This window comes from Herpetosiphonaceae bacterium, assembly GCA_036374795.1.
Classification (GTDB): Bacteria; Chloroflexota; Chloroflexia; order Chloroflexales; family Kallotenuaceae; genus LB3-1.
Genome location: DASUTC010000056.1, coordinates 1 through 57,671 on the forward strand (window position 1 = coordinate 1; position 57,671 = coordinate 57,671).

General features: G+C 67.7%; 36 protein-coding genes (1 of these 36 running past the window's edge). 31 read left to right on the forward strand and 5 right to left on the reverse strand.

What is annotated here, in order from left to right; translation table 11 throughout:
• Positions 1-121 precede the first annotated feature (121 nt).
• From VFZ66_03495 to VFZ66_03560, 14 genes are all read left to right on the forward strand, one after another.
• Complete coding sequence (locus tag VFZ66_03495) at positions 122-445, forward strand: hypothetical protein (protein ID HEX6288224.1); 324 nt, start codon at positions 122-124, stop codon at positions 443-445.
• Positions 442-1,389 carry a hypothetical protein gene (locus VFZ66_03500; GenBank protein ID HEX6288225.1) on the forward strand — a complete coding sequence of 316 codons (948 nt, stop codon included), beginning with the start codon at positions 442-444 and terminating at the stop codon, positions 1,387-1,389. The genes VFZ66_03495 and VFZ66_03500 overlap by 4 nt, the downstream gene beginning before the upstream one ends.
• On the forward strand, positions 1,390-3,696 hold the full coding sequence (locus tag VFZ66_03505; protein ID HEX6288226.1) for a DnaA N-terminal domain-containing protein: 2,307 nt from the start codon (positions 1,390-1,392) through the stop codon (positions 3,694-3,696).
• Positions 3,693-4,187 carry a hypothetical protein gene (locus tag VFZ66_03510; protein HEX6288227.1) on the forward strand — a complete coding sequence of 165 codons (495 nt, stop codon included), beginning with the start codon at positions 3,693-3,695 and terminating at the stop codon, positions 4,185-4,187. Before VFZ66_03505 ends, VFZ66_03510 begins: the two co-directional genes overlap by 4 nt.
• A complete protein-coding gene (locus tag VFZ66_03515) occupies positions 4,187-4,639 on the forward strand; it encodes a hypothetical protein (protein HEX6288228.1) in 453 nt (150 codons plus the stop codon). Before VFZ66_03510 ends, VFZ66_03515 begins: the two co-directional genes overlap by 1 nt.
• A 10-nt stretch (positions 4,640-4,649) precedes the next feature.
• On the forward strand, positions 4,650-6,749 hold the full coding sequence (locus tag VFZ66_03520) for a C25 family cysteine peptidase (protein HEX6288229.1): 2,100 nt from the start codon (positions 4,650-4,652) through the stop codon (positions 6,747-6,749).
• Entirely contained in the window at positions 6,749-7,462 is a 714-nt protein-coding gene (locus VFZ66_03525) for a hypothetical protein (protein HEX6288230.1), read from the forward strand. Before VFZ66_03520 ends, VFZ66_03525 begins: the two co-directional genes overlap by 1 nt.
• Positions 7,463-7,718: 256 nt before the next feature.
• Positions 7,719-8,138 (forward strand): hypothetical protein, encoded by a 420-nt coding sequence (locus VFZ66_03530; GenBank protein ID HEX6288231.1) that lies wholly within the window; start codon positions 7,719-7,721, stop codon positions 8,136-8,138.
• Positions 8,135-8,779: a hypothetical protein gene (locus tag VFZ66_03535; GenBank protein HEX6288232.1), complete on the forward strand. Its 645-nt coding sequence runs from the start codon at positions 8,135-8,137 to the stop codon at positions 8,777-8,779. The genes VFZ66_03530 and VFZ66_03535 overlap by 4 nt, the downstream gene beginning before the upstream one ends.
• A 20-nt stretch (positions 8,780-8,799) precedes the next feature.
• On the forward strand, positions 8,800-9,591 hold the full coding sequence (locus tag VFZ66_03540) for a hypothetical protein (GenBank protein ID HEX6288233.1): 792 nt from the start codon (positions 8,800-8,802) through the stop codon (positions 9,589-9,591).
• Between the two features lie 12 nt (positions 9,592-9,603).
• Entirely contained in the window at positions 9,604-13,362 is a 3,759-nt protein-coding gene (locus VFZ66_03545; protein HEX6288234.1) for an SdrD B-like domain-containing protein, read from the forward strand.
• 86 nt (positions 13,363-13,448) lie between these two features.
• Positions 13,449-14,648, forward strand: coding sequence for a DUF11 domain-containing protein (locus tag VFZ66_03550; GenBank protein ID HEX6288235.1), 1,200 nt, complete (start codon positions 13,449-13,451; stop codon positions 14,646-14,648).
• Positions 14,649-14,733: 85 nt separating this feature from the next.
• A complete protein-coding gene (locus tag VFZ66_03555) occupies positions 14,734-14,985 on the forward strand; it encodes a hypothetical protein (GenBank protein HEX6288236.1) in 252 nt (83 codons plus the stop codon).
• Between the two features lie 8 nt (positions 14,986-14,993).
• Positions 14,994-16,589: a sialidase family protein gene (locus VFZ66_03560; protein ID HEX6288237.1), complete on the forward strand. Its 1,596-nt coding sequence runs from the start codon at positions 14,994-14,996 to the stop codon at positions 16,587-16,589.
• A 750-nt stretch (positions 16,590-17,339) separates the two neighbouring features.
• Here the strand turns inward: VFZ66_03560 and VFZ66_03565 are convergent.
• Positions 17,340-19,034, reverse strand: coding sequence for a S8 family serine peptidase (locus VFZ66_03565; GenBank protein ID HEX6288238.1), 1,695 nt, complete (start codon positions 19,032-19,034; stop codon positions 17,340-17,342).
• A gap of 239 nt (positions 19,035-19,273) precedes the next feature.
• Between VFZ66_03565 and VFZ66_03570 the strand changes: the two genes are divergently transcribed.
• The 10 genes from VFZ66_03570 (at position 19,274) to VFZ66_03615 (ending at position 33,371) form a co-directional block, all read left to right on the forward strand.
• Positions 19,274-19,498: a hypothetical protein gene (locus VFZ66_03570; protein ID HEX6288239.1), complete on the forward strand. Its 225-nt coding sequence runs from the start codon at positions 19,274-19,276 to the stop codon at positions 19,496-19,498.
• 404 nt (positions 19,499-19,902) lie between these two features.
• Positions 19,903-21,228, forward strand: a complete 1,326-nt coding sequence (locus tag VFZ66_03575; protein HEX6288240.1) for an integrase core domain-containing protein — start codon at positions 19,903-19,905, stop codon at positions 21,226-21,228.
• A 271-nt stretch (positions 21,229-21,499) separates the two neighbouring features.
• Positions 21,500-22,804, forward strand: a complete 1,305-nt coding sequence (locus tag VFZ66_03580) for an NlpC/P60 family protein (GenBank protein HEX6288241.1) — start codon at positions 21,500-21,502, stop codon at positions 22,802-22,804.
• Positions 22,804-23,400 (forward strand): hypothetical protein, encoded by a 597-nt coding sequence (locus VFZ66_03585; protein ID HEX6288242.1) that lies wholly within the window; start codon positions 22,804-22,806, stop codon positions 23,398-23,400. Before VFZ66_03580 ends, VFZ66_03585 begins: the two co-directional genes overlap by 1 nt.
• Positions 23,397-26,372 carry a hypothetical protein gene (locus VFZ66_03590; protein ID HEX6288243.1) on the forward strand — a complete coding sequence of 992 codons (2,976 nt, stop codon included), beginning with the start codon at positions 23,397-23,399 and terminating at the stop codon, positions 26,370-26,372. Before VFZ66_03585 ends, VFZ66_03590 begins: the two co-directional genes overlap by 4 nt.
• Positions 26,373-28,454 (forward strand): hypothetical protein, encoded by a 2,082-nt coding sequence (locus tag VFZ66_03595; protein ID HEX6288244.1) that lies wholly within the window; start codon positions 26,373-26,375, stop codon positions 28,452-28,454.
• A 3-nt stretch (positions 28,455-28,457) separates the two neighbouring features.
• Positions 28,458-30,005 (forward strand): hypothetical protein, encoded by a 1,548-nt coding sequence (locus VFZ66_03600; protein ID HEX6288245.1) that lies wholly within the window; start codon positions 28,458-28,460, stop codon positions 30,003-30,005.
• 10 nt (positions 30,006-30,015) lie between these two features.
• Entirely contained in the window at positions 30,016-30,546 is a 531-nt protein-coding gene (locus VFZ66_03605; GenBank protein HEX6288246.1) for a hypothetical protein, read from the forward strand.
• Positions 30,547-30,604: 58 nt separating this feature from the next.
• Positions 30,605-31,015 (forward strand): hypothetical protein, encoded by a 411-nt coding sequence (locus tag VFZ66_03610; GenBank protein ID HEX6288247.1) that lies wholly within the window; start codon positions 30,605-30,607, stop codon positions 31,013-31,015.
• Positions 31,008-33,371 (forward strand): hypothetical protein, encoded by a 2,364-nt coding sequence (locus VFZ66_03615; GenBank protein HEX6288248.1) that lies wholly within the window; start codon positions 31,008-31,010, stop codon positions 33,369-33,371. The genes VFZ66_03610 and VFZ66_03615 overlap by 8 nt, the downstream gene beginning before the upstream one ends.
• A 365-nt stretch (positions 33,372-33,736) precedes the next feature.
• Here VFZ66_03615 and VFZ66_03620 read toward each other — a convergent pair whose 3' ends face one another.
• From VFZ66_03620 to VFZ66_03630, 3 genes are all read right to left on the reverse strand, one after another.
• Positions 33,737-40,666 (reverse strand): RHS repeat-associated core domain-containing protein, encoded by a 6,930-nt coding sequence (locus VFZ66_03620; GenBank protein ID HEX6288249.1) that lies wholly within the window; start codon positions 40,664-40,666, stop codon positions 33,737-33,739.
• 1,233 nt (positions 40,667-41,899) lie between these two features.
• Positions 41,900-42,472 (reverse strand): dihydrofolate reductase family protein, encoded by a 573-nt coding sequence (locus VFZ66_03625; GenBank protein HEX6288250.1) that lies wholly within the window; start codon positions 42,470-42,472, stop codon positions 41,900-41,902.
• 125 nt (positions 42,473-42,597) lie between these two features.
• Positions 42,598-44,196, reverse strand: coding sequence for a helix-turn-helix domain-containing protein (locus tag VFZ66_03630; protein ID HEX6288251.1), 1,599 nt, complete (start codon positions 44,194-44,196; stop codon positions 42,598-42,600).
• Between the two features lie 545 nt (positions 44,197-44,741).
• Here VFZ66_03630 and VFZ66_03635 point away from each other — a divergent pair.
• The 7 genes from VFZ66_03635 to VFZ66_03665 all read left to right on the forward strand — a co-directional run bounded on the left by VFZ66_03635 (position 44,742) and on the right by VFZ66_03665 (position 56,863).
• The gene (locus tag VFZ66_03635) at positions 44,742-49,040 is read left to right on the forward strand and encodes a hypothetical protein (protein HEX6288252.1); all 4,299 of its coding nucleotides are present in this window, start codon (positions 44,742-44,744) and stop codon (positions 49,038-49,040) included.
• A gap of 69 nt (positions 49,041-49,109) precedes the next feature.
• Positions 49,110-50,513: a hypothetical protein gene (locus VFZ66_03640; protein HEX6288253.1), complete on the forward strand. Its 1,404-nt coding sequence runs from the start codon at positions 49,110-49,112 to the stop codon at positions 50,511-50,513.
• Between the two features lie 39 nt (positions 50,514-50,552).
• Positions 50,553-52,613: a type IV secretory system conjugative DNA transfer family protein gene (locus tag VFZ66_03645; protein HEX6288254.1), complete on the forward strand. Its 2,061-nt coding sequence runs from the start codon at positions 50,553-50,555 to the stop codon at positions 52,611-52,613.
• A 48-nt stretch (positions 52,614-52,661) separates the two neighbouring features.
• Positions 52,662-53,690 (forward strand): replication-relaxation family protein, encoded by a 1,029-nt coding sequence (locus VFZ66_03650; protein HEX6288255.1) that lies wholly within the window; start codon positions 52,662-52,664, stop codon positions 53,688-53,690.
• A gap of 841 nt (positions 53,691-54,531) precedes the next feature.
• The gene (locus VFZ66_03655) at positions 54,532-55,230 is read left to right on the forward strand and encodes a metal-dependent hydrolase (protein ID HEX6288256.1); all 699 of its coding nucleotides are present in this window, start codon (positions 54,532-54,534) and stop codon (positions 55,228-55,230) included.
• Entirely contained in the window at positions 55,215-56,171 is a 957-nt protein-coding gene (locus VFZ66_03660) for a hypothetical protein (protein ID HEX6288257.1), read from the forward strand. The genes VFZ66_03655 and VFZ66_03660 overlap by 16 nt, the downstream gene beginning before the upstream one ends.
• 137 nt (positions 56,172-56,308) lie before the next feature.
• Positions 56,309-56,863 (forward strand): hypothetical protein, encoded by a 555-nt coding sequence (locus VFZ66_03665; GenBank protein ID HEX6288258.1) that lies wholly within the window; start codon positions 56,309-56,311, stop codon positions 56,861-56,863.
• Positions 56,864-57,288: 425 nt separating this feature from the next.
• Here the strand turns inward: VFZ66_03665 and VFZ66_03670 are convergent.
• The coding region annotated (locus VFZ66_03670) for a hypothetical protein (GenBank protein ID HEX6288259.1) crosses the window boundary (this coding region is incomplete at its 5' end): on the reverse strand, positions 57,289-57,671 show 383 of its 679 nt. The annotated region continues 296 nt past the right edge of the window.

A 57,671-nucleotide genomic window follows, 5' to 3' on the forward strand; every position in this document is an offset into this window, starting at 1 on the left:
CCAACTGACACGAGAGCCGCGCAGCCGGACGTAGAGCGGTCGCTCTACGCGGTGGATTGTAGCATGCCCTGTGGCATCCGACAATCCGCCGTCCCCGGCTGCCTACCCGAAAGGCAGCAGTATGTTAACCGAACCGGAGCCGGTCCCCCGCCGCGTCCAGCGGCGGTATGACCGGCTCGCCGTCCTCGATCACATCGCCACTTTCCAGCAGCAGCACGCCGCGTCGCCCTCGCAGCGGATCATCGCCCGCGCGCTGGGGATGTCGGCGCCCTCGGTCGCCCACAACGCCCTGCATGGCCTGGAGCGCGCCGGTCTGCTCCGCATCACGGTGACGCAGCCGGGCTGGCCCGCGAAGCTGGAGATCACGCCCGCCGGCCGGGAGCGCCTCCAAGCCTGGCGGGCGGCGCGCGCCACGCCATCGGCAGATGACGGAGGTGCCGCATGAGCCCTCCCTGCCAGCTCCACGCGCCGTCGGGATGCGCTGCACCCTCCAGCATCGCGACGTGCGTTCCGGGCCGCAGCCATGCCCACCCCCCGACGATCCCGCCGCACGTGCTCGCGATTGGATCTACCGGGCTGCACGCCGCGTTGCGCGCGGCAGGTGTCGCCGTCAGCCCGGTGCCGACGCTCCTCGACGGCTATGATCGGGCCGTCCGCCGCCTGGCCGCCGCCGCGCCGCCGCGCCTGACGCTCATCCTGCTCGATCTCCACGCCCACGCGCCGGGCTTTCCGGAGCTGGCCGCGCCGCAGCTCGCCGCCGTGCTTGCTGAGCAGATGACGCGCGGCGCGCTCCACCCGGCCTGGCTCATCGGCCTGACGAGCACGCCGGCCCCCGATCTCGACGCCGAGGCGTACCTGGCCGGCTGCCACCTCGTGCTGCATCGCCCGCTGACCCCGGCCATGCGGGCGCGCCTCGCGCGGCTCGCGACCTATCCGGCCGCGCTCCCGCCCACCGACCGGGCGACGCAGGCGTATCAGCGGGCCGCGCTGCGCGTCGTGCACGCCGTCGAGGCGGCGCAGGTCCCGCTCTGGAGCGCGGCGGATGTGGCGCTGCTGCTCGGCTGGCTCACGCCCTACCCGCTCCGGCGGGCGACGCGGGCGCAGCCGCAGCAGCAGGCGGCGGCGCGGCGGCTCGTCCGCGCGCTGGGCGGTGCCCGCGCGGCCCATCGACGGCTGCACCAGATCGCCGCGTCCTGGCGGGTGCGCGCGCCACTCCACGCCGAGGTGCTGACCTTGTTCCTCCAGGGCTGGGAGCGGCGGGCGATCGTACGGAGCTATGTCGACCGGGGCCTCTACGAGGATACCCGCATCTATATCGTGATCAACGAACTGCCACAGCGGATCGCCGCCGAGCTGCGGCTGGCGCAGGCGCGTGAGGAGGATGCCTAGATGCTCGCACGAACCCCTGACCACACCCCCCCGCTCATGACGCTGGACTGGACGCCGCTCGTCGGCATGACCGGGGTCTTTCTCTACGCCTATCTCACCGATCTGGGGGCGCACCAGCAGGCACAGCGCCGGACGCCTGCGACACCCGCTCCAGCGGTGCTCCAGGCGCGGCTGGGCCTCCCCGAGCCGTGGCAGGTCGTCGGGTCGCTGTACCTGCTGACCGCTGCGGGGCTGCTCCAGCGCCCGCCGTGGGTGCCGCCCCACGCCGCGCCCGCTGCCGACCCGGCGCCGCGCGTGCTCGACTGGGACACGCTGGATCGGGTGCTCACGGCGCTGATGCCTGCGCTCGATCCGACGCACCCGGAGCACGCCATTGGCCAGGCGGCGGTGCGGGTGCTGAGCCAGGGCGGGATCTTGCAGAACGCGGAGCCCGCGTATCGCTTCTACGCCGACGGCGCGTGGCCCGATCTCGTGCCGCGTCTGCTGAACGATGCGCGCTGGACGCGGCTCTTTACGCAGCTCCATGGGACCGCAGCCTTGCGCGTGTATCGCCGCCGGGCGCGGGCCTGGGTGGCGCAGGCGCAGCGCGCGCGGGCACGGCAGCAGCAGGCGCAGCGCCCGGATGAGGAGCCGGAGGATGGAGACGGCGGCACGGGCGGGGCGGGGAGCAGCGATCCCGGTGGAGCGGCGCTCCCGCCTACCGCCGCGCCGGAGACGAGTCCCACGACCGAGGCGCGTGCCGCCAGGGGTAGTGCCGCCGTCGCCGATCTGTCGCCACTCTGTCGCCGTTGTGTCGCCAGTGTGTCGCCGCCTGTCGCTCGTGATCCCGATCCACGAGCGACACCCCGTACGCTGTCGCTGCCGGATCAGCCGCGTGTCGCTCGTGATCCCGATCCACGAGCGACACCCTCCAACGTGTCGCTGGCGGATCATCAGCGTGTCGCTCGTGATCCCATTCCACCAGCGACACCCCGTACGCTGTCGCTGGCGGATCAGCGACCTGTCGCTCGTGATCCTGATCCGCGAGCGACACGATACGTTGATCGGCCCCAGGAGCCGCCCGCGCAGGTGTCGCTGGCGGATCGGGACGTGTCGCTCCCGGATCGATCGTTAACGGAGGAATCGTTAACGACTCAGGATTCAGACAACGACACGATCGACGATTCCGCCAGCGACACGCTGCTGTCCATCGCGCGACACCTGCGCGCGGAGGAGCTCGCCAGCACGCGGCAGGACCTGGCCTTCTGGCGCGAGGTCCACCGCATCCTGAGTGGCAGCGACACGCGCTACCCGCACACGCCGGGCGAGAAGAAGGCCGCCGAGCGCCGCTTCAAGCGCCAGCAGATCCCCGTCGGCGTCGTGCTGGCCGCGCTCCGAGCGGTCATGGCGCTCCCGCCCCCGCTGCGGCCTTGCACCTTCGGCGACGCGATCACCAGCGACACCTTCCAGGCGGGCGTGCAGCAGGCATGTGCGCTCGTGCCGACGCTGCTCCCGCAGCCGCCTACAGGCCGCGACTGGCATGCCTTGCTGCACGCCTACCGCACCGTCGGGCGAGTGGTTGGGCTGCGGGACGTTGGCCGCGCCGACTATGTGACGCTCCACGCGCTCTTTGCATCCCAGCCGGATGGGTGCTGGCAGGCAATCGAGCGCTGGCGGGATCACCCCCCGCCGCGCGTCTCGCCCGCTGCCCTCCGCCGCGCGGTCACGCGCGCGACACGTCCAGAGCAGCCGCCGCTGCCGTTAGCTGACTGGCCCGCGCGCGCTGCTGACGATCCCCGCCGCGCGCTGCTGAAGGAGGCTGGGGTCAGCGTGACGCTGCTCACGCCGGACATGACCGCGGACTACCTGCGGGCCTGGATCGCCGAGGCCGACGCCCGCGCGGACGCGCTGCACAACCGTGCCGCCTGGCTGACCTGGGGCATCCGCTCCGGGCAGTTCCCGCACGCGCATCCGCAGCTCCGAGCGCGGCGTGCAGCCCACCCGCAAGCGCCGCCCCCGCCCCCGCCACCCCCACCCACGCCGATCTCCGCGGAGCAGCAGGCGTGGCAGCAGCTCTGGAGCACGGTGCAGCGGCGGCTGTCGGAGCACGTGCCCGCGCAGGACTACGCGACCTGGCTGCACGAGACGGCGCTGCTCGAGCTTGCGTCAGGCGAGGCGATCGTCGGCACGCCCAACATCTTTGCCCGCGACAAGGTGGCGGCGACGTACGCGCCGCTGATCGCCCAGACCTTGCAGCAGCAGACGCGGCAGCCCATCCGGGTGCAGGTGGTGCTGGAGCAGGGGCTGGCGTCCGGCGGCTGGCGATGACACGCAACGTCTCCTGCCCGACCACGGCCCGCGCGCTGCTCGCGGACGACCGCCTGGTCATCCTGGCGACCGAGCCACGCGGTCGCGGGCTGGGGGCGGTGGCGCTCCTCGACCGGCACGGCCACGTGCTGCTGCACACGCGCATCCGGCCCGCGTGCCCGGACGCGCCGCCGCTCGCTGGCGTGTGGCCGCCGCTCGCGGCGCTGCTCACGGGCCGGATCGTCGGGAGCGCGCACCTGGCCCGCGACCGCCGCCTGTTGCGGCAGACTGCCCGACGGCTTGGTGCCACGCTGCTGTATAGCGACTGGCGCTCGCTCGCTGAGCTGGCCTGCCGCGCACCCGCCCAGGCGCACCGGGAGCGGATACCGCCGATCCCCGTGCCCCACGCGGCCCTCGCCGAGGCCCATGCCGCGCTCGACGCCCTGCGCGCGGTCGCGGCTCCCCCGCTGACCGTTCCGCCGCCCCGTCATGTCTTCTGGAGGTATCTCTGATGATCACTGCTGAACTGACCACCCCGCCGCTGCTGCTGACCAGCGCCGAGCGCGCCGCGCTGCGTGAGGCCGCGCCCGGCGACCATCCACTCCTTGATGCCGCCGCGCAGCAGGCCGACGCATTGCCCCTGTTCCTGACCCAGCTCGCCGAGCTGCTGCGGGCCGGTCAGGCGGATCTGGCCCTGGCCCAGCTCGATGCCGCGCTCGCGCCGGTTGCCGCGCTGGATGGGAATGCGGACGGCCTGACAGCGACGCTGGGCGAGCTGATGACCGCCTGGGCGACGCTCATGCCGCGCTGTCCCGACGGCAGGCTGCCCGTGGCGGTGCTCACCGATCCCGGCGCGCTGCGGTCGCTGGCAGACGCTGCCGAGGCCGTGAGCGAGCACGCGCAGGAGCTGGCGCTGCGGCTGGCGGATCGGGCGCGGCTGCTCGACGAGCGGCTGCCGGGCTAGGGGAGACGAGATGCGTTCCTGCTTCATGCTGATCGTGCTCCTCAGCACCCTGTTCCTCCCGGCTCCGAGCATTGCCGCCGCGCCGCCCGTCGCCAATCCCCTGGTCGCCGATCCCCACGCGCTGCGCGTGCGCATGACCGAGGCCGGGCTTCAGCAAATCGACGCGGCGGCGCTCGCAGCCGCAGGCTGGGATCTGGCGACTCTCGATCCCAGCCGTATCCACCTGTGGCAGCACGGCCAGGAGGTGCCCCTGGACATCCACGACGGCGGCGATGGCCGCCTGGATGTGGGTGATGTGCTTCAGTTCATCGGCCACCTGAACCCGAGTCGGTATAGCCGCGAGTCGGTGTCCTGGCTGTCCCTGGAGGACACGCCAGGGCTGCGCGGCACGCCCCAGCTTGCGCCGGGCGACCCGATCCGCTGGGAAGAGGACGTGCTCTACCAGACGCGCTGGCCGTCGCTGCGTGGCGACCGCTGGTATGGCCGGGAGCTGGTCCGCGGGACGGATCGCGATCGGACCAGCATCGCGCTGACGCTGCCCGTGAGCGCGCCTGCCGGGACGCGCATCCAGCTCGCCGTCGTCGGGACGCGGGCACAGCCGCACACGCTGACGCTCAGCGCCAATGGTCGCGCGCTCGATCCCCTGACCTGGCCGGGCACCGAGCCGTATCTGGGCACGGTGCTGCTCCCGTTCACGATCCTGCCGGGCGTGCTTCAGCTTGACGTAACGATTGCGAGCGACCAGCCTGATACGGTGCTGCTCGACTGGGTGGCGCTGCCCGACGTGCGGCCGGCCTATGCCGCGACGCCCCACACGCCAAGCGTCGAGCGTGGGCCGGGGTTCGATCCAGGCGCGGGACCAGCGCCGGGCCAATCCGGGGCGTCCTACCTGATCATCACCCACGCATCGCTGCGGAGCGCGCTCGACCCGCTGATCGTCGCGCACCAGCAGCGCGGCGACACCGTTGGTGTGGTCGACGTGCAGACGGCGTATGATGCCTGGGCCTGGGGCGAGCGCGATCCTGAAGCGATCCGCTCCCTGATCCGCGCGGCCGTCGCTACCTGGCAGCCAGCGCCGCGCGCCGTGCTGCTGGTTGGCGCGGGGAGCGTGCGCATGCGCGTCGATCCCGGCCAGGTGGACCCCACCCTGATCCCGCCCTACCTCGTGGACGCCGATCCGGTGCGCGGCGAGATCGCCTGTGACACCTGCTACACCCGTCTGGATACGGATGATCCGCTTGAGGATCTGCTGCCGGAGCTGCCGATCGGACGGCTGCCGGCCCGCACCTTGGGAGAGGCGCAGACGATCGTGCGCAAGACAGCGCAGTACCTCACCGCCCCGCCCGCGGGACCCTGGCGCACCCGGGCGCTGCTGCTGACCGACAACGACCGCGAGCCGGATGGTCGCCTCGATCCGGCCGGGAGCTTTGTGGCAACCGCGGAGACGGTCGTGTCCGTGCTGCCACGGGGCATGCAGATCCAGCGCTTCTTCTACGCCCCGGATCGCGTGACGGGGAACGGCTCCTACCGGAATGTCGCCGAGCTGCGCTGTCGTTTGATGCGGGCGCTCGACGGCGGATCGCGCTACGATACCGCGTGTCCGCCATTCTCGACGACCACGCCGACGGGCGCGGCGCTGTGGGTCTATGTCGGCCATGCCTCGCAGTGGCAGTGGGCGGCGACCACGCCCGACGCCCCGACGCCCTATCTGTGGTACGTGTACGACGCCGATGCCCGCACCAATGGCGATCGGCTGCCGATCCTCTTGAGTATGACCTGTTTGAGCGGCGACTGGGCGAATCCCGTGCTCATGACCACGGATGAGCGCCTCGTGCTGTGGCCGCAGGGCGGCGCGGTTGCCAGCCTGGCCGCGACGGGTGAGGGGGTAAATACGGCGCATGCGGTGCTGCTCCAGGGCCTGGTGCCGCGGCTCTTTGCCCAGGATGGGCGACGGCGGAGCTTGGGCGAAGCACATCTGGACGGGCTGCGCGTGGTGGTGCTGGCCGGCCACCATGATCTGGTCTTTAGTTTTGGCATTCTGGGCGATCCGGACGTGGCGCTGCCATTTGTGCCGACGTCGACCGCGTGGGTGCCGATCGCGAGGCGCTGATGGTCCTGGCTGTCCGCGACCTGGCACCGGCGCGCGATCACCGCCCCATCGTCTCGGTGTCGCTGATGTCCACGGTGGTCCGTCGGCGCTCGCTGATCCGCCGCCTGGAGGAGGCGGGCATTGGCTGCCATGTGCTCCTGCTCCAGTGCGATCACGAGGACGTGCCACCTCCATCCGACGTGCCGCTGCTCCCACCCCTCACGGGTCCCCTGCTGCTCGATACCGTCAGCATGCATCCGATCATGCAAGTCACGGTGCTCCACGAGCTGGCCACGCGGTATCCGCACGTGCCCACGCTGATCCTGACGCGGTCAGCGGATCGGGTGCTGCACCGCCTGGCGGCGAGCTGTCCGTCGGTCTATGCGGTGGCGTCGGAAACGGTGCCGTCTGCGGATCTCGTGCTGTGGCTGCGGCACTGTGGCGCCGTCGGCCCGGCCCGGGCCCCGCAGGTCCGACCCGCCTATCTGGACGTGTCCGCCCCGCCGTTCACGGCGGTCGATCCCAGGTTCCTGGCGATCCTGGTGGCCCTGGCGCATGCCCCGAGCATTGAGCGGGCGGCTGCGATCTCACTACTGCCAGAGCGGACGTTCTATCGGAAACTGCGCCAGTTGCGGCTGGCCTGCAACGTGCCAGCCCGGATGTATCGTGGCCGGGCGTCCGCGCTGCTGCACCTGCTGTTGGACGCCTTGGCAGCGCCACCGGCGCACCCGTAGCTCCTCCACGGGACCCTGATCATCGTCCGCTCGGGCACCCCCACCGATGATGGCGTGCTCCATCAGGGTCGCCCTGCGACGCGCTTCCTCAGCTCGGCACTCGGTCAGATCCTCGCTGCTCCCCACCCGCTCCCTATCCCCCAACGGTCCCGGACGCAGCGTAGGCCATCACCGGCGCATCTTGGCAGCTAACTGATCCCCCAGCCCGCCATTCCTTCGCTATCCTGACGGTAGCGATCCGCGCAAGGGGGCGAACGTGGAATCATCGTATGTTGGTGTCACCGTTGCCGATCCGACGGTGGAACTGGAATGGGTGCGGCTGATTGCGCGCGCGCAATTTCGGCCCTCTGTGCTCGCCGTGGACCAGGAACTGCCACGCACGGTCGCGGTGGCGGCCCTGGTCGTCGTGCTGGATCTCCACCACCCGCCCGTGCCGTATGGCTTCTGGCTCGGCCGCGTGGCGCAGCCGGTCGTGCTCATCACGCCCCATATCGTCGCCGCCCAAACGCTGTGTCCCTCTGTGCCGCGGCTCGCGGCGATTGTCGATCCGGTGCTGGCCCTACGGTACGTTGGGGATGTGCTGAAGATGGTGCCGCGCATGACGGCTGGCACGCTCGTGCTGCCCGACGTCAGTGCCCCGGTCCAGCGGTGGCATTGGCACGGAGGTGCTGCATGACGCTGCGCTCGTGTGTGTCCCCGCCCACGGCCGTACCCTTCCCGCTGGCATTCACCGTCGCGTATGACCTGTTTCGCCGCGCCGCCCAGTTTCGCCGGCACGCGCTCCTCACGCAGGCAGACGACGCTGAGGATCTACGGCCCCAGCTCTGGAGCAATGCCGAGGCGAGCATCCTGGTGCTGGAGACGATCCTGACCGGCCTGATCGAGGACACGGGGCCGGACCACCTCGTGGCGCTGACCGAGTCGGTGACGCTGCTGCTGGATGCCCTCACCACCACCATTACGTCCATGATCCCGCCGGAAGGGAGCGTGGTCGCGATTGCCAATCAGCTCCAGCGGCAGTGCTGGCTGCCGCACCGACCAGCCGTGACGCTGCTCCAGACCCTGCTAGTGGTCGTGATGACGGCGGTCAATGATGGCGCGCTCTCGATGGTGGTGACGTTGCCCCGCGATGGGGCCGAGACGGTGGTCATTACGGTGGATTCCGATGCGGCTGGCCTGGCACGGGAGGCGCATGCCGCCGCGCGAGCGCGCTTAAGGGACGAACTTTCTGCGATCGGCGGGTCCCTGGAACTGGAGCGCCGCGTGCATCACTGGCGCGTGCAGGTCTGCGTCCCAGATGTCAGCCAGCCGACGTAACGACCTCTGGGAGGATTGGTATGCTCGATGTCCCAGCCGCTCAGCGCGGCCCGCGCGCCTCGCTTTTGACCTTGATCCATCCGCGCAAGCGGACCCGTCCGCTGCTGCTGGCCCTGATCCTCGGCTTCCTCCTCGGTGGCCTCCTGATGGTCAGTGCTGGGATGCCCCTCTCCGGCGCGACCCTGCTGACGCTGGGTCTGCTGGCCTATCCCGCATTCTTGAAATGGCGCGATGATGTTGCACGATGGGGCGCGCCGCTGACGGCCCTGTCCATGTTACTGGCGCTCCAGGGGTTTCATACCTTTGAACACATCGCGCAGTATGTGCAGTTCCACTATCTTGGGTGGCCCGGGAAAGCGGCCGGTGGTCTTCTGGCGGCTGCCAACGTCGAGACGGTTCACTTCTTCTGGAACTGGGCGGTATGTTTGTCGGTGCTCTGGATCTTGAACCAGGGCCTGCGCCATCCGTGGGGCTATGTGATGTTCGCCTGGTCGTTCGCCCACTCGCTGGAGCATACGTATCTGTTCATCACGTACCTGGACGCCGTGCTGGTCTTGTGGTCCCAGGACGTGTCGCTGGCGTTTGCCCAGGGCTTGCCGGGCATCTTGGGCCGCCACGGCTGGCTCGAAACCGCGGGCTGGCAATACGCCCCAACGGCGTTGCTCTGTCAGCTCGCGCCGCCGCTGGTGAGCGCGCCGCGTATTAGCGTGCATTTCTGGTGGAACATGGGCGAAGTCGCCTTGTTACTCCCGTTTGCCCACGCCGTCATGCGCCGCCATGGGGCGCAGATGGCCAACGCCGGTACCCCCTAAAAGGAGTTTGCTGTGCCACATCGTCTTCGTCGTTTCCCGTCCTTCAAGCTGCTGCCGGTGCTGATCCTCCTTGCGGTGCTGCTCGGTCTGAGTAGCTACCCGCTCACGGCGGTCCAGGCCCAGCTTGACACCAACCAGCCGTCGCTGGCCTACGCCTCAACCGTGCCGTGTATCCGCGCTGGGGCGGATCTTGGTCAGCCATCCCATGTCTCGCCCCGCTTCGCCACCACCTGCTTTGGCTCCCGGTGGTCGCCGGGTGGCTATACCGATCCCAGCGTCTCGAACCAGGGCGACGCGATCCCCGGCGATCCCGCCGTCCTGGAGTTTGGGGACGGCAAGCCCGACGCGCCCGGCGAGCCGGGCCACCTCACGCTGTCCACGCTTGGCGAGGCCGGGGCCGTGTATGGCGTGGCCTACAGCAGTGGACAACATGGAGCGGCGCCAGCAGGAGCCGCGCGGCAATCTCGCCTGTTTGTGGGGGCGTTCACCAAGCGCGTGACGCGCTTCGGCACGGCGGGTCCCGGTGGGATTTATGTCGTCAACCGCTCGACCGGCGCGACGACGCCCTACGTCGTCGTCCCCGATGTCGTCCCCGGTCCCAATGGCGTGCCTGGCGATCCCGGCGACGGCAGCGCGGCGGCGTTCCCCAATGGCCTGGCTTACACGCCGCAGAACGGCGGGTTGCATACCCAGTTCCAGGATCAGACGGTGCTGAATTACACCAGCAAGACCAGCCTCGGCGACGTCGAGATCGACGCCGACGAGCGGTTCTTATACGCGGTGAATTTGAACACGCGGCGGATCTATCGGTTCGATACCTGGAGCGCCGATCCCCAAAGTACCCTCACGATCCTCCCGCAGGTGCCGAATCCGGGGATCTGCGCGAGCGGCCAACAAGATTTCCGTCCCTTCGCGCTGCACGTGACTCGGATCTCGATCTATCTCGGCTACACCTGCTCGGCGGAGAGCACGGGCGACCGCGCGCACCTCTCGGCGGGCGTGTGGCGCTATGATCTGGGCACGAGCACATGGGCAGCAGCCCCAGCGGTCGCCTTCAACCTGCGCGACTACGACGCGCAGCGCGGCGATTTCTCGGGCCTGTCGCTCGCCTGGTTGCCCTGGGACACGCAATTTGCATCGGTCCATCCGCTGCCGCTCCTGACCGGGATTACGGTGGATGAGCAGGGCGGGATGGTGCTGGGGCTGCGCGATCGCTACGGCGATAACGGCACCTCGTATCTCATCCCCAGCCAGCAGGGCCGTGGCTTCGGCGATCTGCTGCGCGCGGAGCCAGCGGGCACCGGGCAGTGGAGCGCGCCGACGACCGGCACCGAAGTGTACGCCGACGACGATCCCCAGACCCATAATGAGCGGTCATGGGGTGCGCTGGCCTATGTGCCAGGACGGCATGACGGCAGCTATGGCGGCGAGGTGCTGACGAGCTTCCTGACGCCCTATCAGCTCAACGCAGCTGGTATGGCCTGGTATGACGCCGCCGGCGGCAATCCGACCGCCCGCGAAGAGCTGTATAACGCGACCAACGACAACACCTTTGCCAAGACCGCCGGGCTCGGCGATGTCGAGCTGCTCTGCCCCTGGCGGGCGATCGGCGACCGGGTGTGGCTGGACGCCAACGCCAACGGCATCCAGGACGGCGGCGAGAGCGACATTCAGGGTGTGCGCGTGCAGCTCTTCGCTGCCGGCGACACCGCGTTCGCGACGCCGCTCGCAACGGTGACGACGGGCAGTGTTGCTGGGATGTCCGGGAACTGGCGCATGTACGTCAGTCCCTGGCAGAGCTACGTCGCGCGGATCGACCCGGTGATGTTTCAGCCCGGGCAGCCGCTGGCGGGTCTGCGCGTGACGCTGGCGGATCGCGGTGGCAATGATGGCCTGGATAGCGATGCGTCGCAGGCCGGCGTCATCACCATTCCGAGCGCCGGGAATGGCGATCTGAACGTCAGCTTCGATGTCGGGTTGACCACGCAGCCGGTGATCGGCGACCGGGTCTGGCGGGATGCTGACGGCGACGGCGTGCAGGATGCTGGAGAAACCGGGATCGCCGGTGTCACCATCGAACTCCTGAACGCGAGCGGCGTGGTGGTCGGCACCACGACGACCGACGCCAGCGGCCTGTATGCGTTTGACGTGCAGCCGAACACGGCTTACACCGTGCGCCTGGCGGCCTCGAACTTCGCCGCCGGTGGGCCGCTGGCCGGCCTGATTCTGTCGCCGCAGAACCGTGGGGGGAATGACGCGAGCGACAGCGATGCCGATCAGATCAGCCGGACGATCTCCGTTCCAGGGCAGCCAGCGGGTACCTCGAATATGACGTTCGATGTCGGCGTGATGGCGGCGATGCTCGCCAACGGCACCGTCGGGAACGACGTCTGGAACGACGACGGCGATGGTCGTCAGGAAACCGGGGAGCCCGGCATCCCAGGCGTCACCGTGCGCTTGATTGATACGGCTACGGGGGCGGTGGTGGCGACCACGACCACCAGCGCGTCGGGCCAGTATCTGTTTCCGAACGTCGTGCCGGGGACCTACGTGGTCGCGTTTGTCCCGCCGAGTGGCGCGACGGCGGCGCCGCGCGACGCGAGCGGTGTGGCGGATGATCTGGACAGCGATGCGGATGCCACCACGAGCTGGCGGACGCCGTCGTTCACGGTCATCGCCGACACCAACAATCAGACGCTCGACCTGGGCCTGATCCTACCGGTCAACGTGCGGATCACCAAGACCGCGCCGGCAACGGTGGTGGTGGGCCAGACGCTCACTTACACGCTGAGCTACACCAATGATGGTCCGGGCATCGCCCAGGGCGTCGTCGTGAGCGATACCCTGCCGAGCGGCCTCACGTTCGTCTCGGCGACGCCCGCGCCGACGAGCCAGGCCGGGCAGACCCTGAGCTGGACCATCGGCACGCTGACGTCCGGGCAGTCGGGGACGATCACCGTGCAGACGACGGTCAACGCGAATGCCCCGGCGACGCTGACCAACACCGCGCGGATCGCCACCACCAGCAGCGACACGACGCCGGGCGACAACACCTCCAGTACGACGACGGCGGTGCAGCGGGTCAACGTGCGCATTCAGAAGGCCGGGCCGGCGAGTGCCGTGGCGGGTGGTCAGCTCAGCTATACGCTGGACTATGCCAACACCAGCGCGGTCGACGCGGCTGGGGTGGTCGTGAGCGACACGCTGCCGAGTGGCCTCATGTTTGTGTCGGCCACGCCCGCGCCGACGAGCCAATCCGGTCAGGTGCTGACCTGGACGATCGGCAGTATCCCGGCGGGCGCGTCGGGCCGGATCACACTGGTGGTTCGGAGTGACGCCGCGACGCCCAACGGCACGCAGGTAACCAATACGGGTCGGATCGCAACCACCACGCCGGGCGATGATCCGAGCGATAACACGTCAAGCGTCTCCACCACCCTGACCAATTCGACGGCGGTCCAGCTCGCGTATTTCCAGGCGAAACAGCAAGCCGGTGGCGTCGTGGTGCGCTGGGGCACGCTGAGCGAGCAGGACACCAGGGAATTCAAGATTCTGCGTGGCACCACGCCGGATCGGTCCACGGCGACCGCGCTGACGTCGGTCGCCTCCAAGGGCAGTCAGGGCGGTGATTACACATGGACGGACACGGACGCGCCCGCGACCGGCCTGCTCTACTACTGGCTGGTCGAGGTCGAACTGACCGGGACGGAGAATCCCTACGGCCCGGCCACCGCTGGCACCGCCACCGTCCATATCCCGATGGCCCGCTAACACCGTTCCTGCCGCTGGGCTGATCCTGGATGATCAGCCCAGCCGCTGCTGCCCGCCACGGGCACTGTTCTAGAGGAGATGCGCTTGTGTCTGTCCCGAAGCTTCCCATCCTGCCGCGCCGCCTGCTCCTGAGCGGCGGTGTGACCTGCCTCTGTCTGCTGACGCTGCTGGTGGGGTTCCTCCCCGCAGCAGCGGCGCCTGACCGGCCGCTGTCGATTTCCCCAACCGCCACCCCGCCCGCGCCGACCGCCGTGCCGACGGATGATCCCGTGGCATCGCCGTCGCCGTCGCCATCGCCGCCTGCCGCGACGGCGGTGCCCACGGCGGTGCCGACCGCCGTCCCGACGACCGCGCCGTCGCCATCGCCTGCGCCACCTCGTCCTGATCCGCCGGACGCTGCCGATCCGCCGACGCCGGTCCGCTCCCCGACGGCAACCCCGCTGCCGCCGGCGCCAACACCCGTGCCGCCCGCCGCTGACGTGACGATCGCGAAGCAGGCCGATCGGGCACGCGTCAAACCGGGCGAGACCGTGCGCTATACGCTCCTCGTGCGCAATGTGGGGAGCGGCGTTGCCCGCGATGTGGTGGTCACGGACACCGTCCCGGACGCGCTGGAGGTCGTCGATCTGCACAGCAGCAGGGGGGAGATCGTCGTCAGCGGGCAGACCGTGACGGCGTATCCGTCCCTGCTGGAGCCGGGCGACACCGTCACGATCACGATTACGGCGCGGGTCCGTCCCAATGTCCCTGCTGGCGCGATCACGAACGTGGCCGTCGTGACCAGCAGCTCCGAGGGCGATCGGCCACACGACAACAATACGAGCAGCGTGAGCACGGAGCTGGTGCCACCGGCGGCGGCGCAGCCCACGCCGAAGCCCACACCGAAACCAACGCCGAAGGCGACGCCCAAGGCCACGAGCACGCAGACGACGCAGGTCACGCCCAGGCACGCCCCGCAGCCGCTCCTGCCGGAGGCGAGCGATCCGCTGGCGCGCGCGTCCTGGACCCTGCGCCTGCTGCCCTGGGTGCTCCTGGTGGCCGGGGGGACGATCGGGGGCGCGTGGGCCTGGCGACGGCGGGCGGGCCGTCTGGCAACGGCGGCGCTCCCGCACGCCGCCGCCCCGCCGCGGCGAACCGCCGCGCCTGCCCCGGTCCTGGCTACCCCGCCGGCACCGCGCGCATCTGGGCCAGCGCCTGAGCTCGGCCCGGCGCTGCCGCCGCCCACCCCGCCGGGCGCGCTGCCACCGCCCGCCGATCTGGATCGCGACCGCGCGCTCAGCGCCTAGCCTCCTGATGGACGATCGTCGTTCGCTGCGTGCAGGGTGGCTGCCCGGCCTCGGCCTGGGCGTTGCCATGCTGGTCGGGGCCGGGGTGTTCCTCCCGGCCCCGACCGCTCCGGCCTCCGAGGTCGATCCGCTCGCGGGGCTGCTGCTCCCCTGGTGGCTGCTGGGGGTCGCGTGCCTGCTGGGGGGCACGGTCCTCCAATCCCTGAGCGGCCTGCCGCCGTCGCGCGTGCCGGTCAGCGGCGCAGCTGCCGACGATCTGACCATTCCGCTGCTGGTGTGGGCGATCCCGCCCGACCCGCTCGACGACCTGACGATCCCCTACGCATGCACCCCATGAGGATACCGATGTTGCTGCGCTCGATCTCCATCCTGCTGCTGCTGGCGCTGCTGCTCGCCGGCTGTCAGACGCCGCTCACCGCGGGCGAGGCCCGCGCGACCGCCGTGGCGAGCGGGTGCTGGCCCTACGGCGTGCCGCAGCCGCAGCCCACGCCGACGCTGGCCGGTTTGCCCACGCCCACGACCGTGCCAGGTTCCGCGCCCACGGTAACGCCGACGGCCAATGTCTATCCGACCTGCACGCCCATTCCCGGCACGCCCACGGTGACTCCGATCCCGACCGTGCCGCCGACGCCCATTCCGGCAGCGACGCCCCAGGTGCCAGCGGCGATCGGCGGCCCGCAGGAGATCGGCGATGTGGGCGGCTTGGTGACGGCCTGGGGGCGCATGATCTGGAATCCCGTGCTGGCGGCGCATCCCAACGAGCCGACGGCGGCCATCGCCTGGATCAGCTACGGCAGCACGCCCGACGAGATCGATGGGCAGATCTGGGTGCGCGTCCAACAGCCGAGCGGCGTCTGGGGTGCCGCGCAGACCGTGAATATCGATCCCGTCGCCACGTTTTATGGCGGGCTGGGGCTGACCTTCACGCCGGATGGGACGCTGCATGTGATCTACGGCGGCGGCGGCAACGGCGAGGACGGGGATGATCAGATCGTCCAGGTCGAGAGCGCCGATCTGGGCGCGACCTGGAGCGAACCAGCAGCGCTGCCGGACCGGGGCAGCGTGCGCGCGCTGACGGGCGATGGTGCCGGGGGCTTGCATCTGCTGCTGGTGCTGCCGGAGCGCGACGGCGGCGATGCGGCGTATGCGTATCGTCCGCCGGATGAAGCAACCTGGCAGATCAGCGCGTATCTCGGCGGCATGCGCCAGGTCAACGGCTGGCTGAGCCTCCTGGAGCGGTCGGATGGCACGCTCCGGCGCGTCGTGCTGCTCAATGGGCAGGATGATCACGCGTATACCCATCTCAGCATCCTGTGGAGCGATGATGGCCACCGCTGGGCGCGCCAGCCGCTGGAGACGGGCCGCTACTTCGCAGATGAACAGATCGTGGCGACGAGCCTGCTGGTCGTGCCCCGTGGAGATGGGCTGATCGCGGCGGCCTGGGCGCAGACGCCCGGACCCGGCAACGCGCGCGGTGGGGCGTTTGCGGTCATCTCTACGGATGGGGGCAGCAGCTGGAGCCGGGAAGAGATCATCGCGCAGCACTACAGCGACGGGCGGCTCTTCGACGCGGATGGGCGCGGGCTGCCGGGCAGCTTCGAGCCGGCGCTGGTCTATGACGCGACCACGGATCGCGTGGTGGCGAGCTGGGTGGAAGAGGACATCGAACGACGCGGGGAGCAGTACGGCGCGCATATGCGGACCTTCCTGGCGTCGCGACCGCTCGACGCCGATGCGACCTGGCAGGACGCGATCACGCCCGATTGGACCGCCGAGATGCAGCCACCGCTGCTCGCCGACTGGGGGTTACGCGGGGCCGTGTGGGGCATACCGAGTGGTCGGCGGCACTGGCTGATCACCGTCGACGAGCGGAATGATCAGCACCGGATCTCGGTCCGTCCGCTGCGGCTGTCAGCGATCTTGGATGCAGGTCAGTCGTAGGTGGCCTGAAGATGTCGGATTCAGTTCCAGGAAGACGAATGCTCACGGCGAGATCGGGTGTTCGTCGTGAACTGGGACATCCGTCACGGGTGGCGGCGTGTCGAGACCTCACCCCTTGACACGCCGCCATAGCTGTTGAACCGTGCCCGCTGGCTGACAAATTGACGATCCTCACCGTGCTGGCGCGTGCCAGCACGGTGGAAGAAGCGGCGGCCAGTCCGCTCCCTAAGCGCACCTTCTATCGCCGACTGAGCGAACTCCGCGCGGCGCTGGGCCTACCGCCCGCCCCGCCAGACGCGCTTCCGCCCCAGGAAATGACCGGGGCGCGCAGAGCGGTTTCGGCCACTGCTGGATCATCAGGGGGCGTCCACTGTGCATGCGCTGCTCACCACATGTGACCACACGTTCATCCATGTGGGCTGGATCTATCGTCAGGCCCTCGAATCGCTTGATGTGTTCCAGGAACTCCCAGGATTGACGATTGCGCAGGGCGGATGAGGCGAACAACTCCATGTGTTGAAAGCCTGGCTCCATAGCTACTAGTTCTCTCCTTTAAGACCACGTTGGTTCCGCACCACCAACGTGGTCTTAAAGGAAATTACCACTTGCCACTGTTCCGATAGCAGCACGCAACCAATAAAGATCGCGGGAGTTAGCTGGAATCTACCCTGTTTTGCGCGACACTCCCCGTCCAGCAACAGGCTAGTATCCAGCATCCGATTTGACGCTGAGGTCCGCTTTGCCGTTCTCCTAATTCATTGGCAGGGGGTGATAATCGGCGGTTCCGTAGCCGGGGAGGATGAGATCCCAATTCCCCCCAAAGCCATTACTGGCATAATCGATGCGCCAGTATTCATCATTCCCTTTGACACTGAGGTCCGCTTTACCGTCGCCATCATAATCGGCTGGCACGGGGCGATACGTGGCATCTCCATAACCAGGAACGATCACATCCCAATTCCCCCCAAAGCCATTGCTGGCATAATCGATGCGCCAGGAGCCAGCATCCGATTTGACGCTGAGGTCCGCTTTGCCGTCGCCATCATAATCGGCTGGCACGGGGCGATACGTGGCATCTCCATAACCAGGAACGATCACATCCCAGTTCCCCCCAAAGCCATTGCTGGCATAATCGACGCGCCAGTATTCATCATTCCCTTTGACGCTGAGGTCCGCTTTGCCGTCGCCGTCATAATCAGTTGGCATTGATTTCCTCAGCGGGACATACAATAGGCGATTCACGGTTCCTGAGGGATTATTCCTGATCACGTTTGGCGTAGCATTGCTGTTCAGCCAGGTGCTGATCGTCGCGCTGGCGGCATCACCGTTCGCACTCTTGTAGAGCGCCGCGACACCGGCGACATGCGGCGTTGCCATTGAGGTGCCGCTGATCGTGTTCGTACTGCTGCCAATCCAGGCCGATGTGATCGCCACGCCCGGCGCATAGCTGTCCACGCACGCGCCGATGTTGCTGAAACTGGCTTTGGTGTCGGTGCGATCGGACGCCGCGACCGTGTACGCTTCCGGCGTGCTGGCGGGCGACACTTGGCAGGCATCCCAGCTATAGTCGTTGCCCGCCGCGACCGCCACGAAGACGCCGGAGTTCGCGAGATTTGCGACGGCGGTGTTAACCGAGGCCGAGTAGCCGCCACCAAGCGACAGATTGGCGACCGCAGGCTTCTGCGCGTTCAGCCGTACCCAATCCACGCCCGCGATCACGCCCGAGAAGGAGCCGGAGCCGGAGCAGTCCAGCACGCGCACGCCGCGCAGCCGAACCTGCTTGGCAACGCCCCAGGTCGTGCCGCCAATCGTCCCGGCGACATGCGTGCCGTGCCCGTGGCAGTCCTCCCCTGTGCCGCCAAACGAGTCGTACACGTTCGCAGCGCGACCACCGAAGTCGGGGTGGTTGGCCTGCACGCCGGTGTCGATCACGTAGGCCGTCACGCCGCTGCCGGTAGCAGTGTAGGTGTAGGTGCGCGAGAGGGGCAGATTGCGCTGGTCGATGCGGTCGAGGCCCCACGGATCGCCGTTGGCATCCATGTGCTGCGTCGCATCGACGGTTATTACCTGATCTTGCTCCAGATAGGCGACGTTGGGATTGTGGCGCAGTGCGGTGATCTGTCCGGCGTTGAGTTCGGCCGCAAAGCCGTTGAGCGCGGCGGTGTAGAGGTGGCTGGGACGCACACCTGCGACGGCTGCCACGGAACGAGCATCGCTCTCCGCGTTGAGGACGACGATATAGCGATTCGGAATCGCCTTGCCGCTTGAGGCAGCGAGGATCGGACGAATGCTCAGTGAGGTTGGGGAGCCAAAGGCGCTTGGTGGCATGAACATCGTCGCTAGGAGCGCGACCATCACGATCGATCGGAACGGAGTGCAACGCATAGCTTGGTTCTCCACGATGGAATAAATCGACCGACAGGCGATCAGGCGTCCGTGGGTCATCGTGAGGGGAGCGACGACGTAGACGTGAAAGGAGCAGCACCTCCTTGACACGTATGGTTTGTTGTGGGTTGGGGTAGGGCATCTGATCTTGGAGATCAGCAGGGATAGTATATACCGCTTTCATATGTAGCGGCCAACGGGAAGGGTGCTTGAGACACGCCTTCTTCTGGTAGTTGCGCGTTATTGATTGTTACGCTTTCTCCGAAAGCTGCTGCTTAGCCACTACGAGAGACCGGTCGATGGACCATGCTGTTCGATGCATCGACGGTGGTCAACGGATCGAGGGTGTTCACCGCTGCCCGACTCGGTCGCGACGGCGCGGTCGCACGGATCGGTCGAGCCTCGAACGTCCGCTTGATGCCACGATTCGTGAGCAGACGCAGCGCGAGGGACCGATCAATCCCATCACCGTTGCCCTGCGAGCGCCTGGATTGCGCGTCGTCGCGAACCATCAGTGGGTGTAGGAAACCAAAGATATGCGGACTGAGGAAGCGTGATCGAGGCGCATCTATCACAGATCCCTGGACTCCCTATCGCAGCTAGCTGGACTGACCTCCCTTGATACCACAGGTCTTTGGACTGGCCTCACGACACCTACGCAGCACGTTCTCCTTGGCTCGGTTCCCAGCGTGTCTGCACTGTGGGCATCCTGCGCTCCAGCACCGTTCAGTCTAGCTAGCTGTGGTATAGTCCGAATACCTTTCGCATCCTACACACATATCCGCTCCTGGACGCAGCACCCCTGGTGCTCTATCTGTATTATTTTAGATCCTTGACACCCACACGGGGTTAGCACATCGTGTCTGCTGCTATCGTTGGTGCTACACTCGCATCCAGAACCCTCTGCAACCTGGAAGTGAGGTGGGCGATGGAAGAGCAGTGGATTGCTGATCGCGCCGCGCTCCGTGCGGTGCTCCGGACTCATCCTGCGTGGACACAAACGCGTTTGGCCCAACACCTGGGCCGCTCCGTGAGCTGGGTCAAGAAATGGCGTCGCCGCTTGCGCGCCGCCTCGCCCGATGATCCGCGCGTCTTGTGGAGCCGTCCGCGGGCGCGCCATACCCCACCACCGCAGACCCATCCCCTCGTCATCGAGCGCCTCCTCGCGTTGCGCGACGAGTTGCCCGCGACCCTGCATCGCACGCCCGGCCCCCGCACGTTACAGTACTATCTCGCCCACGATCCGGAGTTGATCGCGCGCGGTCTGCGGCCACCCCGCTCCACGCGCACCATCTGGCGCATCTTACGGAAATACGGTCGCAGTGGGCCGCCGGTGCCGCGCCCCAAGGACCCGCTCGAACGTCCTCCCCCGCTCACGGCCTGGCAACTCGATTTCAAAGATGCGTCCACGGTGCCCGCTGATCCGGATGGGAAACGGCAGCATGTCGTGGAAGTCCTGAACACTGTGGACAGTGGCACCTCGATCCTGCTCGATGCCCAGGTGCGCGGCGATTTTGTTTCCGAAACGGCCTTGGAAGCCGTCGTACAGACCGTGGAACACTACGGCTTGCCGCAGCAGGTCACCTTTGACCGTGATCCGCGCTGTGCCCAGAGGGCGCCCGGCAGTGCCGCCCAGCGCGATTTCCCGTCGGCCTTTGTGCGCTTCTGGCTGTGTCTGGGGGTGCAGGTGGACGTGTGTCTGCCGCACCACCCCCAACACAATGGGTTTGTCGAGCGGTACCACCGCACCTTCAAGGAAGAATGTTTACGAGTCTATCAGCCGCGGACCGAAGATCAGGTGCGCGTGATCACGCGGCACTTCCAACGCTTTTACAATGAAGAACGCCCACATCAGGGGCTGAGCTGTCGGAATCAGCCACCGCGGACTGCCTTTCCCGTGCTCCCGACCTTGCCTGCCGTGCCGCCCGAGGTGGACCCGGATCAGTGGCTCACGACGCTCCATGGTCAGTGTTACACGCGCAAAGTGCGCCAGGGTGGGAGTGTGACAGTGGCCGATACCGACTACTACATCCGGCACGCACTCCGGGGGCAGTACGTGACCCTCCAGATCGATGCGGAGGCACGAGAATTCGTGGTCTATCACCAGCAGCAGGCCGTTAAACGGCTGCCGATCAAGGGATTGGTGGGGCAACGGATCTCCTTTGGAACCTTTGTGGAGCACTTGGTGCGGGACGCCCGTCGCGAACAGCGCCAACGCTGGCACCAGCAACGCCGTGCCCCGGCAGGCATGTGAGCACTCCAGGGTCACGATGATCGGACCTCACGAGGGTGTCAAGGATCTAAAATAATACACTCTATCCCCCAACAGTCCCGCTCACGGTATAGGCCATCAGCGGCCCAGGTTGGCAGCTAACAGCACGTCTCACCCTGATCGGCTCGGGTATGCTGCCCGTAGCAGTGCTGTCCGTGGGCGCGGTGCGCGCGAAGGTTGAGACCTCCCTTCTCACCACCGTCCGACCGATCCCGCGGCGGCAGCGTCTCGCGCACTGTATGGGGAGTCATCCATGCCGCCACCATCGTTACCACCGCAGCGCCGAACGACGATCTGGACCTCCTTGGGAATCATGCTGCTCCTGCTGCCCCTCCTGGGCTGCATTGGATCGGCCACCGTCAATCCGATGGCCGATGGCCTGCCGCGCTGGGCCTGTCCCACCCCAACCGCCCTGCCGCCGATCCCCATCGAGGACGGCACGGAGGTGAATCCGCAGGGCACACCGGTCCCGCGCTACCGGGACACGCTGCCCTACGAGCGCGAGCCGTACAACCAGATCGGACGCCAGCCGGTGCTGCGGCCCACGCCGCAGACCAAGAGCGGCACCAGCTTCTATCTGGGCCAGATGATCAACCTCCATCCCTCACTCGACGTGCAGCTCACGGTGGAGGCCCGCGGCGAACCGATCGTTCGCGACACCGGGATGGTGCAACTCTTCGTGATCACCGCGCGCTGGCACAACCGCGGCGCACCCGTCCCGTTCGACCCGGCGCGGCAACTGGTGATCAGCAGCATCCGCCGCCCGGATGGCCGCTTGATAGGCGGGCCATGGCGCTGGGATCTCGCTGCCGCCGAGGCGGCCGGGATCGCGCCCTCCGAGGCGGCGCTGCATACGCAGATCCTCACGGGTGAGCGCACCATGCAGGTGCCGATCCTTGCACCGACGGGGAGCGTCCAGGTGCTCGATCTCCAGCTCGATCCGCCGGATGCCACCGAAAGGAGCGCCGGCAGTCTCCGTGTGCAGTTCACGGCAGCCGAGGACCCGGACTGTGCGCATGCCGGAACGGTCGCCGCCGTCTACGACGAGGCGGGGCGCGAGGCCGTGCCGCCGCCGGCACCGGTCGGCGGTGACCGGTTGGTCGGCTTCGCCCTCCAGCAGCTGGGCCGCCAATACTGCTGGGGCGGCAAAGGCTGGTCGACGTGCAGCGGCTGGACGCCCGAATCGGGGCAGGTCACGCCGCCCTGCGCGTCGTATCCGTGTTGGGATTGTAGTGGCCTGACCTGGGGCGCGTATACCGCCGCCGGGATCGTGATCGGCCATGGCACGGCGAATCAGAAGAACTACCCGGCGGTCCCCATCGATCAGATCCAGCCCGGCGATCTGCTGCTCTTCGGTGGGATTAACCAGGTGGGCCGCGGCGCGCGGATTACGCATGTGGGCCTGTATGCGGGCGACCTCGACGGCGACGGCACCGGCGACATGATTCATGCCGCCAGCTACCCAACCGGCGTCGTGATCGCCAAGAACATCCTGGGTAATCGCTATTACCGAGAGCGGCTGGCGATCATTACCCGGCCGCCGCGCGGAGGTGCGTGATGCCAGCGTGGACGCTGCTGCTGCTGTTTCTTGCGCTGCATGTTCCTGCCCAAGCCGCGCCTGTGGCTGGTCTGCGCGTGTGGGTGCGGGATCTCGCCGATCGCGGCGTCGCGGGCGTGCAGCTCCAGATCGTGGACGCCGCCGAGCAGCGCCGCACCGTCCCGACGGATGCGCAGGGGGTGGCGCTGATCACCCCCCTGCCGGGCGACGTCGCGCGGATCGTGGGGGCGACAGCGCCCGACGGGCAACCCCTGCTGATGGACGAGAACGATCCGGCGGGCGGCCTACGCATCCCGCTCCAGGCAGGCGTGGTCCAGCCGATCGATCTGCGCCTGAGTGATGGACTGCTCTTTGTTGAGTCGGTCGCCGAGCCGGAGACGCCGCCCGCTCCGCTGCCGACGATCACGACAGCCAGCGCGGCTCCAGCCGCGCGCGATGCGCTCGACGCCGGCACGCCGATCCCCGTGCCTGAGGCGGTCGCCCGAACGAGCTACCGGTGGGTCCGCTGGCTCGTGCTGGCCGTCGCGACCCTCATCGCCGCCGTGGTGGTCATCTCCCAGGCGCTCGCGATTCGCCGCGCGCGGAGGGCCGCATGATGGGGTGGATGCTGACCCGTCGCTCGCTGCCGCCCCGCCGCTGGGTCATCCGCCTGGCGAGCCTCGTCGTGGTGTGGTGGCTGCTCGTCCCGCCGCGCGCCCGGGCCGCGTGTGGCGTGACCGATCCCGGCGCGTGCATGGATACCGCGCTCTACCAGGGCGAGTTGCTGCTGCTGGCCTTGCTGTGGGACATCAACCAGACGCTGCTGCTGGTCGCGCGCAATGTCGAGGCGCTCCGCGAATGGCTCGTCACCGAGGTGCTCGGCACCGCCTTCGACGCGATGATCGCCGGCATCCAGTTTCCGTTCTGGATCGCCGCCGCCATCGCCTGGCTGCTGTTTGTGGTTGGCTATTTCTTACAGGCGCTCGTCGACGGCCTCCCGTGGGTCCGTCTCAAGCGCCTGATCTGGTATGCCGGCCTCGCGATGTTTCTGTTCAACGTGGGCAGCCAGGCGGTCAGCGCCACCGAGCAGATCCGGGTCTCCGCCGGACGGGGCTTTGCGCTGATTGCCCAGAGCAGTATCAATAGTGTCACCGAGCAACTGGACTTCTATGCCGCCGACGATAGCTCGATGGACGCGCCGCACACGATCTACGGCGAGGATGTGTGTCCCGGTCTGTCCACCAGGCGCGCGACGCCGGGGCTGTATCTCAACGATCTGGCGGCGAACTACCTGTGGGCCGATGCGAAGGACATTCACTGCCCGGATCAGGCGCAAGGCCGGGCGGATGTCCCCGTGGCCTTCGGCGAGCGGTATGCCCCACCGCCGACCCAGATCGGCGACGAGCAGCCCGACGCGCGCCAGCGCAAGCAGAAGCTGGCCTGGGACGGCGTCGCGCGCCTGAGCTGGGGCCTGCCACTGGCGGCCGCCGGCCTGATCGAGCAGCTCATGCACCTGCTGTTTGCGCTGGCGCTGGCCTCGACCTGGATCGGCTTGCTGATCGGGCTGCTGTTTGCGCTGTTTGTCGCGACCGAGGGCATGTTCAAGGAGCATCTGCAGGGGATTATCACCACCTGGAAGACCGCGTGGCTGGGCTCGTTCTGGATGGCCCTGGTGCTGGGCGTCCTGTATCTGGCGGCGCAGAGCGGCAGCGGGGTGATCGTCGGCGGCTTGGGCGTGCTGGCCTGTGGCGTGGCGGTGTGGCAGACGAAAACGGCGGCGCAGAGCTTTCTCACCGCGGCCCAGGGCGTGAGTGGCGTGATGAGCCAGGCGCCCTCGGCGACCTTCGGCGCGCTCAAAGGCATGCTCGGACCGGCCGGGCTGCTGGCCGGGGCGGCGCTCGGCGCGGGTGGGGCGCTGCTGGGCGCCAGGGATGCGGTCAGCACCTATCGCGAAGGGCGGGAGCTGGGCCTGGAACGCTGGCAGGCGGCGGATCACGCGCAGACGGCCTGGGGGCAGCGGACGGTGAATCCGCTCAAACGCTGGCGCACTGGGCAGCGGCTGACGCGCCAGATGGTCCGCGAAAAGCTGGGCGACGAGCGGCTGCTCGGCCAGGTCGAGGAGCTGCGCGCGCGGGGCCTCGGCGGCGACGATCTGGGCGACCGGTTGGCGATCGCGGCGGCTGACGACGCGTGGGCCGAGACTCGCGCCTACGCCCAGCCGGCGGATAGCGCACCCGATGTGACCGGCGCCGCAGCGCCGTCCACGGGAAGCCGCGCCCGCCGCGCGCAACCTTCCGGCACGGCCACCCCTGCACAGGCGGTCGATCCGTACACGGGGGAAGCGGTGCGCGCCTGTCCCGGCTGTGGGCAGATCCTCACTGCCGCGGCACTGCGAATCCATGTGTGTCCGCAGCGCGCAGCGTCGGCATCAATTCACGAGGCGGACACCCAGCGGCTCACGCCGGCAGGGACATGGACGCCGCTCGCTCCGCTGCGCGCCGCGCCACAGCGCCGCGCCCGGGGTGGTCGGCTGCAGCGTCGCCGAAAGAAACTCTCGCTTGCTCCGGCAGACACCCAGATGGTGGTTGGGCACGCTGGCGCACCCGTCGCGCCCGACCGGCCACGGGCGCTGGACGGCGATCGGGATCAGCCAGGCGTGACCCCGGTGTCACAGCCGCTCGACGATCGCGCCGAATCGAACGGACCACCACTCACCAGAAGCGACGGACCCACGCAGCCGATCCCCGCCGACGCGCGGTCGAGCCAGTGGCTCCGTGCGCCCGCCGACCCGCGGACTATTCCCGGCCATGCCACCGGGTCCGGGATGGCATCCAGCACCGCGCCGGGGCTGGGGACGGCGACGACCACGGATCACCTGACCATGGTGGCCCTGCCCGACCAGCCGGCGCGTCCAACGGGACGGATCGCGTCCGCTGCGCCGGGCCTCCGCCTGACGCCACCGGCGCACCGTGTCGGAGCCGTGGCGGGAGCTGACCCGGCGGATACGCTCGCGCCGCGCAGTCAAAGCGCCAGCGGGCAGCGGTCGATCGTCTATGCGGCCGGTGCTGGTCGTCCGTCGATCACCATCAACAGCCTGCCAGTCGGTGGGTTGCCGGTGCCGCCCAGACCGGCTGCGCCGCCGAGTCCACCCATGGTGTCCACGTCCGCCCCGGCTGCCCCCCACCTGTCGGGTGATGGACCGCCGACAGAGACGGCACCCGCGGTGGAGATCACGGCAACGGGATCAGGGCTCGGTCCTGCCCCGGTCGTGTCGAGTATTCCGGCCCGCGCCGTGCCAGCGCCTGCGGGAACGCCTGCGGTGAGTGCTGCCGCGCCGCCGAGCGGATCACCCGGCGTGTCGCCACGGATGGTCGAACCGTCCCCGGTAGGGACGCCCCGCGTGATTCCCGGCGTGACCGCGGACAGGACGCCAGCGATCCCCCCGGCTGGAACCGGACCAACCGGCTCCCCGATCCCGCCCGTCGATCGCGGCATGCGGCCCTGGCAGCGGGCCCACCAGCGACGGTTGACCACGCTCGGACCCCGGCCCGCGCCGCGCGGGTCCCAGACGAAAGAAAGAGGTCGTTAAATGTTCGTGCGTGTTCCGCTGCGCTGGCTGATCGCCGGCCTGCTCCTGGCGCTCCTCGGCGGGGTAGTGATGGCGCCGTGGCTCCGGCCCACCGTCGCCGATCCCGGACTGGCTGTCGCGCAATCCGCGCCCTGGACGCCGACGCCCACGCCGACGGATGTCCCCACGCCCACGGCGACGAGCACCCCAACGGCGACGGCGACCGAGGTGCCCACACCGACGACCGCGCCTACGGCGACGGCGACGCTGACCCAGACCGTCGCGCCGACCGCGACGCCGACGCCGACCCCCACCGCGCTGCCGCCGGGGTATGGACCCGACGCCTGCGAGCCGAACAATACGCTCGTGCAACCCTGCGCGATCCCGACCGAGGTCGAGGTGTCCAACCTGAGCGTCGTGGATGGCACCACCGATGTGTACAGCGTGCTGCTGAAGGCCCAGCGCCACTACACGATTCGCGCCAGCAGCGCGACGGGCATCGATCCGGTGCTGAAGGTCTATCTCGCGGCGGACACGGGCCGGATCGTCGCCGAGAATGACGACCTGGCGCCTGGCTCCGGCGACGCCCAGGTCGAGATCGTGATCACGACCGATGCCTGGTATCTCGTGGAGGTGAAGAATCAGGCACCGGGCGAGATGCGGGGTCGGGTCTATACCGTGAGCGTTCGCTCCAGCGCGCTGGCGGGCACCCCCGCGCCGGGCACGCCCACCGCGCCGCCGGTGCCGACACCGCTCGCTGGCGATCTGCTGGAGAATAACTACGATGGGGATCACGCTGCCCGGATCGGCTGGGCCGTGCCGTATGACCTGAGCCTCCTCTGCCCGGACCCGGCGCCGCACGCCTGCCCGGCGGGCGATCATGACTTCCTGCGCGTGCCGGTCAAAGCCGGCGTGCCGTTTGTCGCGCTGACCTATGACCTGGGTCCCGGCGCGGACCCCTATCTCTCGCTGTACCGGCCCGACGCGGCGCAGACGGTCGTCGGCGAGGGCCGGCTGCCGGGCTGGCGCCAGCAGGCCGTCAACGACGATGGCGCGCCCGGCTGGACGCTGCGCAGTCTGGTGACCCTGACCCCGGACTGGACGGGCGAGGCGCTGCTGGTCGTGGCGTCCTCGGCGCGCGCCAATCCGCCCGTTGTGCCGGACGCAGATGGTCCACCAGGACGCTACCGCCTGATTACGGGCAGTCCGGATCACGCGGCGCTGCGTGAGGTGCTGGCGGCCCAGCGCGATCTGCCACCCACGCCGACCCCCGCGCCGACGGACGTGCCGACGCCCATCCTAACGGCACGCCCGGAACCACCCGCGCCGCCGCTGCCGACCAGCGTGCCCACCCCGGTCCCAACGCGCGCGCCGACGAGCGCGCCGCTGCCGCCCGCCGTGGCGACCCAGCCGGCGACCGATCAGCGGGAGGTGGTGCGGGAAGCGTCGATCACCGGCCTGGCCGTCGTGGTGAAAGACGGCACGCGCCTGTATGGGGCCGCGCCGCCCGCCGACGGCGACGAACTGGCGAGCTACCCCGAAGGCGCGCGCGTGCGGCTGCTGGGCATGAGCTATCGCGGCTGGGTCAAAGTCCAGCCCGACGACAGCGTGACGCCCGGCTGGATGTGGGGGCCGAACCTCCGGCCCCTGGAAACCGTGCCCGCGCCGGGTGCCAGCGCCGGGCCGACGCCCGATGGCACGACGCCGCCGCACCCAGGCGGGCCTGCCGCGCCGACGCCGACGATTCCGGCGACGGGCGATCGCCCGGCGACGGTGGAGGACCTCGCGCCGCAGCCGCTTCCGACCGCCGTGCCGCCACGTCCGGTCGGGCGGACCCTGACGATCGAGGTGTGTGGGGCTGGAGCCAGGCAAAGCAGCTGTGGGACGCCGCTCGGCGGCGTGCGTGTGGAGATCGTCCAGGCGGCGACCGCGCGCCTGCTGACGCAGGGGCTGACGGATAGCTCCGGCAAAGTGCGCCTGTCGCTCAGCGTGCCCGCGGGCAGCACGCTGCTGCTCCGCATCCCAGCGCTGGGCGTCGCGTCACCGCTGGGCGAGACCGACACGCAGATCCCGGTACGCGTGCCGGGCACGAGGGGAGGCTAACCGATGGCGTTTGCACGATCCCCGCGCGCCAAAACCACCCAGCTCTCGAAGCAGCAGCTGCTTGCCGAGAGTGAGGCAACCTGGCGCAAATGGCGCGCCTTTCTCCGCGAAAAGCAGGCGGAACACCAGCATCGTCAGGCCGAGCGCGCGGGCCTGGATGATCTGACGCAGGCTGCGGGCACGTCGATGGAGGTCGTGCGCGCGCGGCTGACCGCCGCCGAGCGGCAGGAGCTGAGCGCGATCTTGGAGTATCGCCGCCGCGTGGCGCAGGGGCGGGCAGAAGCCCAGGCCCGGCAGCAGGGGCAGCCGATCCCGGATAGCGAGGAGGTGCTGGGCCAGCTCCTTCAGCAGATCGCGGCGGAGCTGGACGGCAACGTGGCGAAGAGCGGGATGGCGCTGCTGCCGGAGAGCGCGCAGCATCCCGATCGGATGAACGAGTTCAACCACCGCGCGGTCGCCAGCCGGACCAGCGATGACGATTACCTGCTGCTCGGCAGCGATTCGTCGCGCCACCAGCGTTACCGCCTGTTCACCATCGGCGGGGTCCTCCTGGTGATCGTCAGCATCGGGCTGCTGATCTTGCGTCCCTTCGCGGTGGACGGTGCTGCCGCCCCAGCCGCAGCGCCAGTGGCGCAGGTCGGCCGGCAATCGGCCCCGCTCTGGCAGGTCCGCACCGTCACCGTGGGCGATGTGGAGCGCCCGATCAGCGGCGCGGCGCTGGGCTATCCGCTCTTGATCTGCCTGTCCGAGCAGCAGCAAGCGGTCGCGACCGCTGGCACGGAGATCCAGGTGGCGGGACCCGAAAGTCGCCGGGCGTACCGGCTCCATGCCGATCTCACGGCCACGCCGCGGGATCTCGTGGTGGCGAACTGCGCGGTCTCACCGCCGAAGCTGCTGCGGGCGGCGGCGCTCGTCGCCACCGAGACCAGCCAGCCGCTCGATCCGGCGCTGATCAGCAAGGTCGCCGTCTGGGGGCCGGACACCGACCCGGCGACGATCCCCGCCGAGCGCATGCGGGTGGATCTGCGGGTGCGCGATGCCGAGATCGGGCGGACGACGTTGATTCTGGCCGACGGCACCACCTGGTCGCCGACCGCGACGACGCCGATCAGCGACGGCGTGGAACTGCGCTACCTCGTCCCGCTCGCCAGCGGCACGCAAGAGGCTGGGTGGGACGTGGCCCTGGATGATGGCCTGTCCGGACGCCTGGCGCTCAACCTGCCCGCGCCCGTGCGCCGCGCCGAGCTGCTGCGTGAGCGCGTCACCGTGCAGCCGGGCGCGGCGCGCGTGGTCAGCCGGGAGGGTCGGCAGCGGCTAGAAGTTGCGCTGACGCTGACCCTCGCCGACGGTGCGTCAGATCTGACGCTGCTGCCCGGCGATCTCGCGGTCAGCCGGGAGGGCGGCGCGGTCATCGCCACGATCGAGTGGTCGCCGCCGACCCTGTCGGCGGGGCAGCCAGCCACGGTGACGATCGGGATTTCGCTCGATCGCGCGCGGGGACCGCTGGAGCTGGCGCTGGCCGGCTACCGCGCGCGGATCGGCTGGGAATAAGGAGGTATCCGTGTTCAGCGATCGTGGTGCATGGCCTGCGCGCAGCCCGCCCGCGCACCGGCGCTGGTTGGTGTTCGTGTCGGCGTCGTCATTGGTGCATTCCACACGGGAGAACCATCGTATGTCTGCCATCCTTCTTCGTCGCGGTCCAACGGTGATCCGCGTTGCTGGTTTCGTCCTCCTGTTCAGCCTCGTGCTCATGCCGCGCCTCGCCTTTGCCCAGGATGGTGGTCCGGGCAATCCGTTCGCTGACGCCGACGCCCAGGAGGCCGCCCTGGACTTTGTGCGCTCGCTGGTCTTCTGGGTCTGGATCGCCTGCGGCATCGGCGCGCTGGTGTGGGCCGCTGCCTACTGGTTCCAGAGCGTGATCCCCGACGTGTACAACCAGATGCGCGGCATGCTGCGCAACGGCGTGCTGATCATGGCCGGCCTCAACCTCGTGGTCAGCTTCATCATCTCGCAGGCTGAGGCCGCGCGGGACTCGGGCAGCAGCCGCCCGGAGCGTCCGGCGATGGCGGTCGTCGTCCGTCGTTCCGTGTAGTCGGTGGGGCGCGTCGTCGCTGACGCGCCCGCACCCTGTGTCGTTGGGGATTGGTGCGATGTACACCCATCAAGAAGACTTGAATGCCCGTGGCCAGAGCCGGCAGCTCGGCATTTTTACGACCGCGAATGCCGCCGGCGCGGGCGTGCTCGGCCTCGTCACCTGGCAGCTGACCCGCATCCTGGGGATCACGGGGGATTTTTGGGACGCGCAGTTGTGGGTCCAGGCTGCCCTGGTCCTCGGCGGTGCCGCCCTGGGCGTCGTCGTGACGTTCCGCTGGAGCGGCTTGTCCGTGCTCGACCGCCTGCTGCTCTGGATCAGCTTTCAGCAGCGCCGCCTGGCCCGGCACACGCTGATCCGGCCCCAGGCGGCGGTCGCCACCGAATCCGACGACACCATGCCGACGGTGTACCGCGAGGGCGAGGTGCTGCTGCGCCCCTATCGTCCGGAGGATGCGCCCTATGGCTGAGCCGGTGATCCTCGTCGTCCAATCGTTTGACCAGGGCATGCGCGAGGAGGAATGGTCGCTCGACGAGCAGTGGACCCCGTTTTTCGCCAGCCAGGAAGGCCACCTGCGCATCATCTCGATGACGCGGCGCTTCGACTTGCGGGCACCGCAGCAGCGCATTACGGAGCGGTTGCAGCCGTTGGATCTGCGGGCCAGCCGCTTTGCCCCGATCGCGCAGCTGGTGGGTCGCTGGGACGATCCGGCGACGATGACGGGCCTGGAGCAGGCGGTTGCGGCGCTGCCAGGGCCATTACGCCGGGAGCTGGAGGGAGCCCTGGGCGGGCACGCTCGGCAGCACCACGCGACCTGGGCCACGGCGCTGGATACGCTGGGCCAGCCGCTGAGCTGGCGGCGCTGGCTCAAGGACTACCACCAGCTGTATGACCTGCTAATGCATCAGGTGGCGCTCCGCGGCTTGCAGCACTATCTGCTGGCGTGGCTGCCCGACGGCCTGCGCCCGGAGGATCAGGCCGATCTGGTCGCCAACGCCTTCGATACGGCGGTCCACGTCGCCGATCTCCCCGCGCTGCTGCCGGGCGAGTATGTCGAGCAGGCCCAGTGGTTGGAGCCGGTCGAGCTGCACCATCCGTATGTGGCGCTCCTGTGTAGCTATGATCTGGCCGGCACCTGGGATGTACGGACCCTGCACCGGCTGCTGAGCCTCGACATGGACCTCGCGATCTGTGTCGACATCGCCCCTGTCTCCCGCCTGCGCAGCGAATGGCAGGCCGAGCATACCGCCGCCGTGACCGAGAATACCCTGGCGCGCGAGGGGGCGCGGGATCATAAGGTGTTGAAGCGCTACCGTGCCGCCAAGGAGATCCAGGAGCTGCTTGACACCCAGCAGCTGCATGATGTCCGCGTCATCGTCGCGGTGCAGGGCCGGGATCTCGACGAGCTCCACCGGCAGGTGCGCCAGGTGATCGCCGCCGGGGGATCGCGCCTGAAGCTGATGCGTCCACCTTATGGGCAGGGGCCGCTCCTCCAGTTCTTTGGCCCCACGCCGACCAGCCGGATCGAGTCGGCGGCGCGCCCGCGCCGCATTCCGAGTCACGGGGTGGCGGTGACGGTCCCGTTTGGCCTGCGGAAGCCGGATCGCACCGATGGTATCCTGTGGCTGCTTCAGGGCGACACGCCGATCCTGTTCGACCCGTTCCCGCCGGGACGCGCGGGCCACGCCGTGATCCTGGGCAAGACTGGCTCTGGCAAGACCTTCGGCTTCAATACCTGGGCGACGCGCCTGGCGGCGCTGGGCTGTCAGGTGGTGATCTACGAGCCACAGGGCCATTCGCGGCGGCTGGTGGAAGCGGCGGGGCGCTGTGGCGCGCGCTACGTGCTCGATCTGCGCCAGCAGGTCAACGTGCTGGATGTGGTGGCGACCCGCGACGCGCAGGGGCGGCCGCCGTCGCTCGGCGAGCAGATCGCGCATGTGACGGCGCAGCTCAGCGTGCTGCTCGGCACCAGCCGCCCCGGAGGCGACGGCAAGGTCGTGTTTCTGGCCCGCGAGTGGACGAGCCTGGAGCGGGGCATCCTGGATCTCGCGCTCCAGCACCTGTATGCGGGCGTGGATCTCGAAACGCTCACCGTCGATCGCACGCCCACGCTGACCGACCTGTGTGATGGTCTGGCGACGGTGGCACGGCAGCTCCACACGGAAGGTGAGCGCGAAGCCGCAGCACTCGCCCAGCGGGTGGCCACGGAGATCAATCTGCGGCTGGTGCGGGGCTCGCTGGGGGCGAGTTTCAACGCGCGGACGACGGTGGACTGGAACTTCACCCATGATGTGACCGCGTATGACTTCAGCGCGATTCCTGACGGCGAGCTGCGGACCTTCTTCTACGGCCAGGCATTCGCGGCGCTCAATCGAGCGATCCGCTCGCCGCTGCGCGACCGGTCGCGTCCGCTGGTCTCGGCGATCGACGAGTTCCAGTACATGCGGCGGGTGCCGTGGCTGGCGACGTTCGCGGCGGAGGCCACGAAGACTTGGCGGACGTTCAATGGGCATTTCTGGACGATCGACCAGGACGCGCATACCTACCTGGGCGCGGAGGGCGGCGTGGCCGATGAGGCGATGCTCTCGATCTTCCAGAACGCGACCATCAAGATCATCTTCCGCCAGGACGCCGAGCCCGCCAAGCGGCTGGGGCATGTGGTCGATGGGCTGCGTACGGCGCATGTCCAGCAGATCAAGCAGCTTGGGCAGGGGGAATGCGTCCTGGTCTGGGAGTCGGATGGCGAGGACCAGCGCCAGAATGAGGTCTTCGTGGGACGCGTGGAGCCGACGGATGCCGAGTTGCGGGTGTTCGCGGGGACATAGGGGTGGCGAAGCGGCTCCCTGCGAAGCACCATCAGCCTGCATACCCGTGCATACAAGTCTCGTAGACCACGAGCGCGGAACTCCTTGGTCTACGAAGTCGTCCGTTCTCAATGTTTCTCGCGAACATAGGAGATGTAATCGAGTCATCCGGTGTCATGACCTTCTGCAAAAATGTGCTCGCGAATTTGTCGGATACCACGATCGCGTGACTCCACTGTTGCAGGAGGCTTCCCATGGTGCTGAATCCAGATGACATACACCTCTGATTGCTTCATGACAAGACAGCAGAGCTTCGTAGATAAAGCTTGAGGACACGTCGAGCAGCATAGCTCGACGTGTCCTCGTACAAGAAGCAGCTTGCTCCGTTACGGGATAACAATCACAGCGAAGGGATCGCCTCGCTTCATCTTGTTCCTTATGTAGAATCCGCTCATCAAAGTTCCCTGAGGTCTGAATTCCGTCATCGGCACGGCACGTATGGATACATCCGCGCCGCCTTGCTGAGTTGATGCGAATGGATACTCGTCACACGAGAGTTTGTTGGGATTGGTCGGTTTGAGACCAAGCCCCTTCTTGGCCTTATACGAACATGCCTCCTCACGATTGTTTTTTGTATCTGCGTGTGCGAGGCCATTAAAGGTGAGCAGCATTGGATAGCTCCCATCTTGCGCAGCTTGAATATGCGCTGACGTCTCGTCCAGTCCCGCACCTTTGCGATAATACTTGACGATCGGAATGATGCATCGTTTTGGTACGATCTGCTCTAATATCAACAGACCGACTTTATCCTTGTTCACCGCCATGATGACACTGGTGACGTACTGGAATTTACACCTGACTTCCTCACTTAGTCGAATCAGCGCTCCCATAATACGGACGATGATCCCCAGCAAGCCCGCATATTCTCCGGCAGGCCCACCAGCGCCCGAGCGGGTAGTAGTTTTCGGCTCTGGTTGAGGAACCTGGAAGAGGCCGGACGGATCGGCGTAGTTGATGGGGTTGCCATGCACGTAGCCGTAGCGGTTCAGCTCGATCGGGTTGCGGAGATTGACCGGCGCCGGATCGCGACTCAAGAAGTGTCCGTCTGCTGGATTGTAGTACCGGGCGCGCAGGTAGGTCAGCCCGGTCTCCGCGTCGGACTGCTGCCCCGTGTACTGGTAGGGATTGACCGTCGTCCCCTGCCGCTCCTCCACCGTGCCATACGCGGTGTAGCGGTAACGGTCGGTCACACTGCCCGCGCCATCCGTCAGGGCGCGCGTGCTGCCCTGGGCATCGGCCAGGTAGTAGCTGGTGGCACCCGACCGAGTCTGCGACACCAACTCCGAATCGCCGAGGACGTAGCTTGCTAACACGCCACTGCTGCCGGTTTCGAGGACCACGTCGCCGTAGACTGAAACTTCATCCCACAGGTAGTTCGTGGTAGCACCGCCGACCGTCTTGCTGACGCGACGACCATCGGCATCATAGCCGAAGCTGGCGTTGGTCGCGCCGGGGATGGTGACGTTCGTCAGGCGATCCTGCGCGTCGTAGCGGTAGCTGGTGACGCTGCCGCCGTCGTCGATCTCGACCAGGTTGCCGCGCCCGTCGTAGCGATACTGCTCAGTCCCCGCCGAAATGACCTGATCCAGCACGTTGTAGCGGTACGCGGTGGTTTGACCGCCTACCGTCTCGGTCAGCCGGTTGCCCACGCCGTCGTAGGTGTAGCTGGTCTGCGAGACGAGCCCGCCGCTGCTTCCACGGACGGTCTCACTCGTGAGTTGGGAGGCACTGTTGTAGCGCCACTCGACGGTGCGCTGGTCACTTTCGGTGACTCGCGTGCGGTTGCCGACCGGATCGAGCGTGTAGGTGTAGGATGCGATCACCCCCTGCGCGGCGTTCCGCTGCATGATGCCGATCAGGCGGTCGCGCTGGTCGTAGGTGTAGTCGGTCACCACGCCATTCGGATAGCTGCGCTGCGTGCGGTTGCCGACCGCATCATAGCGATAGGTGGTCGTCGCATTCTCGTGATCGGTCACGCTGCTGAGGCGATCGGCGTCGTCATAGGCGTAGGTGGTCGTACCCGCCGCCGTGGTCAGCGAGCGCCGATTGCCCGCCGCGTCGTAGCTGTAGCGAATCGTCCGGTTATCGGGCTGCGCAATCTCGGTGATCCGATCCAGGTAATCGTAGGCGTAGCGGGTGACGCCCCGGCGGTCGGTCACGGTTGCCCGCTCGCCGACCGGCGTGTAGGTGTAGCTGACGGCTTGCCCGTCGGCGTAGGTTGCCGTGACCAACTGGTCCACCACATCGTAGGCGAACGTATTGGTCTGCCCGTCCGCCAGGCGATGGCTGGTCTGGTTGCCCACGACATCGTAGCCAAACACCTCGAACGATCCATCCGCCCAGGTCTTTCTCGTGAGCCGCTGGAGCGCATCGTAGGCGAAGCCGGTGGTATGGCCGTTGGCATCGGCGATCTCGGTCAGGTTGCCCAGCGCATCATAGCGGTAGCTGGTCGCCTGACCGAGCGGATTGGTCACCGCCAGCAGCCGATCCACGGCATCGTAGCGGTAGCCGGTCGTGTTGCCCGCCTCATCGGTCGCGCTCACCTGATTGCCAGCGGCGTCATACGTCGCGCGGCTGGTGGTGCCGTCGGGATGGGTCGTCAGCATTAAGCGACCGCGCACATCGTAGGTGTAGCGGGTGATATGCCCGTTGGCGTCGGTCATCGTGACGCGCTGGCCCAGCGCGTTGTAGGTGTAGGTGGTGGCGTGCCCAAGCGCATCGGTGATCGACAGCACGCGACCAGCGGCATCGTAGGTGTAGGTGGTGGTGTGACCGAGCGCATCGGTCTCACTGATCGGACGCCCCGTCGCGTCGTAGCTGTAACGCACGGTGCTCTGCATCACCGCGCCGTCGGTGAACGTGGTGCTGATGAGCTGTCCGGCGGCATCATACTCGTAGCGGGTGATTCGCCCCGCCGGGTCGGTTTCGGTCAAGCGGTTGCCGCGCCAGTCGTAGGTGTATTGCTCGGTGGTATTGTCGGGATAGATGACCTTCGTCAGGCGATTGGTGGCGTCGTACTCATAGCGGGTGCGGCGACCAGCGGCATCGATCTCGGCCGTGGTGTTGCCGCTCGCGTCGTACTCGTAGCTTGTGACCTGCCCCAGCGGATCGGTCACACTCAGCAGCCGGCCCAGCGGGTCGTACGTCGAGCGCGTCGTAGTGCCGAGGGCATCCGTCTCGCTGAGCCGCAGCCCCAGCAGGCTGTAGCTGTAGGTCGTGGTGCCGCTGAGCGCGTCGGTTTCGCTCAGTACGTTGCCAACAGCATCGTAGGTGAACGTTGTGCGATGCCGATTGCCATTCGTGCGACTCAACACATTGCCCCGCGCATCCCAGGTGGCCTCGCCGAGCACGCCCAGGCTATCCATCACGCGGGCAGGGAACGAGTTGGCGGTCGGGCTAATCAACAGCGCCTGCCCCAGCGGATCGGTCAGGCTGGTCACGCCGCCGTAGGGCGTATAGGTGTAGCGGGTGGTGTTGCCGAGCGGGTCGGTGATGGAGGTGCGATGACCCTTGGTACTATACGTGGATGTGGTGGTCTGGCCCAGCGGATTGCGCTCCGCAATCTGGTTGAGATTGCTGTCGTAGACAAAGCTGGTTGTCCGGCTGAGCGGATCGGTCTCGCTGAGGAGCTTGCCCGCACTATTGAAGGTCGTGATCGCCGTGCCGCCATCCGGCAGCGTGATCCGGGTCGTGCGGGTGGCGAGATCATAGCTATACCGTGTAGTGTTGCCAAAGGCATCGGTATCGCTCGTCAACCGTCCCTGGGCATCGTAGGTGGCCGTCGCCACGGTCACCCGGCGGGGATCGACGGCGCTGGTGAGCAGATGGCTGGCGTCGTAGGCGTAGCTTTCGGGCGTCGCAACGCCGGGCCGCGTGACATCGACCAGGTTCCCTGCCGCATCATAGCTGTAGCGATACACGTTGCCGTCGGGATCGGTCACGGTGGTGATCCGGCCCTGCGCATCGCGCACAAACGGCACGTTCAGATTGCCGGCGCTGCTGGTGATCCCATCGCGGCTGAAGGTCAGCGTGGTGCCGGTCAACTCCTTGATCGACCGCATCGACCCATCCGCGCCCATCGTATACACCCGACCATAGGGATCGGTGTAGGTGTAGGTGGTTGGCCGGTAGTCGGTGGACGCTGCGAGGAAGCAGAGCCATTGCCCACCGGAGCGCACGAGCAGCGAACATCCGTTGGCGGTGAGGCTCCCATAGACCCCGGCTTCGGGCGTGTAGGCCGGGGTGTAGAGATAGCCAAATATTCCGCCGGACGAGCGTGGCGTGAACGCGAAGGTCACGCGCTTGCCGCCCGGCTGGGTCAGCGTCACGTTCTTGGCGCTGTCCACCGTGAGCTTCGGACTGCCAACCGTGAGCTTCCACCCATGCCCAAAGTCGCCGACCTGATGGCGCTCCAGGCTATCGTAGGTGCGCCCGATCGTGATTGGCAGGCCGGTAATCGGCACGGTCAGGTCGGTGAGACTGAAGGCGACCCGGCCCGGCTTGTACTCGCCGCTCACCGTCACCTGAATGCCACTATACAGGGTGCGACCATCGGCGCCGGTGGCGCGGAGCCGAATGAGATACGCGCCGTTGGCAAGCACCGTCGTATCGAGCGTGCCGATCGTGCCGCTGCCGGTGATCTGGGTCGCGATCGTCGTGACCCGGCTGGGATCGTCGACCGGCCAGTAGTCGAGCGTGCCGTCGGCGAGGGTCATGCCCGGAAGGAGCGTGATCGGCACCCTCCCGCTGATCGCCGTCCCATTCGTCGGACCGGCGATCCAGCCCGGAATCGCAAGCTGCGGCGGTGGCGGGACCGGCGTGGGCGTGGGCGTCGGCGTATTGGTCGGTGTGGGTGTCGCCGTTGGCGTGGCCGTGACCGTTGGGGTCATCGTTGGTGGTGGTGGATCGCGCAGGACCGTGATCGTGACATCATCGCTACTGGTAAGCTGCGAGTCACTGCCCGTGAGTCGGAGGACATAGGTGCCTAACGCGCTCAGATGCACGCTGGTAGTTGCCTGGGTTGGATCAGTAAAGGTCACGGGCGCTGGCCCACTCACCTGCGTCCAGGCCACCGACACGGTACTGTTGCGGGGAAAGCCGTCATCACTGACGTTTCCCTGCACGGTGATCGGCGTATCCGCCAGGGCGACCTGGCGATCCGGCCCGGCGTTGACCACTGGGGGATTGTTGCCGATACCTCCTGGCGTCAGATTTTTTCCGCGGATGGCGAGGCTTAAGAACTGCCCGCGCGAGTCAACATTAATCACGTCCATGCCGCCGGCCTGCTGAAATACGCTATGGGAGGCATTACCATTGAGATCGGCGTTGGTCAGACCCATCGCTGCGCCGGCAGGGGTCACGATAATCCCGACCTCGGTCTGATTGAAGCCGACGGTGCTGATCACAAAGGGGATAAACTTGAATCGATCCCGAGTCGTCCCGGTGTACACGCGGAAGCCGGCACTCCGGTTGCCCGACTCATTGAACGCCACCAGACCGCCGCCCGCGTTGACAAAGTTCAAGAGCTCTATCGACCGACTATTCAAGATGTCGAGCTCGTCCTGACGCAACCAGCCGCCATAGTCGGAGGCGACGACTACGACATCATACGCACTGAAGTTCACGGTGCGGAGGTCAAGCACCCCGGCTGTCCCAGACCCATAATCGGCAAGCGCATAGGAGGTGAATCCGGCGGCCTGGAGACCGAGCCGCGGGTCAGATTGATCGCCGTTCGGATTGCGCAGATCCGTGACCAACAAGATCTTCGGGTTGGCTTTGCCCCAGGTCACATAGGTGATCGCCCGCTGGATAATGTGCTGAGATCCGAGCGCATTGGAGCCCCTGTAGGCGTGATAGTCGGGATCATGCCCGGTGATAAAGATACCGCCCGGTTGCGTGCTGGCTGGGTTGGCGACGGTGATCACCACATCATCACTGCTTGACAGGGCCGAGTCGCGTGCCGTCAGCCGGAGCACATAGATCCCGGCGGTACGGAAGGTGGCGGTGGTCGTGGCGGCACCGGCATCCCCGAAGCTGACGGTTCCCGGTCCGCTCACCTGGCTCCACAGGATCTGCAACGTTCCGTCCGCAGGCAAACCATCATCGATGGCCCGGCCATCAAGAGCTGCGGTGATGGTCGGGAGGGTCAAGGTTTGATCCGCGCCCGCATCGACAAACGGAGGTTGATTGATGGGGGTTGGGGTCGGCGTTGGGGTGTTGGTCGGCGTTGGGGTGTTGGTCGGCGTTGGGGTGACGGTGGCGGTCGCCGTGGGCGCCGCCGTTGGCGTGGGGCGCGCCACCGTGATCTGCACCTCGTCAGCGCCCGTGAGCAGACCATCGTCGGCGGTCAGCCGCAGCGTATAGACGCCGGGCACGCTGAACGCGGCGGTGCTCTCCGGCTGATCCACCGTGCCAAACGTGACCGTGCCCGGACCGTCAACCAGCGCCCACTGCACGCTGAGAGTGGCGGTGGTCGGCAGCCCATCGTCGCGGACCTCGCCGATCAGCGGCAAGATCGTCAGGGGCGATGGAATGAGCTGATCCGGCCCTGCATCCACGATCGGCGGCTGATTATCAGGCAGGAGCACGATCAACACGGTATCGCTGGCTTCGGCCTCGCCATCGCTGGCGGTGAGCCGCAGCTCATACACCCCAGGCGCGCTGAATGTTGCGGTCGTCGTCGCGGCCTGGGGATCGGCAACGGTCACGGTGCCAGGGCCGGAGACCACGCTCCAGGTCAGCGCCACCGTGTTCGCGGGCAGGCCATCATCCTCTGCGGTGCCTGTGAGCGCCACGGTGGCTGCGGGGTCGTCGATGCGCTGATCCGGTCCCGCGTCTACCGTGGGCGGCTGATTGATCTTCGGCAGGGCGGGATCGTCACAGATCTGCCAGCCCAGGAAGCGCGCCGAGATCCGGTGCTGGCCCGGCAACTGATACGCGGTGAGCTGCACCCGCGCAAAGCTGACCACATGATAGCGCGTGCCGCTCCCGCTCCCGCTCGCCGTATCCCAGACTGGCACGATGCTTTCGACCGCGAGCCGCTGATCCAGGGCCTGGCGCACGGCGCTGCTGGTGCCAACGCCGGTGGTGCCGCGCACCCACTCGCCGAGCGACAGATGGTGATCCTGCGGATCGTCGGGATTGACATAGGTCTGGCTATCGCCCGGCGGGGTCAGGCTGCGCGCCAGCGTGGGTGTGTCCTGCTTCCCGGTCCAGGAGAGCCAGCCAAAGTTCCCGGCTCCAGTGCCGTTCAGCATATCGACAAGCTCACTGCCCGGTACGGCCGTGGCGAGCGTATCTCGGTAAAGGGCGATCGGCGCGAAGGTACAGGCGGTCGGCGTTGTGGCCATGGTCACGGGTGGTGCGGCTGGGGCTGGAGTCGGTGCCGTGGACGCTTCGGGGCGCGGCGGGGCAGCGGGGACAGATTCCGTACGGTCCACCGCGGCAGCAGAGCGCGTGGGCGATGCAGGCCACACCGGGAGCAAGACGACGATGAACACCAGCGACAGACAGCGATAGACAGCCGTGAGCATAGCGAGTTCCTTCAGCGTGACGCACGCGGTCAGGCATGCGCGATCGGATCAGGAGCGACCAGGGGGGATGGTCGGGGGAGCAGTTCGGCAAACTGGACGTGTACCGTTCCACGCGGCACTGGTGCCGGGGAGCACCAGGCATCGGGACGCGGACCGGGATGATGGTGTGAGCACAACCGTGAATGCGCCTCAGCGTATCCTAGATGGAATGAACCGAATGTAGGACGATGGTCCTCCCAGACGAGCGATACCTGGGTCTGAACGATCGCTGACGGTTTGAGTCAGCCACCAGGTTGGGATCAGCAGTGGCAGGTGCATAGCTGCAGGATAGCTTTCCCCGGCAGCGGGTCTTACGCACGCCTTGGGTGCTTCACTGCTGGTCGCCGATGCATCGGCAACCGGGCGTCAGCCTCTGGTTGGGATGGTTCCGCTGGCGGCTGGAACACGCACCCATATCGACCGCTGGACTGCTGCTGAGCGAGCCTGGCGCATCCCGGCCACATGATCTCTGCTCCGCGCCGATCCATCGAAGATCACCCGTGACGTGGCTACCGTGCCAGCTTTCCAGACGCACGATAGCCTGGCACATCATCGGTAGAGGGAGTACACCACATCCCAGCCCGGCTGTGGGATCGGTTTCCGATCCAAAAGCGATACTGTTATGCGATTAGATGAGGTGGCGCTGGCATCTTCATGTGGGGAGCAGGGGTCCACCGCCATGCCCCGGATCTGACCCAAGCGACTGAGCCGCGCACGTGGGTCCGCGCAGTGAAGATTGTCCAGATCGCGACTCTCACGATCAGCTTCCGGCAGGACGCGGCGCTGCTGAACCGAGCCGTGCCAACACGGCCCTGCGGGTGGGTCCTGTACGTCATCGGAGCCAGCGCTGGATCATGGCGATGGTGCGTCGGCGTGGTGGGGTGGCTCGTTTCACCAAGCAGCCGCTGGGCGACCGGCTCAGCGGCGGACGCGGGAGCGGATATGCGTGGCCTCCGGCGTGTCGATCACCCGGACGATCGCCAGCGCGGCGCGCGACGGCAACTCCTCGAACAGCCGACGACCACCACCGAGCAGCACCGGGATCTGGTGGATCTGTAGCTCGTCCTGCACGCCGGCCTCGATCGCCCGCTGCGCCGTGTACGCGCCATGCACCAGCACATTGCGCTCCCCGGCGGCGGCCTTGGCCTGGGCCATCGCGCTGGCGATCCCATCGGCCACGTAGGTCACCAGCGGGTAGTTCGCGGCGGACGGGCCGGGCGGCCGGTGACTGACCACGAAGATCGGGACGCCATGATGGTTCCCGCCCCAGTAATCGACGATCTCGACCGTCCGCCGGCCCGCGAGGACTGCGCCGGTCGCGTTGATGTCGTCGACGAAATGCCCAGCCGGCCAGGACGACCGGAAGGACTCGCCGTCCGGGTTAAGCGCCCAGTGGTGCAGCCGGTTGCCATCGTCGCCGCCGAGCCGATCGGCGGGGTCGGCGATGGAGCCGTCGAGGGACATTGACATGTAAAGGACTGAGAGAGCCATTTCGACCTCCTGTGGTCGCGATCCAAACGGGTTTCACCGTCGTGGAGCGTGGTCTGGCGGCATCGGGCAGCCGCCAGGCGGACCCCATGTTCACACCACCCCGGCACACCAGAACCGCCGCGCGATCAGGGACCGGACCCGCCCGCATCATACTGGAGAATGATGATCGTGGAGGTGTCGCTGGTCACCGTAATATTTGGCACGCGGAAGATCGCAAACGGGATGCCCGCAGGCGGGGTAACGGTCAAGGTGTAGCTCTGACCAGGGGGAGTCGGGAAGAGCCACAGCACCACGTCGCCTGCCGCGTTCGTGACTGTCTCGGGCGCCACATAAAAGGAAGACCCGCTGACCGACAGGATGCCCAGGGAGAGCTGATCGATCTTGAGCCGGTGGGTCTCAATCTGGGCTCCGGCAACGGGCAGGCCGAGGGAGTCCTCGACGTGGACCATCAGACGTTTGAAGGGCAGCACCAGATCCAGCGTGGTGTTCTCCCGCACGGTGAGGGGTGCCAGGTGCCGCGCATCGGTGGAGAGACGGTAGCGCCCCGACGCGGTCTGCCAGGTGCTTGTCCTGAGCGACCCGGACAGGTCGATGTGGTACGTCCCAGGCGGCACCTCGACGCGAAACGCGCCCGTGGCATCGGTGGTCTGGAAGACGGACACGGAACCACGGGCCGCGCGGAGATGCACGCTTTGCTGCGCCAGCCCCTGGCCGTGGGCATCCCTCACCTGACCGCTAAGGATCACCGGGGCCGGGGCTTGGGGAATCCGCACGACATGGATGGCGGGGTCGGTAGGCACGCCGCCACCAGGCGATGATTCCTGACGGGGCCGTGGTCGGGAGGTATCCAGGCCCGCGTGCGGAGCCAGTAGGTGCGCCACGGGGCGTTGGCCAGCGGCGACCTGGAGAAACCGGTCAAGCTCGTTCGGTGGAATCGCGAGACACCGCGCCAGGCGCAGGGCGATCCGCCGTCGGAGAGGCTCCACATCCGCCTCCAAGTTGCGGATCGTGACGTCGGCGCAGTCCACGCACCGGGCGAGGTCGGCGTGGGACAAACCGAGCGCCTCGCGGCGGCGGCGGAGCCACGCGCCCAGCGAACCACCCTCTGCATCTGGTGGCTCCCCGGTCGGAAGCGGTGGAGAAGCGTCCAGGTCCGTGCGCGGAGCCGGTACGGGTGGTACGGAGAGGTCGCCACGCGCCAGTTGGAGAAACCGGTCAAGCTCGTCCGGTGGAATCGCGAGACACCTCGCGAGGCGCTCGGCGATCTGGCGCGATGGACGCGCAACGTCCGTCTCCAGGTTGCGGATCGTGACGTCGGGGCAGTCCACGCACCGGGCGAGGTCGGCTTGGGACAAACCGAGCGCCTCGCGGCGGTGGCGGAGCCACGATCCCAGCGAACCACCCTCCGCATCTGGTGGCTCCCCGGTCGGAAGCGGTGGAGCAACGTCCAGGCCCGTGCGCGGAGCCGGTAAGCGAGATATGGGGAGTTCGCCACGCGCCACCTGGAGAAACAGATCGCGCACATTCGGGGGGAGGTCCAGGCAACGGGCAAGGCGCAGCGCGATGTGGCGCGCGGGACGCCGCACATTGGCCTCCAGGTTGCGGATCGTGACGGCTGCACAGCCCACACAGTGGGCGACGGCGATGTGGGTGAGACCCAGCGCTTCCCGCCGCCGACGAATCCACGCGCCCAGCGACGACACCTGCTCATGATCATCGGCCATTGCGTATTCCCCGGAATGCGGGCGCAGCACCGCAGGATGCTGCGGCAAGATAGACATGGGGGGTGGGCATGCGTGATCACCTGCGATCCATTGTAGCGCGTTTTGGATACAGTGGGAACACCACTGAACACGTGCATCCGCCAGCGCGGCGTACCGACAGACCCCAACTGCATGGCTGCGCCTGACCGTCGCGATCCCGCACAGCGCAGCACGCCCTGTTCGTGCGCATCGCGCTACACACGGACAGGTATCCGTGGTGCGCCAAGACCTCCTCGGTGTTCGTGATCAGACATCGGGGCTGAGTCAGGGAGACACAGCGCTGGCGTCACATCCCCACGCGCGCTGCGCCTGCCTCGGTGCCGTCACGATCGGGATCAGTCCCCCAAGAGTCCCAGGACCAGCATAGCCCAACACGCCCCAAAGTTGGCAGATAACACGTTCCTGACGAGCGCTCCCCTGCGCTATGCTGAGACGAGATCCCGAGCGTGGCGGGCAGACCGGCCCGGCACCGGAATCCCTGACGAGACATTACACCAGGAGCGAGGATGCGCTACCGAATCACGGGCCCAATCACCAGCCCCGACGCCATCGTGACGGAGGAACTGCAGCGTCTGCTGGCGCACGCGGGCACCGTCACGATCAGCACGGTCCTGGTGGGACCACCCTACAAGCCCACGCCGTATGTGGCCTGGGTGATCGAGGTACCGGATGCCGTCGCCGAGCTGGTCACGACGAAGGTCTTCCCGATCGTGCTGGGCCGTGACGGAGCCGTCCAGCCGATTGCTGCCATTCCCGATCGCCCGGAGTGGACGATCCGCGCCCTGCTGCACCCCACCGCTGACGCCCAGCCGCTGCTCGATCTGGACACGTTCCCCTGGGCGTCAATCAGTGTCCAGCTCCACTGGAAACCGGGTCGCTGTGCTGGACTCGTCCGCGCGAGTGCTGAGGATCGGGAACACCTGCGCCTGGTGCGGGAGCGTGGGTGGACGGCCACCCAGATCCCACCGCAGATCCCAGCAGCGGCAGCCAAGCTCGCCCGGCCCGTGCGGCTCCGTGCCTATGGAGGCGCGCCCTGGTTGGGACCGCGCAGCGCACCCAGCGCGTCCCTCCCTGCGCCCGTCATTCCTGCACCAGCCGCGCCATCTGTCGGTGCGATCGATGCCGGATCTGCCGATCGGCTGACGCCCCCATCCGACGACCACGCCCTGACGACCACGACCCTCCCAGACATGCTTGCCGCTCCCGGCGCGCCGGGCCTCCTCCTGGGCGTGCAGCCGGATGGGAGTGGCGTGACACTGGCGTGGCATGCCCTGACGCTCGCCCTCGATGCGCCGCTCGCCCGGCAGCGCCACGCGGTGCTGGCCCTGCTGCGGCGTGCCTTTGCCCAGGGGATGGGCGTGCTGGCCATCCTGCCCCATCCCCTGCTGACGGATGGGCTGCTCGCGCCGTGGGCCACCCGCATCCGGCTGCTCGATGGGCGCGATCTGTGGGCGAGTGCGGCCATTCCCTGGCATGCGCTCGACCGCGACGTGCTCCAGACCATCTTGCAGATGGCAGGCGCGCGGCTGCCGCTGCCTGATCTGCTGCCCGAGCAATTTGCCCCGCTGCTCGCGCAGGTGGGCCTGGCTGAGTTGGCGACCGATGCGGTGAACGGCTTGACCGCGCGACCGGGCGATGATCTGGCAGGCGTGCTGCTGGCCGGGGGTGGCGTTGTGCTGGCGGATCAGGGGAATGGGGCCGGGGATCTGCTCGCGAACCTCGTGCTGGCGGCCTGCGCGCCGGCGGGACAGGGGGATCGCCCGCTGCTGATCATCCGACCCGCGGCGCTCGCCGTGCCGGAGGTCCTGGGGACGCGCGCGATCCAACTGGTGCTGGGCACTACCGCCGCGCATGCCACGATCCGCGCCGTCGAGGATGGCTGGCACCTTGAATCGGGACTGGGCGGGGCAGCGATCCGCGTGAGCGCCGATCTAACGGCCGAGCCGGCGGGTCTCGACCTGGCGCTGCATACGTCGCTGGTGACGACGCTCGATGGACCGGAGCACCAAACCGCGGCAGGGCAGGACGATGCGGACGCCTGGTATGCCGGCCAACCGACCACGGTGGAGCGAGCCGCCGTACTCCCCGGCCAGGCGCATGATCTGCCGGTCGCGATCGCCACGGAAGATCCTGTTCCAGCACTGGATGTGCCTGCCGCCGCGCCGGTGATTCCGAGCTGGGAAGCACCAACGCCAGCAGCGACCTCGGGCCAGGCCGCAGCACGCATCACGAACGCGCATGCACCAGCGGTGGGAGAAGCTGACCTACCAGATGCCCTGATGATGCTCGCCGCTGATCCCTTCCTGGGACTTTCGCGTGATGACGTGGCGACGACGGAGCGAGACACGGCCGATCCGGTCGCACCGGCCCTGGTGGATGCGGAGGATGGGTTCCCCGCGCATGACACTGGCGCGATCGTCGACTCAGGCTCCATGGCTGACGCTGCGGACCTCGTTGGTGCAGCGGATGACGCGGTCCACCTGGCGGATGCCACCATGAACCTGCACGACGTGTCGCGCACGCTGGGAGCGACACCGGGGGATGCGTTCACACCGGATCTGCTCCTGGACGATCAGCCCGTCGATCGGCTGCTCGAAGCAGCTCCACTCGGAGGAGCCGACGCGGGAGCGGCATTGGTCCTGACCGATCTCGCGTCGCTCGACCACTGGGATGTGGCGCTCCTTGATCCAAACGAGATGACGGGTGGCGATGGCGATCTGCCGCTGGATGACCTGCTGTTCGTCGGTGACGATGCGACGTTCGGGTTCGACGTGCCGCTGGACGCCGTGCCCGTCGGCGATGATCCGCTCGTGCCGGATGCGTCCCTGCTGGCGGCGATTGCCGCCTTCGACGAGCCGCTGGCGGAACCCCCTCCGGATCTCCTCCTCGTTGATGCACCCGACCTGTTCCCAGCGGTGCAGGTGACGCGAGCGGACGCGCAGCTGCGGGAGCGAGATCCGGCGCACGACGATCTGCTCCTGGTCGCTGCGACCGATGCACCCGTGGCACAAGCGCTGCCGCTGGACGATCTGACCCGTCAGGGCGACGAGACGGGCGATACAGAGCATCACCCTGTGCCACGCCGATCGCTGCTGGCGGTGCGACCACGGCGCAGATGGACGGCCCGCCCAGCGTCCAGGCGCGACGGAGAACTCGTGGCCGCAGCTCCGATGGTCACGCGCGCCAACGGGGATCAGCAGTACGAACGCGATCTGCTGGTCATGCCGCCAGCGGCTGCGGCTGACCTGGCTCCCCTGCCCGTCGTGGTGGATGATCCCACCGATGCTGCTCCGCTGACCATGACCACATCTGCTCCCGACGACGAGTCTTCGATCATGGGCGTGACGAGCAGCGACGAGGCCGATGTGCCATGCAGCCCGGTGCTCGAAGGCGTGTTCAGTCCGCCGCCTGCGTCTGGTGCTGAGTCCCTGCTGATCCCCAACGTGGATGCAGCCGATGTGGCGGGCCCGATCGGTGGGGATGACTCAGGGAGCACGGGCGACGCGGACGATTCCGTCGCGCTTCCCGCTGGCGCTCGGCTGTGCATGGGCGACATGACCCTGGACGGAGCAGCCATCTGGACACGCTGGCGGAGCGGAACCAGCATCCCCGCCATCGTCCGCGATCTGGCGGCGCAGCAGCAGCTCGATCCACGGGCGCTGCGGATCGCGGTCAAGGCCCTGATCGACCGATCGCTGGCCGAACGACGGTCGGCGCAGCCCGTCCCCACCCCGATGCCGCCCACGGCACCTGTGCTCGGCGATGCACCGAATGGCGAAGACCCGTCGGCGCATCATGCCGCGCCGGCCAGCGCGGGGCAGCCGACTGATCAGGTGGTCGCGGCGGGGGCGCAGCCAGATGCTGCGTTCCTCGACGAAGCCGGCGGGGACGATACACCCGGGGTGCTCCTCGACGCCGTGGCGCACGCTGCGGACGACCTCCCAGCGACCGTGGTTCCCGATGCGGAGACGAGCGCACGCGAGCGGGTGCTCGTGGAAGATGACGGCATGCTCACTCCAGAGGCCGCGCCGCTCCCACCGGCAGCGATGCTGCCGGACTGGCCGGATGCGCGGATCTGGACGACCTGGCAGGCGGGCACGGGCATCCCGGCCCTCGTGCGTCAGATCGCCGCGGCGTGTCCCGATCGTGATCCCACGGCGATTCGGCAGGTGGTCAAGGCGGTGATCGATCGCCACCTGGATGACCGGAAGCGCGCGGGTGTCTCCCAGGCGTCAGCAGGCGCGGTCCAGCCGTTGGTGTCACGCCCCGAACCGCTCGCTCGCGTCCAGGATGCGGCAGGGTCAACCACGCAGGCTGCGAACGGCTTGGGCCAATGGAGCAGCAGCCCACCGATCCGCGTCGCGCCGACCGAGCTGTCTCCTGCCGCCGACGGCGCGTCTAGCGCGGAGGCGCACGATGTGGCGGCGGGGGCGGCGTCCGCATCCGGCTTAACAGCGCACTCCGATGACGATGCGATCTGGGCGGCCTGGCAGGCCAGTGTTCCCCTGCCGGACATGATCAGTGACCTCAGCGGCTTCGAGCGCGGTGCCCAGGCCGAGACGGCCCGTGAGCGGATCTATCAGGTAGTCGTGCCGCACCTGGTGGATGAGCTGGCCGCCTGGGACATCGTGGAGCGCGTGGTCGCGAACCGAAAGCCGCTGCGCGCGCAGCAGGAACGGTACGAAGATCTGCTGCGCCGGATGAATCGCCAGCGCTATCCCGTCGGCGGCGCCGTCCATACCAAGACGCATGACCGGCTCGTGCGCATCATGCGTGCCGAGCTGGCGAAGCGCGTCGCGGTCTAAATGCATAGGCCGACGATTGCCCACCGCGATGTCCATGATCTGTTGCTGTTCTGACGACGAGGAAGACTCATGCCCGCCGCCCGTTCAAAACCGACCTCCCAGCCCAAGCCCGTGTCGCTGGCTGCGCGCTACGCGCAACAGGAGCAGCGTCAGGCACTGCTCCGCCTGGGTGCCGCGCTCGCGCCGATCCTGTTCGTGGTCGTTCCAAAGCTGCCCTCGCCGATCGCCGGGTATGACTGGAAAGCCTGGGTCTGGCAGGGCCTCGCACCCACGCTGATGCAATCGTTCCCACCGGCCGGCACCGCGCCGATTCCGCCCCAGCCCTTGCTCACGTGGATCTCCGTTGCCTGGGCCGTCGCCGGGATCTGGCTCATCGGCAGCCAGATCCAGCATCTCATGAGCTTGTACGCGCAGCGCACCCGTCCCCTCACCCTGGAGCGGACCTATCTGCGCCTGCGCACGCCGTTTAGCGTGACGCTGAAGCCCGAGGATGGCGTGACGCTGCTGCGCACGCTCCACGGCATCCTGCCCCGGTCCAATCTCCTGCGCGGCGATGGCACGCCGGTCGTCTTACGCTGGACCGGGCGGCCCGAGCTAGCGGTGGTGCAGGGCCTGAGCGTGCAGGGACCGCCGACGCTGATCACCAGTCTGCAAAAGGTGTTTCAGGGCGTGAGCCGGGGTACTAAGGTGGACATCCAGTCCGATCCGCTGCTGGCCGAGCTGAAGCCGGGCCGCGTCATCTGCTGGACCGACATCCGCCTGCAGGGGCCGGACGCCCTGGCGATTGCGATTCCCGCCCGCGAGAGTCCGTTGCTGAGTGGTCTCCTCCAAACCCTGTCGCCGCTCCGCGACTGTTTTGTGAGCGATTTCCAGATTCTCCTCCGCCCCGTCGCGGATCGGGTCTGGCGGACGAAGGTGCTGGCCATGCTGGAGCGGCTGAAGCTCGATGCGGCGTCGACCGAAAAGCGGGTGATGGAGCAGAAAGTCGCCGGCCCGGCCTTCGACCTCCATGTGCGGGCGATCGTGGTGGCGGCCTCGCCGGAGGCGGGACAGACCATGGTCACGACCATCTGCGCAGCGCTCGCTGCCTCGGCCCAGGCGATTGCGAATGCGGAACAGCGCCTCGTCGCCGGACCCATTCAGGTGCTGCCCGCGGTGATTCCCGCGCCGCCACCCTTCCCAGTCACCCGCGCGCGACTTGCCTGGCTCACCGGTCTGATCCTCGCCATGACGGCCTTGGGAGCCGTCTGGTACGTGTCGAGCACCCCCCGCTCAGCATGGCTGGGACCGGCGATCTGGGTACTTCCCGTGCCGCTCCTGGCCCTGCCGAGAACCGTGCTCGGCACGCTGTGGTACCGGGGGACGCGGGCCGGTCTGCCGGTCCGTCTCAACACGATCCTCAAGAGTGTCATGCCCGCGCGCAATCCGCGGGTGGTGCCGATCTGGAGCGACTGGCTCGGCCACCTATCCTAACGACCCATCCACCATGCCATTGCAATCAAGGAGCCGATCATGATCCTCAGCGCCGCTGAACTGGCCACGCTCTGGTGTCTGCCCACCGCCGACTTCGCCGATCGCGTCGAGCGCGTGATGGCGCAGTGGCTGCCGCCGCCCGCCAATGCCTTTATCGATCCGCAGAACCCGGCCCATCTGTCGATGGGCCTGGGCGAGCGCAGCGACGGGAGCTGGGCCCCGATCGGGATGCCCTACGACATGTTCCGCTTCATCGCCTGGATCACCGCGCCGATGGGCCGCGGCAAGTCGGTGATGCTGCTGAACTATATGCAGGGGCTGCTCCGCGCCGGCGCGGGCTTTATGGGCCTGGACTGTAAGGCCAAAGATCTGGTCAATACCACGCTGCCGATCATCCCCCTGGGCCGCGAGAAAGACGTCACGATCGTCAACCTCGAAGGCTCGCGGATCACCGGCGAAGACCTCAGGCCCGGCATGAACCTGCTCAGCCCGACGCTCGCAAAGTCGCTGGGCCTGGACCCGTCGATGATGGCCTCGACGGTGCTCGACATCTTTCCGACGCTCGATCCACGCTTCAATGAGGCCGTCGGCATCAAGCAGTTTGCCAACTTCGGCATGCTGGCGCTGCTCGGCGGCGAGCCGCAGCCGACCCTGATGCATCTGATCCGCTTCTTCGGCGACGAGGACTACCGCGCGCAGGTGGTGGGGCGGCTGCCCGGCGCGTTCATCCAGGTGCAGGACTTCTGGGATCGCCGCTTCCCGGAGATGCCGCAGACCCAGCAGGCATCGCTGGCGTCGTTCGAGCGCCGCCTCGACCAGCTGATGTCGTTTCCTGAGCTTCAGGCCATGCTGGTTGCGCCGAGTTGCAGCATCGACCTGCGGAAGATCATGGACAATAACGGCATCCTGCTGATGGGTGTGAGCGCCAGCCAGGGCCAGATCGCCTCGATCGCGATCACCTTGCTCCTGACGCAGCTGCGCCTGGCCGCGCTCTCACGCACGAACGTCCCCGAAGCCCAGCGCCCGGACTGGCCGATCATCGTCGACGAGGTCCAGGTGATCGCCAACGATAACATTCCGCTCTTCAAGACGATGCTGAGCCAGTTCCGCTCGATGCGCATCGGCCAGGTGTATGTCCATCAGGGTCTGAGCCAGCTCGTGTCCGAGGTGATGGGCGCGCTGGCCGACAACGCGGGCACGCGCGTGATCCTGGGCTGCGAGGCCGACGACGCCAGCACGTATGCCGGCCTGTATCGGGCGCTGGGCCTGACGCAGACCGACTTTACCCAGATGGAAGTGCATCCGGTCCACAACTACGCGCTCCACCAGTATCTCAAGCTGGCCGGTCGCGGCAACCTGTTCAGCGCGCAGCCGCTGCCCAAGCCGGAGCTCATCCAGGAAGATGCGCCGCCGCCGGTGTACCGCAACTGGCGCACGCTGATGGCGCCAGCGGCCAACAGTCGCGAGCGCGACCTGGACGCCTCGATCTTGCGCTTCCACGAGCTGGCCAAGGTGCGCTGGGATGAGGCGGTGCAGCGGCTGGGCGCGGTCTGCATGCACAATCCAGCGGCCTTCGACGCCTTCTGCGCGCGGACCAAAGCCCACCGCCTGGCGCGGCGGCAGTTCATCCTGGATCATCCCGGCTGCGTGCGCATGGACCCCGATCTCGACGGGATAGAGGCGATCCAGCAGCAGAAAGTTGACCGGATTCGCATCCTGTCGGATCTCGGCTCCGGCGTGCCGAAGCTGGAAACCGAGGCAATGGCGTTCGCGCTGCTGATGGCGTCGCGCGAGGCGAGCGCGGTTCGCAAGGAGCGGGCGGAAGCCGCCGCCGAGGCCAAGAAAGCGGCGAAAAAAGGTGGTGGGAGTGTGCCGCCCCACCGTGCCGCGCCAACCGGTCCGCTGGGCGCGCCGACGGCCGAGGAGCTGATGCAGCAGGATACCGTGGCAGCGCTGGCCGCGGAACGCGACCGGGCGACGCGGACGCAGCTGGACACGATTCCGACGCTCGACGAGCTGATGGCGGCGCGGGGCAAACGGCGCGCGGCCGACGATCTCGTGGGCGGCTTTGAAGGCTTTGAACCGGACGCGGACGCCTAGCCGGCGTCGCCCGCGTCCCACGCACCATCCGTAGCGAGGACCCACGACATGACAGCGATCTTGCCGATTGAAGATCTGATTGGCCTGGGCGATGAGCGGGACATGGCCGTCCTGCGCGCCCTCGGACGGCTGGAATTTGTCTCCAGCCGCTGGTTGAAAGACGTCTTTTTTCCGGATCAGGGTCGGGCGACGATGTTTCGCCGCCTGAGCCACCTCGCCAAGCTGGGCGTGATCTGGTACACCCAGACGGCGCATGCCGACGTCACGCCGACCAGGACGGGGCGATCACAGCGCACGCTGAAGCTGCCCTACATCTACGGGCTGACCCCGGAGGGCAGGAATCTCCTCGACGCGCTGGATCTGGAACCCTACGCGCCAAGCCTGGCCGCGCTGCGGACCCGCGACCGCCGCGCGCCGGACGTGCCGAAAGCGCAGCTGGCCCATGATTTGCTGGCCGCCTCCTGGTGTGTCTCGATGATCGACGCCGTGCGGCGCTGCCCGATGGTCGACGCGATCTTCTGCCACGTCGAATACGTGAGCGATCCCCGGCAGCGCATCGACGCGATCCTGGTGATTCGATTCAACACGCAGCAGCGGGTCCAAACGCGCCCGGGCTGGGACATCCCCTGGCATGACGGCTCGCCGGACGGCCCGCAGCATCAGACGGTGCGGCTGGCGCTAGAAGTGGACCGGGGCACCGAGCCGCTGAAGGTGCTGCTGGGCAAAGGCTTGATGTACCGGACGCTGACGGCGGAGCGGGTGTATCACCAGTTGCTGGGCGGGCCCGTGCTGCCGGTGTTTCTGGTGCCGCCGGGCAAGCGGGCGGCGCAGATCGCGCGGGAATGGCAGGATGCTTGGCCGGGTGGACCGGGCGTGATCTCGACGCCGAGCAAGGCGACCCATCCGGTGTATGGGGCGCTGTGGGGCGAGTATCTGACGCTGAAGGACGTGCCGCCGCAGCGGGCGAACCTCCTGGGATCGCTGGTGGCGTCGCCAGACGCCTGGGGGACGCTGGTGGCGGCGTGGATGCCGGAAGTGCCCGGACGACCCGCGCTGGTGCCTGCGAATGGCCGGTAAGTCATGCGACAACCGATGCGACAACCGCGAGACAACCGCGAGACAACCGACGCGACAACCGATGCGACAACCGCGAGACAACCATGAGATAACCGTGAGACAACTGCGAGACAGAAGATGGGGTTTCGGCGCTCCCAGACAGGCGAAACCGTCCGACGGGTATACGTGGATTCGGCCCCAACAACACGGTCCGATCCGCAGCTCAGATGGGCCGGTCCGGCTCCGAGGTCAGGCCAGGCAGCCCGACGATTCGCGCTGCTTCGGCCATGCGATCTGCCATGCGCTGCCATGCCCGGCCCTGCTGCTGCGCTACCTTGCATTGCCTTTGCCGTGCAACTGCATTGCTCTGCAGTGCATCTGCCATGCACCGGCAGTGCGGTTGCCCTGCGCGCCACGCGAGGCGATGCCTGGGGACGCACGCGATCCCACTCCCGGGGGAAGCACGGAGCATCCGAGCGCTAGCGAGGGAGCGCGCGTGCGCACCCCCGGTGGGAGCAGCGCACTCCTGGGTCCGCGCGGCCGTCCATGGCGGGGAGCAGACCCTCGTCGGCAGAATCCGGGTGGCGCGGGCAGGTCGGTGGGAGGGCAGGGGCAGGTCGGCAGGCGGGCAGAGCGGCAGTGGGATCGCGCGCGTGCCAAGTGGCGAGTGCGAACGAGCATATCGGCAAGCGTGGCACCGTGAGGAGTAGGAGCGCGTGCGATCCTGGTGCAGCGAGGATGTCAGCAGCATTTGACGGGCGGGATTGTTGGTTTATATTGACATAACAGAATTGACAGTGTAGGAAGGCTCGCCTGGCAGATCCATGCCGGTGGGCAAACAACGCAGAAAGGAGACGCATCCATGTCCAGCTTTAGAACACACATGCTGATCGGTGCGGTTGGTGGTCTGGCGCTCGCACGCTGGTTGGAGCCCAGCCAGGTACTCCCACTACCGAGCGGCGTCTGGCAAGTGGGTACGCCCTATGTGCCGCTGGGCTTGACGGGCGTTGGCCTCATCGTCGGTTCAGCGGTTGGGTGTACGTGGCCTGACCTGGATGAATCGGGATCGTGGCCTGCGCGCAGGCTCAAATCGGCGGTAGCGCTGGTCGCCGCGCCGCTGGTCGGCGTGGTCGGCTATGCCCTCGCCGTGCAGGGACGGGTCGTGCTGCGCCCGGAGCTGGCGGCGGCCCTGGGCATCCTCATCGGAGCCCTGCTCCTCGGGCCGGCGCTGGGCTGGCTGCTGCTCCGGCTCATTCGCGTGGGCGCGGGCGGGCATCGCCGACTGACGCATAGCCTCGTCGTGGGCGGCCTGCTGGCCGTGCTGGCGGAGGTGCTGTGGCGGGGCGACCAGCCGGTCTGGGCGCTCGTCCCGGCGGCGCTGGCGTGGTTCCAGGGGCTGCATTTAATCGGCGACCTCGTGACGCCAAGTGGCGTCCCACTCATGTACCCGATCAGCGCGCGCGACGTGGGGCTGCCACGGCCGCTCTCCAGCGTCGGCGAGTCCCTCATCACGATCGTTGCCCTCGGCGTCGGCTCCTGGCTCGTTTGGGGTGGCTCATAAACATCATCACCGCCTGCACTACCCTGCTCCGCGCGCTGGCAACGGCATGTCACAACGCAGGTCTGTCCGTCGGCGACGATCTGCACGCCCTGCTCATCCTGACCCAGCAGGGCGGCCCAGGACGCGCTTCGAGACCGGTTCTGCACACGGTCACGTCGCAACGAATCTCCGATGCTCCAGCGCTCGCCAAGCTGCTCGTCGAGCTGGATCTGCTCCTGCCCGATCAGGTGGGAATCGACGACCAGACGACGCTGGTGACCTGCTGCCGGGTCTGGCGATGGGTGCAGGCCCACGGGCTGACCGCGCTACCCTGGCGCGCCGTGCTGCATGGGCTCCTGCATGGACCAAGGGCGCAGACCCGGCAGCACGCAGGTCAGACGCCGTCCAGTGCGTTCTGGTATGCGCGGCTCGTCGATCACGGCCCCCACGATGACACCAGGACAGCGGCCTGTGCCAGCCCTGTGGTGGCGGTCCAGTACGCCCGGCTGATCGACCGGGCGGCACACGCTGAGACATGTGCCGCCGCATGCGAGCCTGCGACGGCTCACCTCTACACGATCGTGATCGCCGCGCTGCGCACGCCTGCCGTATGCGCATATCGGGACGTGAGCGCGCCAGACGCGCCAGGATGCGACGATACCGAACGAGTGCGAACGCTGCGTGGACCGCTCCAGGTCCCTGCTCCTCCGATGCATGCGGTGGCGTTTGTCCGCGCTGGCGATGCGATCGTGGCCGTTGAGGCGGCGCGGCATGCTGCCGAAACACTAATCTGGGAGATCACCCGGGACGATGCTGCACGCGCGCTGCTCGGATTGCACGAGGCGCAGCGTCAGCAGCGGATCGCCGACGGCCTGATGTCAGGCCCAGACGCTGCGGCCCAGGGTGAGGCCCATCTCTCACCATGCAGCGGATCGCTTCCCTATGGGGCATACGGCACGTAGAGGTAGAGCGATCGAGCAGATCACAACGTGCGTCCAGGTGCTGGACAGGAGCGATATGGACACCCGGAAAGAAGCAAGACATGACGCTTAAGTACGATACATTTTGAACCTTGGCGGTCGATGACCCGTGCTCCCCCGTGCGGGGAAGCAGAGTCGAACTTGGGCAGGATCGCGCGCTCGCCGATCAGCTGCGCGCCCACATCATCACGCATGCGGACGTCGCGAGCGAGGTGGTGCTGCGCCCGCTCGTCGGCCTGGCCCTGCACCTGCCGGCGTGGGCGAATGCGGGCGAGGTCGCACGGGCGATCGATGCCGAGCAGGTCACGGCAGGGTTTCTGGATTTCCAGGGCCGCTGCTGCGTGGCCGTTCCCGCCCAGGTGGTGCATCTGGAGCAAACGGCGCACGCCGTGGCGAAAGTGCTGCATGGCCTGTTAGAGATTCATACGCCGTATATCAATCGCTACGCCGATGCCTGTGCGGAGCCGGAGCTGCGCGCCGTGGACGATCTGGCCGCGATCGAGGCGGTCTGCGCGCTCTTGTCGGTGAACAGCGCGCTGGTCCGGCAGATTCAGGCGGTGCGTGCCATCACGCTCGCGCCGGAGCTGCGCGCGCTGCTCGACGAAAGTCTCCAATTGGTGGTTGAAGAGATTCAGGGTCGTCAGACCGCACATGCGGGGAGCGACGCCGGATAACGGAGAGGTCAGAACACGGTGATTCAGCGCATGGTAATCAGCCAAACCAGCATGGCGAGACGTACCGCGCGCCGCCAACTGTTGGCCGTGAGCGCCTGCTCAGGAACGCTTCCCGTGTGCTATGGTACGCCTTAGAGGAGCGTCTGAGCAAGGGGCTGCTGTTCGCTGATCGGTGGGAGCGGTTCAGGCAGCAACGGAAGGAACGAGACGTGCATGCCGTGTCACGCGACCATCTTTTCTCGTCCGTATGCGCCATACTGGTGTCGGCATGCTTAACCGTTGTGGGGGTTACAAAACGTGAGCACCGCAGGGAGTGCGGACCCCGTGCTGGCTGGGGCCTATGACACCCGCACGCCACGAGAACACAGCACCGGATACGACGACCATGCGCAACCATGGTCGTCGTATCGGCGATGGACCCGCTGTTACCACATCGGGGGTGGCGTGGCTTGGCCGTAGTCATTGCGGCCCCAGCAGGCAATCATCCCATCGGTGCGCAGCGCGCAGGTGTGATTACTGCCGACGCTGACCTCCGTAAAGGTGCCGCTCGGTGCGGCGATCTGTCCCAAGCTCGTGCTCCCCCAGCAGACGATGGTTTGGTCGGTGCGCAGCGCGCAGGTGTAATTATCGCCGCCGCTGACCTCCGTAAAGGTGCCGGCGGGCGGTGTCGCCTCCCCATAGGTGTTCTCGCCCCAGCAAGCGAGGGTGGCATCGGTGCGGATGCCGCAGGTGTGTGAGTAACCCGCACTGACCTGGGTAAAGGCACCGCCGGGCGGGGTCGCCTGTCCAAAGGTATTCAGCCCCCAAC

What these genes read in the sequence shown, in the direction of transcription:
- VFZ66_03630 (HEX6288251.1), bottom strand. Translation starts at nt 44,196, where the DNA reads ATGGCCGATGATCATGAGCAGGTGTCGTCGCTGGGCGCGTGGATTCGT.
- VFZ66_03620 (HEX6288249.1), bottom strand. Translation starts at nt 40,666, where the DNA reads ATGCTGAACGGCACTGGAGCCGGGAACTTTGGCTGGCTCTCCTGGACC.
- VFZ66_03510 (HEX6288227.1), top strand. Translation starts at nt 3,693, where the DNA reads ATGACACGCAACGTCTCCTGCCCGACCACGGCCCGCGCGCTGCTCGCG.
- VFZ66_03640 (HEX6288253.1), top strand. Translation starts at nt 49,110, where the DNA reads ATGCCCGCCGCCCGTTCAAAACCGACCTCCCAGCCCAAGCCCGTGTCG.
- VFZ66_03515 (HEX6288228.1), top strand. Translation starts at nt 4,187, where the DNA reads ATGATCACTGCTGAACTGACCACCCCGCCGCTGCTGCTGACCAGCGCC.
- VFZ66_03520 (HEX6288229.1), top strand. Translation starts at nt 4,650, where the DNA reads ATGCGTTCCTGCTTCATGCTGATCGTGCTCCTCAGCACCCTGTTCCTC.
- VFZ66_03595 (HEX6288244.1), top strand. Translation starts at nt 26,373, where the DNA reads ATGTTCGTGCGTGTTCCGCTGCGCTGGCTGATCGCCGGCCTGCTCCTG.
- VFZ66_03565 (HEX6288238.1), bottom strand. Translation starts at nt 19,034, where the DNA reads ATGACCCACGGACGCCTGATCGCCTGTCGGTCGATTTATTCCATCGTG.
- VFZ66_03570 (HEX6288239.1), top strand. Translation starts at nt 19,274, where the DNA reads ATGGACCATGCTGTTCGATGCATCGACGGTGGTCAACGGATCGAGGGT.
- VFZ66_03500 (HEX6288225.1), top strand. Translation starts at nt 442, where the DNA reads ATGAGCCCTCCCTGCCAGCTCCACGCGCCGTCGGGATGCGCTGCACCC.
- VFZ66_03535 (HEX6288232.1), top strand. Translation starts at nt 8,135, where the DNA reads ATGACGCTGCGCTCGTGTGTGTCCCCGCCCACGGCCGTACCCTTCCCG.
- VFZ66_03585 (HEX6288242.1), top strand. Translation starts at nt 22,804, where the DNA reads ATGCCAGCGTGGACGCTGCTGCTGCTGTTTCTTGCGCTGCATGTTCCT.
- VFZ66_03615 (HEX6288248.1), top strand. Translation starts at nt 31,008, where the DNA reads ATGGCTGAGCCGGTGATCCTCGTCGTCCAATCGTTTGACCAGGGCATG.
- VFZ66_03625 (HEX6288250.1), bottom strand. Translation starts at nt 42,472, where the DNA reads ATGGCTCTCTCAGTCCTTTACATGTCAATGTCCCTCGACGGCTCCATC.
- VFZ66_03540 (HEX6288233.1), top strand. Translation starts at nt 8,800, where the DNA reads ATGCTCGATGTCCCAGCCGCTCAGCGCGGCCCGCGCGCCTCGCTTTTG.
- VFZ66_03610 (HEX6288247.1), top strand. Translation starts at nt 30,605, where the DNA reads ATGTACACCCATCAAGAAGACTTGAATGCCCGTGGCCAGAGCCGGCAG.
- VFZ66_03575 (HEX6288240.1), top strand. Translation starts at nt 19,903, where the DNA reads ATGGAAGAGCAGTGGATTGCTGATCGCGCCGCGCTCCGTGCGGTGCTC.
- VFZ66_03495 (HEX6288224.1), top strand. Translation starts at nt 122, where the DNA reads ATGTTAACCGAACCGGAGCCGGTCCCCCGCCGCGTCCAGCGGCGGTAT.
- VFZ66_03635 (HEX6288252.1), top strand. Translation starts at nt 44,742, where the DNA reads ATGCGCTACCGAATCACGGGCCCAATCACCAGCCCCGACGCCATCGTG.
- VFZ66_03525 (HEX6288230.1), top strand. Translation starts at nt 6,749, where the DNA reads ATGGTCCTGGCTGTCCGCGACCTGGCACCGGCGCGCGATCACCGCCCC.
- VFZ66_03580 (HEX6288241.1), top strand. Translation starts at nt 21,500, where the DNA reads ATGCCGCCACCATCGTTACCACCGCAGCGCCGAACGACGATCTGGACC.
- VFZ66_03650 (HEX6288255.1), top strand. Translation starts at nt 52,662, where the DNA reads ATGACAGCGATCTTGCCGATTGAAGATCTGATTGGCCTGGGCGATGAG.
- VFZ66_03645 (HEX6288254.1), top strand. Translation starts at nt 50,553, where the DNA reads ATGATCCTCAGCGCCGCTGAACTGGCCACGCTCTGGTGTCTGCCCACC.
- VFZ66_03560 (HEX6288237.1), top strand. Translation starts at nt 14,994, where the DNA reads ATGTTGCTGCGCTCGATCTCCATCCTGCTGCTGCTGGCGCTGCTGCTC.
- VFZ66_03505 (HEX6288226.1), top strand. Translation starts at nt 1,390, where the DNA reads ATGCTCGCACGAACCCCTGACCACACCCCCCCGCTCATGACGCTGGAC.
- VFZ66_03590 (HEX6288243.1), top strand. Translation starts at nt 23,397, where the DNA reads ATGATGGGGTGGATGCTGACCCGTCGCTCGCTGCCGCCCCGCCGCTGG.
- VFZ66_03600 (HEX6288245.1), top strand. Translation starts at nt 28,458, where the DNA reads ATGGCGTTTGCACGATCCCCGCGCGCCAAAACCACCCAGCTCTCGAAG.
- VFZ66_03655 (HEX6288256.1), top strand. Translation starts at nt 54,532, where the DNA reads ATGTCCAGCTTTAGAACACACATGCTGATCGGTGCGGTTGGTGGTCTG.